This window comes from Pseudomonas sp. S2_C03 (assembly GCF_054668405.1).
The window spans coordinates 3,776,722-3,834,256 of the sequence record NZ_CP162766.1 but is presented as its reverse complement, the minus strand read 5'-3'; the positions used below and the strand labels follow the sequence as shown (position 1 = coordinate 3,834,256).

The window sequence follows — 57,535 nt, the reverse complement described above, 5'->3', positions numbered from 1 at the left end:
TTGCAAACCACCGAGCAGCCTCTGGACATGGCCATCGACGGCCGCGGCTTCTTCCAGATCCTGCAACCGGATGGCACCACGTCCTATACCCGTGACGGTACCTTCCACCTCGATTCCAATGGCCAGATCGTCAACGCCAGCGGTTTCGCCCTGGAACCGGCCATCGTCATCCCGAACGATGCCCAGACCTTCACTGTCGGCCGCGACGGTACCGTCTCCATCACGGTCGCCGGCAACCCGGCCTCCCAGGTAATCGGTAACCTGCAGACCGCCGACTTCATCAACCCGGCCGGCCTGCAAGCCGTGGGTAACAACCTGTTCCTGGAAACCGCTGCCAGCGGCGCGCCGCAAGTCGGCACTCCTGGCCTGGCGGGTTTCGGTACCACGCTGCAGAACACCCTGGAAACGTCCAACGTCAGCACCGTTGAAGAAATGGTCAACATGATCACCACTCAGCGCGCCTACGAGATGAACTCCAAGGTGATCTCCACCGCCGACCAGATGCTCTCGTTCGTAACGCAGAATCTGTAATCAAGTCTATGAGGCGGCCCTGAGGTCGCCTGCTACACCGTGAGGTAGGGTCATGAATCGCTTTGTATCTGTCCTGGCACTGAGTGGGGTCGCCGCATTGGCGGGGTGCGTCGGCCCGACGCCCAAGCCCAATGACCCTTACTACGCTCCGGTGTTGCCGCGTACGCCATTGCCGGCTGCCGCGAATAACGGCTCGATCTACCAGGCGGGGTTCGAGCAGAACCTGTACAGCGACCGCAAGGCGTTCCGGGTCGGTGACATCATCACCATCACCCTGAACGAGAAGACCCAGGCCAGCAAGAACGCCAACTCACAGGTCGGCAAGACCAGCAAGGCCGGTATCGGTTTGACCTCGTTGTTCGGGACAGTGCCGAACACCAACAACCCGCTGGGCAGTGGTGACCTGACCCTGGAGGCCGGCTACAGCGGTGATCGTGCCACCAAGGGCGACAGCAAGGCCGGGCAGGGTAACAGCCTGACGGGTTCGATCACCGTGACCGTCGCCGACGTGTTGCCCAACGGCATTATCGCCGTGCGTGGCGAGAAGTGGATGACCCTCAACACCGGTGACGAACTGGTGCGCATTGCCGGTCTGGTTCGCGCGGATGACATCGCCACCGACAACACCGTTTCGTCGACCCGCATCGCCGACGCACGCATCACTTACTCGGGTACCGGTTCGTTTGCCGATGCGAGTCAGCCAGGCTGGTTCGACCGTTTTTTCCTCAGCCCGCTGTTCCCTTTCTAGGTGGGGGCGTGTCATCTCTTATTTCCTGGGTTGCGCCGGGCCTGCTTTTACGCAGGGCAAGGCGCGAGGAGTGCAGTTTGGTTGTTCCAAATAAACGACGAGTAACGCCGCCCTGCGTAAAAGCAGGCCCGGCCCTTCGGGTTGTGCCTGAGCGCGCGCCATGCTGCGTTGCAGGCCTTGCCAAGGGAACGACCATTGGCGGCGGCCTGCGCCTTGCCTGGCACGCGCTCAGGCCTCAACGCAGCCCAGGAAATAAGAGATGACGCGCCCCGTGTTGAATTTCAGAAGTCTCATCGTTGCTGCCGTTTTGTTGTCGACGGCCTTCAGCGCTCAAGCCGAGCGCTTGAAGGACATCGCCAGCATTTCCGGCGTACGTTCCAACCAATTGATCGGCTACGGCCTGGTGGTCGGGCTTAACGGTACGGGTGACCAGACCACCCAGACCCCGTTCACCCTGCAGACCTTCAACAACATGCTCTCGCAGTTCGGCATCAAGGTGCCGGCAGGTTCCGGTAATGTGCAATTGAAGAACGTTGCGGCCGTGTCGATCAGCGCCGATTTGCCGGCCTTTGCCAAGCCCGGTCAGCAGGTGGATATCACCGTCTCGTCCATCGGTAACTCCAAGAGCCTGCGTGGCGGCACCCTGTTGCTGACCCCGCTCAAGGGTATCGATGGCAACGTCTATGCGGTCGCCCAGGGCAACCTGGTGGTCGGGGGTTTCGATGCTGAAGGTCGCGACGGTTCGAAGATCACCGTCAACGTTCCGTCGGCAGGCCGTATTCCTGGCGGCGCCTCCGTTGAACGAGCCGTGCCGAGCGGTTTCAACCAGGGCAACAGCCTGACCCTGAACCTCAATCGTTCGGACTTCACCACCGCCAAGCGCATCGTCGACAAGATCAACGACATGCTCGGCCCAGGGGTGGCCCAGGCCATCGACGGTGGTTCGATTCGCGTCAGCGCGCCGCTGGACCCGAGCCAGCGCGTCGACTACCTGTCGATCCTGGAAAACCTCGAAATCGATCCGGGTCAGGCCGTGGCGAAAGTCATCATCAACTCGCGTACCGGCACCATCGTCATCGGCCAGAACGTCAAGGTTTCACCGGCCGCCGTGACCCACGGCAGCCTGACCGTGACCATCACCGAAGACCCGATCGTCAGCCAGCCAGGCCCGCTGTCCAATGGCCAGACGGCGGTTGTGCCGCGTTCGCGGGTCAACGCCCAGCAGGAAGCCAAGCCGATGTTCAAGTTCGGCCCGGGCACCACACTCGACGAAATCGTGCGTGCGGTGAACCAGGTCGGCGCGGCGCCGGGTGACTTGATGGCCATCCTCGAAGCACTGAAGCAGGCCGGCGCGTTGCAAGCCGACCTGATCGTGATCTGAGGACGGCGACCATGGATATGTACAAGAGTGGTCTGGTCAGCAGCAGCGATTCGGGCTCCTACTCGGACCTCAATCGCCTGAACCAGCTCAAGGTCGGCGACAAGAACAGCGATGCGAACCTGCGCAAGGTGGCGCAGGAATTCGAGTCGCTGTTCCTCGGCGAAATGCTCAAGTCCATGCGCAAGGCGACTGACACGCTGGGCGAGGGCAACCCGCTCAACACGCCGGCGGCCAAGCAGTACCAGGAAATGTACGACCAGCAACTGGCCGTTTCCATGTCTCGCGAAGGCGGCGGTATCGGCCTGGCGGATGTGCTGATGCGTCAGATGTCGAAGAACAAACCCATGGCGCCGGGCGAAGCGGCCGCAGCGTCGGCCGCCAAGCAGGCAGCAGCGAAAGCCGCAGTGGAAACGCCGGTGGCCGCCGGCACGGTCGCGATCAATGGGCCGTTGTCCCGGATCAATGGCGAGCGTCCATTGTGGGCTTCACGTTCGGTTCGTGCGCCTCAGGCGGCGGGTGAGGGCGAGCATAGCAACGACATGGCGCTGATCAATCAGCGACGCCTGGCGTTGCCGCCGAAACTGGCTGATCGCTTGCTCGCGGGCCTGGTGCCTTCGGCGACGACGGCCAGCGCGACCACGGTCGCAGCAGTCAGCAAGACTCAGCTTCCGGAGCGCTCTACGATCACCGGTTCTGGCCCGCTGTTCAACGGCGACTGGCTGGCGAACGCACAATCCGCCGCCAACGGTGGCCTGCAGATTCATGGTCGGGCCATGGCGCAGATTCCACTGGCGCCGGCGAAGAAAGCCTTCGGTTCTGCCGACGAATTCGTCAATACCATGCTGCCGATGGCCGAGGAAGCCGCCGCACGCATCGGCGTCGATCCGCGTTACCTGGTGGCCCAGGCGGCGCTGGAAACCGGCTGGGGTAAATCGGTCATGCGCGCCCAGGATGGCAGCAGCAGTCATAACCTGTTTGGCATCAAGGCCAGCAGCAACTGGACGGGCAATTCGGCACGGGCAATCACCAGCGAATTCAGGAATGGTGCAATGGTCAAGGAGACGGCCGAGTTCCGTTCCTACGACTCTTACAAGGACAGTTTCCATGACCTTGTGACTTTGCTGCAGAGCAACAATCGCTATCAAGATGTCGTGAAGTCTGCCGATAACCCAGAACAGTTTGTACGCGAGTTGCAGAAGGCCGGTTACGCAACCGACCCGAACTACGCGAGCAAGATTTCGCAGATAGCCAAGCAGATGACGAGTTACCAGAACTACGCTGCGGCGGGCGTTTCCACCACGCCTTTATAAGGCACCAGGATTAAGGTCTGAACCATGAGTTTGCTCAACATCGGGATGTCGGGTTTGGCCGCTGGTCAATCCTCATTGATGACAACCGGCAATAACATTGCCAACGTCGACACCGCCGGGTACTCACGCCAGCAAACAGTGCAGGGCACCAAGGCCTCGCAGCAGTTCGGCAATGTGTGGATCGGTACCGGTACGACGCTGGCCGATGTACGCCGGGTCTACAACAGCTACCTCGACGCCCAGTTGCAGACCACCACGTCGCTCAACAGCGACTCGGCTGCCTACCTGGGGCAGGTCACTCCGCTGGACAAACTCCTGTCGGACAGCGGCACCGGCCTTAACGGTGCCCTGACCAAGTTCTTTGCCTCGGTGCAGAACGTCAATGCCAAGCCTGGCGACGATGCCTCGCGCCAGTTGCTGCTCAGCGATGCCCAGGCCTTGAGCAACCGCTTCAATTCGATTTCCACGCAGTTGAACGAGCAGAACACCTCGATCAACGGCAACCTCACGAGCATGGCCGATCAGGTCAATAAACTGGCTGCTACGGTGGCTCAGTTGAACCAGCGCATCTCGGAAGTTTCCAGCGCTGGCGGTATGCCGAACGAGTTGCTCGACGCCCGTAACGAAACCATCCGCCAACTGTCGACCTTCACCGGTGCACAAGTGGTCGAGCGTGAAGGCAGTCTCGATATTTACCTGGGCAGCGGTCAACCGCTGGTCATGGGCAACACCGTGAACAAACTGGAAGTGGTGCCGAGCAAGGACGATCCGAATCGTCTGGCGCTGCAAATGAACCGCGGTTCGAGCAGCATCGATATCACTTCGATCATGACCGGCGGCGAAATCGGTGGTCTGCTGCGCTACCGCAGTACCGTGCTGGATCCGGCCATGAACGAACTGGGCCGCGTGGCCCTGGTTGTCGCCGATCAGATGAACAGCCTGCAGGCCCAGGGCATCGACAAGAACGGTGACTTCGGCTCGACCCTGTTCAACAGCATCAACAGCGCCGCCCAAGTGGCTCAGCGCAGCATCGCCACCATCGGCAACAACGCTGGCACTGGCAATTTCGATGTGACCATCGAAGATTCCGGCAAGCTGACCACCAGCGATTACAAGGTCACGTTCACCAGCGCCACCGACTACACCGTTCAGCGTCTGCCGGGCAACACCCCGGTGGGCACCTACAGCACCACGACGACGCCGCCACCGGTGATCGACGGTTTCTCGCTGAACCTCAAGGGCGGCACGCCTGCGCCGGGCAATACCGCCACCGCCGGTGACACATTCAAGATTACCCCGACCCGCAACGCGGCGGCGAACATCAAGACCGAGATGACCGACTCCAAGCGTCTGGCCATCGCGGCACCGTTGGGCGCAGCCATTGCTGCAGGCTCCAGCGGCACCCTGACAATTCCGGCCAGCGGTCAACCGACCCTGACCACCAAGTTCGACATCTACGACACCGCCACCGCGACGGCGATGCAGAACGGCCTGAAGTACTCCACGCCAACCAAGGTTGTATTCGGTGACGTGTCCGCCGATGGCACCAGCCAGGCCTACCAGTTCCTGGATGCCAATGGCGGTGTGATCAGCAGCGGCACGATCAAGCCGAACGAGAACAACACGCTCAACTTGAGCATCCCGCTCAAGGACGCCACTGGCGCGCCGATTCCGCCGCCACCTGCGACCCAGTACACGGCCACCTTTGAAATGACCGTTGCCGGTTCTCCGGCCAAGGGCGCCGCGATCAATGTTTCGCTCAGTCAACCGGGCACTCTGGACAACCGCAACGGCACCGCACTGGCCAATTTGCAGACCGCCCAGACCGTGGACACCGGTTCCGGCAGCAAGGGCATTTCCCTGACCGATGCCTACGGCAAGCTGGTTGAAGGTGTAGGTTCCAAGGCGGCCCAGGGCAAGCTCGACAGCGCTGCCACCGACGCCATCCTGGCCAACGCCAAGGGCGCGCGCGACTCGCTGTCGGGTGTCGACCTCGATGAAGAGACCGGAAACCTGGTCAAGTATCAGCAGTACTACACCGCGTCTTCGCAGATCATCAAGGCTGCGCAGGAAATCTTCAGCACACTGATCAACAGCCTTTAAGGAGTCGTAGTCCATGCGCATTTCTACCGCCCAGTTTTACGAGTCCACGGCCGCCAACTATCAGAAGAATTTCGCCAACGTGGTCAAGAGCAGCGAAGAGGCCAGCAGCCTCGTGCGCGTCAACACCGCCGCCGATGATCCGGTCGGTGCTTCGCGCCTGCTGCAATTGGGTCAGCAAGCGTCGATGCTCGATCAGTACGCGGCCAATACCAACACCATCAAGGCGACCCTGGGTCAGGCTGAGTCGGTGTTGACCAGCATCAACAACGTGCTGCAACGTGCCAAGGAACTGGCCATCGGCGCCAATAACTCTGGTTATACCGATTCCGACCGCCAGGCTAACGCCTCGGAACTGGGCCAGATCGAAGAACAGTTGTTGAGCCTGATGAACACTCAGGATGAAAACGGCAAGTACATCTTTGGCGGTTCAAAGGGCGACACGGTTCCGTTCACCCGTAACTCCGATGGCACCTACACCTACAATGGCGACCAGTCGACGTTGAACCTGCCCGTGGGCGACAGCATGTCGATGGCCACCAACAGCACCGGCTGGGAGCTGTTCCAGCAAGCGGTCAACACCGCCCGCACCCAAGTGACCGGTTCGATGAATGACGGTCTGGTGACCCTGTCCAATGGTCAGGTGAACTCGAGCGTGACGTACAACAACAAGTTCCGCGGTGGCGAGCCGTACACGATCGACTTTGTCAGCGCGACCCAGTTGAGAATCACTGATGGTACCGGCCAGGACGTGACCAACGAAGCCTCGCAGAATGGCGTGATCACCACGGGTACCAATCAGAGCTTCAGCTTTCGTGGCATCGACCTGAGCCTTAACTTCAACGACCCTAACGCTCCGTTGGCCGGTCGTACGTTCTCGCTGGAATCCAAACCCGACACCTTCAACGTTTCCCGAGCGCCTGGAAACCCGGGGCCTGTGCAAGCAACCGGTACCCGGATTACCGATCCCGCTGCGTACAAGGCCAGCTTTCCAAATGGCTCTGCGGTGCTGAAGTTCACCAGCGCCACAACATTTGATTTGTACGCTGCACCTATCACTGCCGACAGCCGTCCGGTCTCCAGCGGCACCATGGTGGGTAATACCGCGACGGCCTCCGGTGTGGAGTTCACGTTGAACAACACTGCGGCCGATCCACTTCAAAACGGTGACCAGTTCAATATTGCGGTCAACACCCACGAGACCCAGAACATCCTAGACACCGTGAGCCAGTTGAAGACTGCCTTGAACACGCCGACCACCGGTAACGCCGTGGCTGCCCAACAACAACAGGCAGCGATGACGGCAGGCTTGGGCAACCTCGCCAGCGGCATCGACCAGGTGTCAGCCGGATTGAGTTCGATCGGTGGTCGTGGTTCGGCGCTCGATACACAGAGCGACACCAACCAGGCACTGGTACTGGCAAACGCTCAGACCCAGTCGACGATCCGGGACTCGGACCCAGCTGAAGTGATGACCCGACTGACCTTGCAACAAACCATGTTGCAGGCCTCGCAACTGGCGTTCAGCAAGATTGCGCAATTGGGCCTGTTCAACAAAGTCTGATCCGGAGCAGGGATCGCATGAGGGCATGCGATCCCTGATCCTCTATTTTTTACGGTTCAGGACGTTGCGCTTCCGCAGCAGATGACGCCCGCCGGTCGAGAATCATGCGCGTGAATCCTACTCCTCTTGTCAGCATCGCCATCCCCGCCTACAACCCCCGTTTTTTCCGTGCGGCACTGCAAAGCGCACTCGACCAGACCTACGAAAACCTTGAAATCGTCATTTGTGATGATTGCCCTACGGATGAAATCGAGCAGATCGTCGACTCGATGAGCGTACCGGCGCACGTGCGCGTGAATTACCAGCGCAACGCCGTCCGCCTGGGTTTCCAGCAGAACCTGCTGCATTGCTTCGAAAAGAGCCGGGGCGAGTTCATCAAGTTTCTCTGTGATGACGATCAACTGATGGTGAACGATATCAGGCAGCAGGCCGCCGTTTTGAGCGAGCATGCCGAAGTGATCCTGGTGGTCAGCAAGCATCATGTGGTCGACGCCAACAACTACATCTTGCCGATCCGCATGGAAAACGTCGGGCTGACGTCGTTCGATGCGTTGTTCAAAGGTGATGATCTGCTGGCCGCCTTCGAAAGAAGCCCGCGCAATATTCTTGGTGGTTTCACATGTGCGCTCATGCGTCGAGATGACATTGCCACATTGTTGCCAACGCTGATTGAGGCCGGGTTCACTGCCGTCCTCGATTTCGCCTTGTATCTTTGCCTGTTGCGTCGTGGCAACCTGGTCCAGCTTAGCAACGTCGGCAGCATCGAGCGTCTTTACCCGGAGCGGTTGAGCAAGCGCCCGGAAATGGTTTCTGCTGCGGTCACCGAATGGGAATGGGTGGCTCAGATGATCTCCCAGCGCGGTGGCGAGGCTGCGCCGGCCACCGATTGGGTGCGCTACGTGATGATGGAGGAGCTCACGGATGTGCAACCACGCGAGTGGGATGAGCTCAATCTTTACTCGGTCATGTCCACCCGTCAGGGGATCATGTTGGTTCAGGTCGGCACGGACTCGGAGAGTTATGCCGAGCTCTACTCGCAATGGATCAACTGCCGCCGCTTGACGCCATCGCGCAAGCAAGTGTTGTCTCGGCAGATAGCGCGCTGGGCGCATCGTCCCGCCATTGTGCCGGTGGTCATCGATCTCGACGAAGATGCTTACGAACTTGGCGTGACCCTCAAGAGCCTCGCGGCTCAAACCTACGCCTGTGAAACGATTGTGCTGTTGTCCAATGGAACCGGTGAGCTGGATGCAGGGATTGTGCGCCTGCCGATGCAATCGGACTGGCCGCAGCAACTGAACCAGTTGATGCCCCAGCTTGATCAGGCTGACTGGTTCTACCTGTTGCGTGCTGGCGACCGGCTCACCGAGTCCGCGCTGCTGGTGCTGGCCGACCGGATTGTGGGCGCGCCGGGCGCCTCGTGCATCTACAGCGACGAAGGTGCGCTGGTGGACGGCAAGTCCGAACAGCCGATTTTCAAGCCTGATTTCAATCTCGACCTCATGCGCGGTTATCCGTATGTCGGTCGCACCCTGGCCTTCGAGCGCCAGCGCTTCCTCGCCCTGGGCGGTTTCGATGAGGCGGCGGGTGAGCTGGCCCCCCATGACCTCATATGGCGTCTGGTGGAAAAGGACGGCCCGCACGTCATCGGTCATATTCCCGAAGTGCAGGTCGAATCGACGTTCGCCTTCGCACAGTGGTTATCCCTGCAGCAAGTGATCGAACAAAACGCGCGTGTGATCACGGCTCACTTGCAACGCATCGGCGTCAGGCACGAGCTGCATCCGGGGCCGGTGCTGAAATTGGTCCCGCGGATCGAATATCACCATGCCGAGCGCCCGCTGGTGTCGATCATCATCAATGTGTGTGACGAATTGGCTGCGCTTGAACGCTGTGTCAACAGCCTGATCAGCACCACTGCTTACAGCCACTATGAAATCATTATCGTCGACAATGCCAGTCAAAGCGCCGAGATGCGCCATTGGCTCAAGGCAATGGCTGAACTGGGCAGTGACACGTTGCGCATTCATTGCTGTTCGGAAAAGGCCGGCGATGCACAGGTCAGGAACTTCGCGGCCCAGCAGGCGCGAGGAGATTATCTGCTGTTGCTCAGTCCTTACTGTGTGGCACATGAAGATCGCTGGCTGGATGAACTGCTCAATCATGGTCAGCGTCCGGAAGTGGGGATCGTCGGGCCGCGCACGGTCAACCTGCAAGGTAATGTGATTGATGGTGGCCTGGTTTTGGGTCTCAACGGCCTGGCGGGCAGGGCATTTGTCAATGAGCCTGCAACGTCTGGTGGCTACATGCAGCGCCTGAATGTGGTGCAGAACTGGAGTGCGGTCAGCGGTCATTGCCTGTTGGTGCGAAAGCAGGTGTTCGACAGTGTTGGTGGTTTCGAGGAGACCATCAGTACCCAGGGTATCAACGTTCTCGAACTGTGCCTGCGCATTGGTCGAGAGGGTTACTTGCTCCTCACGACGCCATACTCCAATGTCGTGCTGCTGCCTTCACCACAGAACCGTAACGAGGAGCGCAGCCAGCAACTGGAACTTGAACAGGAAACGTTCTACCGACGCTGGCTGCCGCAGATCGCCAACGATCCTGCCTACAACCGCAATCTGAATCTGAGTGGTGACAGCTTCAGCCTGAATCCTGGTTCACGTACCGGCTGGAATCCGCTGTGCATGCGCAATGTGCCGTCGATTCTCGGTTTGGCGCTCAACAGCTCGGCGATTGGTCATTACCGTGTCAGCCAACCGCTCTTCGAGTTGCAGAATGCCGGGCGAATTGTTGGACGAGTGGCGTATGACATGCCCTCGATCATTGAAGTCGAGCGCCAATCGCCAGACGTCATCATTCTTCAGGGGCGGTATAACCCCAACAAAATTAACGACGTCACTCAGGTGAAGAATTACTCCCGGGCCATGCGAATTTATGAGCTGGACGATTACGTCGTCCGGATTCCAGAGAAAAACGAACACACGCGCAACATGCCTGCAAATATCGAGGCAATGATGCGCAAAGGTATCGCCATGTGCGATCGGGTGGTCGTGTCGACCCATGCGCTGGCCGGTGCCCTGGCGGATATGCACCACAATATTCGCGTGGTGCCAAACATGTTGGCGCCGTATCTGTGGAGCCACCTAACCAGTCAGCGACGGACCTCAACCAAGCCGCGTATCGGCTGGGGTGGAGGCACCAGTCACCGAGGTGACCTGGAACTGATCGCCGATGTCGTTCGCGAGTTGGCAGATGAGGTCGAATGGGTGTTCTTCGGTATGTGCCCTGACTTGCTCAGGCCCTATATCCACGAATTTCACCAGGGCGTGGCCCTTTCCGCCTACCCGGAAAAACTCGCGAGCCTTAACCTCGATCTTGCGCTGGCGCCGCTGGAGTTCCATATCTTCAACGACTGCAAGAGCAACCTGAGGCTGCTCGAATATGGCGCCTGCGGCTACCCGGTGATTTGTTCGGATACCGAGGCTTATCGCGGGCATTTGCCATGCACCCGCGTTCGCACCAACAGTACGGACGAATGGCTCCAGGCTATTCGCATGCATTTGTCGGACCCGGCGGCCAGCTATCGGATGGGTGACGATTTGCGGGAAGTGGTCTTGCGCGATTTCATGCTGCGCGGCGATAACCTGCAGTACTGGGCCGATGGCTGGCTACCGGATTGATGAAGCTCAACATCAACTGCCAAAAGAACGTAATGCCGATGATCCGGCAACCCGCTCGTTATAGGAATTGATATGCAAAGCAACTTCTCGAATGGAACAACTGCTGCGTTGAACGAGCGGATGACTCTGGTGCTGCTGGCCCACGAACAACCGCGCGCCTTGCGTCGTGCGTTGCGCTACTACAGCACCTTGCCATGCGCCGTGTTGGTGGTCGACTCTTCTACAGAGCCCGATACCGGTCTGGCTGCGACTTTCTCCGGCATACAGTACCTGCACGCCCCCGTACCGCGCTTGGAGCATTTCACCGTGACCGTGCGCAAGGTAATAGAGCGCATCTCGACGCCTTACATGGTTGTCGCTGAAGTCGAAAGCTTCCTGCTGCCTGAAGCCCTCGGCCAATCACTGGCGTTCCTTGAAGCCAATACTGACTATGGCACTTGCCAGGGTTATAGCCTGGCGTTCGAAGCCCATGCTGATCGTATCGATTTCTATCGCCGCGACCGCAAGGGTTGCGAGGACTACAACGACGATTCGGCTGAAGCCCGCTTGGTCGTGCTGGAACACGAAGGCATGTCCCTCGCCAACGCCGTTACGCGCACTGATGTCCTGCGGCGCTGGTATGCGTCTATGGAACAGGGTTTCAACCCGAACGGACGCGGCAACGGTTATTCCAATGGGTTGGCAGCGGGCGCCAAAGTGCGCGTCTTGCCCATCCCTTATGCACTGCACGAGCGGCGCAGCATCACGTTTGGCGAAGTGACCGAGAAACTGTTCGAGTCGACCTGGAGTGCCCAGCTGGGTGGGCCGGTTCGTCGCTTCGAACCTACGCAATACGTCGAGTTGCCGTTCTATAACCAGGCGTTTTTTGAAGTGCTGAGTGAGCTGGAGTTTCTGCTGCACGCAGTGCCGACGAGCCGGATGCAACTTGAAGAGCTTGAGGCCGCGATGCTCAAGCAGAAAGAGTGGTCGCGCATTCACCGCAACACCAGCGCCGAACCGCTCAATGAGCGCTTGCTCAAGGCCTTCGAGCTGTACGCGTTCAATCAGGATGTGGTGCAGCAACTGGCTCGTTCGCTGCAAGCCGATGGCGACAAGGAGCAGGCACAAAAAGTGCTGGCGTGGGGCCAGCGCCTGGGGGCAGCGACGCTTGAAGACAATGGCAGGCTGTTCGATGCCACGCCGTCCGGTCAGCTGCTGCAGTGGCTGGAGGCGCGCGATCCGAGCGCAGCTCAGGTCAAGGACATATCCCGGCACCTTGCGCGTCATGCCGGTGGTCCGACGTTCGGCATTCTGTTGCTGGACCTGGAAGCCGATATTCACAAGCTGCAGGCGACCTTCGACAGCATCATGAATAGCTACTGCCGTGCGTTCAAGATCGTCGTCTTCACCACCGGCGATCTGCCGGCCGAAACCACGCTGAAAAATACGCTGCATTTCGTCAAGGTCAACGAAAGCAATTATGTCGACAAGATCAATCAAGTCGCCGAGCAGACTGACTGCGATTGGTTGATGTTGGCCGAAGCGGGTGATGAGTTGACGCCGAGCGGCCTGTACCAGGCGAGTCTGGAACTGCTGGGCGAGAAAGAGATTCGTGCCGTGGCCATGGATGAATTCCAGCGACAGGAGAACGGCACGTTGACCGGTGTCTTCCGTCCAGGCTTCAATCTCGATCTGTTGCAAAGTTACCCTGGCGTGATGGCTCGTCATTGGCTGATCCGCCGGGAAGTGATGGTTGAAGCCGGTGGATTTGCGCGCGAATTCAAGAAGGCGCTGGAATTCGACCTGCTGCTGCGTTTGATCGAACAAGGCGGGCTTGATGGCTTCGCGCACCTGGCTGAGCCCCTGTTGATTTGCACTGCACCGCAACTGGAGGCCAGCACGGATGAGCGCAGGACGCTGTTGCGTCACCTCGCCACCCGTGGTTACCAGGCAGATGTCGGCACACTGGTGCCGGGCACTCACAAAATCGACTACCGCTTCACCGAGCGCCCCATGGTCTCGGTTATCTTGCATGGCGTCAGCGATCTCGAGACTTTGCAACGCTGCATTCGCAGTATCCTGCAGCGCACTCGCTACCATCGTTACGAAGTGCTGCTGGCGGACGATTCGGCTTACTCGGCGGCTTTGGGCAACTGGCTGGACAGTCAGGGTCCGCACGCCAACCGGGTTCGTCTGTTCAGCGCTGAGACCGGCCTGTCAACGGCCAACCTGATCAACACCGCCAGCCAGCATGCTCAGGGTGAATACCTGGTGACCCTGGCAGCCGATGCGCAGGTGGTCAATGTCAACTGGATCGAGTCCTTGCTCAATCAGGTGCTTCGTCCGGAAGTCGGCGTGGCCGGTGCCAAACTGCTCGACGACCAAGGTTTTGTCACGCAGGCGGGTCTGATCCTGGGTTTCAACGGTTTGGTGGGTTCACCGTTCGTTGGCGAGTCGAAGACTGCAAATGGCTACATGAATCGCCTGGCCTTGGAGCAAAACTGCTCGGCCGTTTCCTTTGCCTGCCTGATGATTTCCAAGCAGCTGTTCGAAGCGGCTGATGGCATCGATGTCGAGCAGTTCGGCGAAGCGTTCGGTGATATCGACTTGTGCCTGCGTGTCGGCCAGGCCGGCTATCTGACTGTTTGGACGCCTCACGTACAGGTCATCCAGTCGGGCGTGCTGGCGCAGTCCGAAGTGGCTCGCCAGGCGTTCGGCGAGAAGTGGGCAGCGGTGCTCGGGCATGATCGTTTCTACAACAGGAACCTGTCCGTTGAAGGTAGCGGTTTCACACTTGGGCCAGTCATCAGTATTGACTGGTCTGAAGTCATGAAAGAGAAGGAGCAGGTATGAAAGTCTGCATTACCCACCGAGAAGCCTTTTATCACCTTCTCCGCGCAGTGTTTACCGCCTACGACAAACAGCCGCTGGTAGCTGAGCTGGGTGTACTGCGTGGTGAGAACGCGTTGAATCTATACAACGCGCTGAACCCCAGGCACATGGTCCTGATCGATAGCTGGAGCCCCGCCGCCAACGACGCCTACAGCCCTTTTGATCAGTTGCCACCCTGGGTCGAGCCGGTCGAAAAATACGCTTACTACTACGGTGGCCCCATGTATGACATGGCCACTTACGACAAGCTGTATGAAGAGTGCCTGAACAGGTTCAGCGACAAGGACAACGTGACGCTGATCCGTTCCGAGACGATTGCCGCCATCGACGACATTCAGCCGAGAACCGGTATCGATAAATTCGACCTGGTCTACATCGATGCCAATCATCAGTATGAGTACATCCTGCGTGACTTGATGTACTACCAGAACCTGGTGGCCGACGATGGCTTCATCCTGCTGAACGATTGCTGCCACAGTGTGCAGGGCACCAAGCAGAACCTGGGTGTGCTTGAAGCGATGAGCAGCTTCATCAAGCGATCGGACTTCATCCCCCTGGCGGTCAGCAGTACCGACTGGTCCGACGTGATTCTGGTTAGGAAAAACTCGATCATGGTGCAGCTCGTCGACATCGCGCTGACCAACTCGGACATTCCGTTTGTCGAGATCCCTCACCAGCTCATGCCGGCGGCCCGGGTTGTCTATGGCCAGCGACGGGTCAACCTGAGCTTCGCCTGATTCACCCTGATACAAAGCCCCGTTCGGGGCTTTGTTCATTCTGCGACAGCAACCTCTGGCCCATGGTCCGAGGAGCACGCAAAGTCAGCCCTTTCCTGCAGCATTGTTTCGTTTCGCAGGTGAAATATTACATTCATGCGCTTAACGGCGTGACGCATAGGTCATAAAGTGCATCTTCACTGTATTGTGTTCCTGGGTGCGGGCGATCAGTCCGCCTCCGGAAATCAACCATTTTGATGCGCCCCTGAGCTTTTTCGGGGTGAACCTAGTCGCTGTTTATGATCGGGAAGCCATAATGATTGGCATAAAAAGCATAGCGAGTTACGTGCCGGTGGCCGGCGTGGATAACTACGCTCAGGGTGCCAAATTCGCCAAGGATGAAGAGTTCATCCTGGGCAAGATTGGTTCGGCGTTCCTGCCGCGCAAAGGCGCTGAGCAGGAAACCTCGGACCTGTGTGTTGAAGCCGTCAACGCACTGTTTGCCAACAATCCTGATCTGAAGCGTGAGTCCATCGACGCGCTGATCGTCGTCACCCAGAATGGTGATGAGGAAGGCCTGCCCCACACCGCCGCAATCGTTCAAGATAAACTCGGCTTGCCTACGCATGTGGCTGCGTTCGACATTTCCCTGGGGTGTTCGGGTTATGTCTACGGCATCTACGCCATGAAAGGCTTCATGGAAGCCGCTGGCTTGAAGAATGGTTTGCTGATCACCGCCGACCCTTACTCAAAAATCGTCGATCCGGAAGACCGCAATACCACCATGCTCTTCGGTGATGCCGCCACGGCTACCTGGATGGCGGACGACGCGTCCTGGCAGTTGGGGAAATCCAAGTTCGGCACCGACGGTTCTGGTGCACCACATCTGAAAGTCAGCGACGGTGTGTTCTTCATGAATGGTCGCCAGGTCTTCAACTTTGCGCTGTTGAAGGTGCCTGCGCACCTGCATGAGCTGCTTGACGAATCGGCCCTCCAAGCCAGCGACATCGACGCTTTCTGCATCCATCAGGGCAGTGCGGCCATTGTCGATGCCGTGGCGCGACGCTTTGAAGGCGAACCGGAGAAGTTCATCAAGGACATGGTCGAGACGGGTAACACGGTCTCTTCGAGCATTCCTTTACTGTTGGAAAAACACGTCCTGACGTCTGACTGGAGCCGCGTGGCCATCAGTGGATTCGGCGTGGGCCTGTCTTGGGGCTCTGCGATTCTCTATCGCGACTGATCATTCGAAGTTTTTTCATAGCGCTGCCGGCTTGCCGTCAGCGTTTTTTTTTTGCCTGGATCTTTCTGTCGCGGCTTTTTTGGCGCCATTTTTTTATGCCGTACCAGTGGCAAGTCCTTGATTTACGGGGGATGGCAGTCTGCTAGTAATTTTTTTTAAAAAAGCCCTCAAGCAACCTGCCACGACGACGATAACTATTACGAAGGTTCTCTAGGCCATACCCGGCGGTTGCCAGGGCCGGAAGCCGCAGTACCCAACCAACGAGGAATTCGTCATGGCTTTAACAGTAAACACTAACGTTACATCGTTGAACGTTCAGAAAAACCTGAACAAGGCTTCCGATGCTCTGTCGACTTCGATGACCCGCCTGTCGTCCGGCCTGAAAATCAACAGCGCCAAAGACGACGCTGCTGGCCTGCAAATCGCTACCCGCATGACTTCGCAGATCCGTGGTCAGACCATGGCGATCAAGAACGCCAACGACGGTATCTCGATCGCTCAGACCGCTGAAGGCGCGATGCAGGAACAAACCAACATCCTGCAACGTATGCGTGAACTGGCTGTTCAATCCCGAAACGACAGCAACAGCTCCGACGACCGCGACGCTCTGAACAAAGAGTTCTCGCAGATGGCTGCCGAGCTGACCCGTATCGCCGGTTCGACCAACCTGAACGGCAAGAACCTGCTCGACGGTTCCGCCAGCACCATGACCTTCCAGGTGGGTTCCAACACTGGCAGCACCAACCAGATCACTCTGGACCTGACCGCCAAGTTCGACGCCGACAGCCTGGGTATCACCTCCGGTATCACCATTGCCGGTTCGGACAGCACTGTTGCCGAAACCAACTTCTCGGCAGCTGTTGGCGCGATCGACGACGCTCTGAAAACCATCAACTCCAGCCGTGCTGACCTCGGTGCTGCACAAAACCGTCTGACCAGCACCATCTCCAACCTGCAGAACATCAACGAAAACGCCAGTGCTGCACTGGGTCGCGTACAAGATACCGACTTCGCTGCTGAAACTGCACAGCTGACCAAGCAACAAACTCTGCAACAAGCTTCCACCTCGGTTCTGGCACAAGCCAACCAACTGCCATCCGCTGTACTGAAACTGCTTCAGTAATAGCCGGTGACTTTCGGCGGGGGAGTGCGCTTGTCGCGCTCTCTCGCTTTTTTGATTAAGTGAGGTGGTGGACATGGATATGAGCGTGAAGCTGAACTTGTCTTATCCTGCGGTCAAGCCGGCGACGTCTACTGCTGAAGCGGCTGCTGAAAAGCCTCAAGCCGATGTTGCAAAAGTGGCGTTGGTCAAGGATGAGTCCAAGGATGCAATGAGTGATCAGGACAAGCTTAAAACGGCTGTCCAGGAAATTGAAAAATTCGTTCAGTCGATAAAGCGTAACCTGGAGTTCTCGATTGACGAGCCTTCGGGCAAAGTTGTTGTTAAAGTCATTGCCAGTGATTCGGGTGAGGTGATCCGTCAGATCCCCAACGAAGAAGTCCTGAAGTTGGCTAATAGTTTGAATGACGCAAGCAGTCTGCTGTTCAGCGCCAAAGTCTGACAGCTGGCACGAAATTTGTTGCTATGTTCTTTTGGGCGTTGTAGTGGTCAAAAGACCGGCGAGACACTGAAGGGAGATCTACATGGCAAGTCCAATTCTACCGGGCACGGGTTTAGGTTCGGGCCTCGATACCGGTGCTATCGTCAAGGCACTGGTCAACGCTGACAAGGCGGCCAAGCAGGGTCAGATCGATCGTGGCACTACTACCAACACCGCGTCGATCTCCGGTGTCGGCACTCTGAAGTCTTTGCTCGCCACCTTCCAGGCGTCCATGAAGACTCTGGGCAACTCCACGGAGCCTCAATTCACCGGTTTCGTTGCCACGTCGGCCGATACCAAGGTGCTGACCGCGACCGCCAACAATTCGGCTGTCAGCGGCATCTACAAGATTCACGTCGACGCGCTCGCGACCGGTTCGAAAGTGGCCACGCAGGCATTTGCCTCAGGTCCCACTGCGTCCGTGAATAGCGGTGCTGCCGGTGTTCTGACCATCACGCAGGGTACGCCCGACGGTGCCGACAAGACCTACAACCTTGACGTGCCGGCCGGTTCGACACTTGAGTCGGTCGCCAAGGCGCTCAACAGCAAATATCAATTCAGCGGCCTGAGCGCCAGCGTCGTGACGGATAACTTCGGCTCCCGTCTTGTGGTGAGTTCGGCAAACACCGGCGCGGGCAGCGATATTTCGCTTAGCGGTGTTGCTGGCCTGGAGGTCGATGGCAAGGCAGTGATGTCCACTACGCCGCCGTCGGCCACTTCGTCGGGTGCGGTCGGTGCGGTGGCGCAAGACGCCAAGTTCACACTGGACGGAATGCCGATCACGAGCCACACCAACAAGCTGGACAAGACGCTGTCGGGTTTGTCGATGACATTGACAGGCACTGGTGACACTCAGGTTGTCATTGGTGCCAACACTGACGGTCTGAAGGCTTCGATCCAGAAATTTGTCGATGCCTACAACGCCGTGGCCAATGCGATCACCTCGCTGACCAAGCCTTCGCTCGATGATGACGGCAATCCGACCATTGCGGCCGCATTGACCGGTGACTCGATGCCGCGCTCCATCATGGCGGCAATGCGCGGGCCGTTGGCTGAGACCGGTAATGGCGACAAGCTGACCGTGCTCTCGCAGTTGGGTATCACCACCGACCAGAAGACCGGTGCGCTGAACTTCGATTCCAACAAGTTCAACGCCGCCATGACCGACAAAAAGCTTGGCGGCGAAGTGCAGACCCTCTTCACGGGTGACAACGGCCTGCTGGCTCGCATGGACAAGGCCCTCACGCCTTACACTGAGACCGGTGGCATTCTCGACACCCGGACCACGGCGTTGAACAAGACCAAGACCAAGCTGGCAAACGACCAGTTGGCCCTGGATCGCCGCATTGAGTCCCTGACCGCCGTACTGACCAAAAAGTACAACGACATGGATACGCTGGTGGGCAAGCTGAAGGCCACTGCCAGCAACATCACTTCGATGTTCGAAGCGATGAACGCCCAGCAGAAGAACAGCTAACTCGCCAATAACGCCAAAAGCCCGGCAGCGTCGTCAAGCGCTCCGGGCTTTTGTGTTTGGTCATTAAAGTTTTTTGACGCGTCGTCGATACGCTGTTTATACGAACCACCGTTTTTTGATGAGGTAAAACATGAATCCAATGTTAGCCCTTCGCCAATACCAGAAGATTGGCGCGCAGGCGCAGACTTCCGAAGCCAGTCCTCACCGTCTCGTGCAGATGCTGATGGAGGGTGGGCTCGACCGTATCGCCCAAGCCAAGGGCGCGCTGGAGCGCAAGGACATTCCCGCCAGGGGAATTTTGATCGGCAAGGCCATCGGCATCATCGGTGGTCTTCTCGAAGGCCTGGACTTGGAAAATCAGTCGGAGTCAGTCGGCGAGCTGGCCAACCTGTACGAGTACATGATGAAGCGCCTGACCGAAGCCAATGCCAAAGCCGACGCTAAGATCCTCGACGAAGTCGCTGACCTGCTGCGCACGGTCAAGGACGGTTGGGATGCCATCGGCACGCCGGCTCCGCAGTTTTAAGGAGATCACCATGAGTCTTGTATTGCAGCGAATCGAAGAAACCCGTGAAGGCCTGGTCGATGCCCTGGCCAACCGAAACTGGGAAGCCATTGGTGAATTGGACCTGGCTTGCCGTTCCTGCATGGAAGACGTCTTGAGTGAGGCTTCGGTGGACGAGACGGCGTTGCGCGATAACCTTGAGGTGCTGCTGGGGGTCTACAAGCAGCTACTTGAGGCGGCAACGGGGGAGAGGCAGGCGATTGTTGACGAGATGTCGCAGATCCACCAAGCGCAGAACGCGGCGAAGGTATACCATCTGTTTGGTTAATTGAGCTCAGTTAATCCAAGCGAGTGCGCCATAAATTTGACTGTGCACGGTTTTTTGACTTAACTAGTGGCTGGTTGCAGATATCAGGCGTCTACAGGCATAACGTGTCTGCAAGCGTCGAGCTTGCCCCGCATTTTTCGGGCATTGAGTTGACTAGGGAAGTTGCTATTGCATGTGGCGTGAAACTAAAATTCTGCTGATCGATGACGATAGCGTCCGCCGCCGCGATATGGCGGTGATCTTAAATTTTCTCGGCGAAGAAAATTTACCCTGCGGTAGCCATGACTGGCAGCAGGCTGTCGGCTCTTTGTCATCAAGTCGTGAAGTGATCTGTGTCCTCATTGGCACGGTCAACGCCCCGGGCGCACTTCCGGGCTTGTTAAAGACACTCTCAACCTGGGATGAGTTCCTTCCAATTTTGTTGATGGGCGATAATTCTTCCATCGACCTGCCGGAAGACCAGCGTCGCCGAGTGCTTTCGACCCTTGAAATGCCGCCCAGCTACAGCAAATTGCTCGATTCACTGCACCGTGCGCAGGTCTATCGCGAGATGTACGACCAGGCCCGTGAGCGCGGTCGTCAACGCGAACCCAATCTTTTCCGCAGCCTCGTCGGCACCAGCCGGGCGATTCAACATGTCCGCCAAATGATGCAGCAGGTTGCCGACACCGACGCCAGCGTGTTGATTCTCGGCGAGTCCGGCACGGGCAAGGAAGTGGTCGCACGCAACCTCCACTACCATTCCAAGCGTCGTGAAGCGCCTTTCGTGCCCGTCAACTGCGGGGCGATCCCGGCCGAGTTGCTGGAAAGCGAATTGTTCGGTCATGAGAAGGGCGCCTTCACCGGCGCCATCACCAGCCGCGCCGGGCGTTTTGAACTGGCCAATGGCGGCACGCTGTTTCTCGACGAAATCGGCGACATGCCGCTGCCGATGCAGGTCAAGCTGCTTCGCGTTTTGCAGGAGCGCACCTTCGAGCGCGTGGGCAGCAACAAGACCCAGAGCGTCGACGTACGTATCATCGCGGCGACCCACAAGAATCTGGAAAGCATGATCGAGGTCGGCTCCTTCCGCGAAGACCTCTACTATCGCCTGAACGTGTTCCCGATCGAGATGGCACCGCTGCGTGAGCGTGTTGAAGACATCCCGCTGCTCATGAACGAGTTGATCTCGCGGATGGAGCACGAGAAGCGCGGTTCGATCCGTTTCAATTCTGCGGCGATCATGTCGCTGTGCCGTCACGGCTGGCCGGGCAACGTCCGAGAGTTGGCCAACCTGGTGGAACGCATGGCGATCATGCACCCGTATGGGGTGATCGGCGTGGTCGAGTTGCCGAAGAAATTCCGCTACGTCGACGATGAAGACGAGCAATTGGTCGACAGCCTGCGCAGCGACTTGGAAGAGCGTGTGGCGATCAATGGCCATACCCCGGACTTCGCTGCCGGCGCCATGCTGCCGCCGGAAGGCCTCGACCTCAAGGACTACCTCGGAGGTCTGGAGCAGGGCCTGATTCAGCAGGCGCTGGACGACGCAAACGGTATCGTCGCGCGTGCTGCCGAGCGCCTGCGCATTCGTCGAACCACGCTGGTCGAGAAGATGCGCAAGTACGGCATGAGCCGCCGTGAAGGTGATGAACAGGCGGATGATTGACGCCCGTTTTTCAAGTCATTCATTTTAAAGCGGTTTTTTTTAGGCACGGGTATTGCTAAGTCCCTCGCAACGTTCCGTTTCACTGACGGTCAGCCAAGCGAGAGAGCACGATGCCCCAAGCCGCCCAGATGTCTCCTGTCCCTGACGCTTCGGGGCACCCGTCCTCCGTAGAGCAGGCCAGTCGTCAAGGCCTTGAACAGGCATTTGCGCTGTTCAGCCAGATGTCCAGCCAACTGACCGATTCCTACAGTCTGCTGGAAGCCCGGGTCACGGAACTCAAGGGTGAGCTGGCAGTGGTCAGTGCCCAGCGTATGCAGGAGCTGGCGGAAAAGGAACGCCTGGCCAATCGTCTGCAAAACCTCCTCGACCTGCTGCCCGGTGGCGTGATCGTCATTGACGCGCAAGGCATCGTGCGCGAAGCCAATCCCGCCGCTTGTGAATTACTCGGCTTGCCCCTGGAAGGTGAGTTGTGGCGCCACGTCATTGCCCGTTGCTTTGCCCCACGCGAAGACGACGGTCATGAAATTTCTCTGAAGGACGGTCGACGCCTGTCGATCGCGACCCGCTCGCTGGATGCCGAGCCGGGCCAGTTGGTGCTGCTCAATGACCTGACTGAAACCCGTCATCTGCAAGGTCAGTTGGCCCGCCACGAGCGCCTTTCGTCCCTCGGTCGGATGGTCGCGTCGCTTGCCCACCAGATTCGCACGCCGTTGTCTGCCGCACTGCTCTACGCCAGTCATCTCACCGAGCAAGAGTTGCCGGCCGCCACGCAGCAGCGTTTCGCCGGGCGCCTGAAGGAACGACTGCATGAACTTGAGCATCAAGTGCGCGACATGCTGGTGTTTGCGCGCGGCGAACTGCCGCTGACCGATCGTGTCACGCCGAAGGTGTTGATGCAGTCACTTCAGTCGGCAGCTTCGGCGCATGTCCAGGGCCTCGCGATTCGCTGGCAGTGCGACAGCCATGTGGGGGAGTTGCTGTGCAATCGCGACACCCTGGTCGGTGCGCTGCTGAATCTGATCGAGAACGCCGTCCAGGCCAGTGCTGGCGATGTACGCCTCAAAGTCCATCTCTATGCCCGCGACAACACTTTGCGGGTGTCAGTCAGCGACAGTGGCAGCGGCATCGATGCCCAGGTGCTGGCACGTCTGGGCGAGCCTTTTTTTACCACTAAGGCGACCGGAACGGGCCTGGGCCTGACTGTGGTCAAGGCGGTGGCCCGTGCACATCAGGGAGAGTTGCACCTGCGCTCGCGACCCGGTCGGGGCACTTGTGCGCAGGTTGTCCTGCCACTTTTTTCCGGTGAAAGGCTCAGCGCTCTGGAAGCGGAGTGAAGGATATGGCTATCAAGGTTTTACTGGTCGAGGACGACCGCGCATTGCGCGAAGCGTTGGCCGATACATTGTTGCTGGCCGGACATGACTTCAAGGCAGTCGGTTCGGCTGAAGAAGCCCTGGATGCTGTAGGAGGAGAAGCCTTCAGCCTGGTGCTTAGCGACGTGAACATGCCGGGCATGGATGGGCACCAGTTGCTGGGCATGCTTCGAACGCGCCAGCCGCAATTACCGGTGTTGCTGATGACCGCGCACGGCGCGGTGGAGCGTGCGGTGGATGCTATGCGCCAGGGGGCGGTGGATTATCTGGTCAAGCCGTTTGAGCCCAAGGCATTGCTGGATCTGGTCAGTCGTCATGCCTTGGGTAATGTCGGGGCGGGTGATAGCGAAGGCCCGATCGCCGTTGAGCCGGCCAGTGCACAATTGCTCGAACTGGCCGCGAGGGTGGCACGCAGTGATTCCACGGTGTTGATTTCCGGCGAGTCCGGCACCGGCAAGGAAGTGTTGGCGCGCTACATTCATCAGCACTCCCATCGAGGGAGCCAGCCGTTCATTGCGATCAACTGTGCGGCGATCCCTGACAACATGCTCGAGGCGACGCTGTTCGGTCACGAAAAGGGATCGTTTACCGGCGCCATCGCGGCGCAGGCCGGCAAGTTCGAGCAGGCAGACGGCGGGACCATCCTGCTCGACGAGATTTCGGAAATGCCCTTGGGGCTCCAGGCCAAGTTGCTGCGCGTATTACAGGAGCGAGAAGTCGAGCGAGTGGGGGCGCGCAAGCCCATCACGCTGGACATTCGTGTAGTGGCGACCACCAACCGCGATCTGGCCGGGGAAGTCGCGGCAGGGCGGTTCCGTGAAGATCTCTATTATCGTCTTTCGGTATTTCCGCTGGCCTGGCGTCCGCTCCGTGAGCGTACCGCCGATATCCTGCCGTTGGCCGAGCGTCTTCTGGTCAAGCACGTCAATAAAATGAAGCACGCTGCTGCAAGACTGTCGCCTGAGGCCCGGGCGTGTCTGGTGGGGTACCCGTGGCCGGGTAACGTGCGCGAGTTGGATAACGCGATACAGCGTGCATTGATTCTGCAGCAAGGTGGGTTGATCCAGCCCCAGGATTTCTGTCTTGCCGGGCCTGTCGCCTGTGCACCGTTGTCGGCCGCAGCGCCATCGCCGGTGCGTGCGGTGGAGGTCGATGCAGAGTCGGCGGGGGCGCTGGAGGATGATCTGCGCCGTCGAGAGTTCCAGATGATCATCGACACGCTGCGCGCCGAGCGCGGGCGCCGCAAGGAGGCTGCCGAGCGTTTGGGTATCAGCCCTCGCACCCTGCGGTACAAGCTGGCGCAGATGCGGGACGCCGGGATGGATGTCGAGGCCTATCTGTTCGCCAGTTGAGAATTGCCGTCGGGTAGGGGATTTGTTGAAGTTCCCCCGGAGCTGGCACCCTTGTTGCTAACACCTTGGTATCGCTGAGCGAGTGTCAAAAAAACGCGTGCCGCCATTGAGAGTAGAACATGAGCCAAGGTATTGAATTTAATCGATTGATGCTGGATATGCGCGCCATGCAAATGGACGCCATGTCTGCGCAGAAATCGACTGCCGCCGTCCCTGAAATGAGTGGCAGCAGTTTTTCCGACATGCTCGGTCAGGCCGTCAATAAAGTGAACGATACCCAACAGGCCTCCAGCCAGTTGGCCACGGCTTTTGAAATCGGCAAGAGCGGCGTCGATTTGACGGACGTGATGATCGCCTCGCAAAAGGCCAGCGTGTCTTTCCAAGCCTTGACCCAAGTGCGTAACAAGCTGGTTCAAGCCTATCAAGACATCATGCAGATGCCGGTTTAAGGACGAGATTGAGTCATGGCAGAAGCAGTCGCCGATAACGTTCCGGCCAAGGCCACTCCGATAGACGGCAAACCGCCGCTGTTCGGCTTGTCCTTCCTGGAAAACCTCTCCGAGATGACCATGTTGCGTCAGGTGGGCCTGTTGGTCGGCCTGGCTGCGAGCGTGGCGATTGGCTTCGCCGTGGTGTTGTGGTCCCAGCAGCCGGATTATCGGCCTCTGTACGGCAGCCTTGCCGGTATGGATGCCAAGCAGGTCATGGACACCCTGGCGGCCGCCGACATTCCCTACACCGTGGAGCCGAACTCCGGTGCCTTGCTGGTCAAGGCCGATGACGTTTCGCGTGCACGTTTGAAACTCGCGGCTGCGGGTGTCACCACCGGCGACGGTAACATCGGCTTCGAGATTCTCGACAAGGAACAGGGCCTTGGCACCAGTCAGTTCATGGAAGCGACCCGTTATCGTCGCGGCCTGGAAGGTGAGCTGGCGCGGACCATCTCCAGCCTGAACAACGTCAAGGGTGCCCGTGTGCACCTGGCGATCCCGAAAAGTTCGGTGTTCGTGCGCGATGAGCGCAAGCCCAGTGCTTCGGTTCTGGTCGAACTGTATTCGGGCCGCTCCCTGGAGCCTGGTCAGGTCCTGGCCATCGTCAATCTGGTGGCGACCAGCGTTCCTGAGTTGAGCAAGTCGCAGATCACGGTGGTCGACCAGAAAGGCAACCTGCTCTCGGATCAGGCGGAAAACTCCGAGCTGACCATGGCCGGCAAGCAATTCGATTACAGTCGCCGGATGGAAAGCATGCTGACCCAGCGTGTGCATAACATCCTGCAACCGGTCCTGGGTAACGATCGTTACAAGGCCGAAGTGTCGGCCGACGTGGACTTCAGTGCTGTCGAATCCACTTCCGAGCAATTCAACCCCGACCAGCCGGCGCTTCGCAGCGAGCAGTCGGTCAACGAACAACGCACCGCCAGCAATGGCCCACAAGGTGTGCCGGGTGCCCTGAGCAACCAGCCACCGGCACCGGCTTCCGCGCCTCAGACCACGGGCGGGGCGACTGCCCAGGCGGGCATGGTGCAGCCAGGTCAGCCTTTGCTGGACGCCAACGGTCAGCAAATCATGGATCCTGCGACCGGTCAGCCAATGCTGGCGCCGTACCCGGCGGACAAGCGTCAACAGTCGACCAAGAACTTCGAGCTCGACCGTTCCATCAGCCATACCAAGCAGCAACAGGGCCGCTTGAATCGCCTCTCGGTGTCGGTGGTCGTGGACGATCAGGTCAAGGTCAACGCGGCCAACGGCGAAACCACCCGTGCGCCGTGGACCGCCGACGAATTGGCGCGCTTCACCCGTCTGGTCCAGGATGCCGTCGGCTTCGATGCCAGTCGTGGTGACAGCGTCAGCGTGATCAACATGCCGTTTTCGGCTGATCGCGGTGAAGTGGTCGCCGATATTCCTTTCTACTCTCAGCCTTGGTTCTGGGACATCGTCAAACAGGTGCTGGGTGTGTTGTTCATCCTGGTGCTGGTGTTCGGCGTACTGCGCCCGGTGCTCAACAACATCACCGGTGGTGGCAAGGGCAAGCAACTGGCCGGCATCGGCAGCGACGTGGAACTCGGCGGCATGGGCGGCCTGGATGGCGAACTGGGCAACGATCGCGTCAGCCTCGGCGGCCCGACCAGTATCCTGCTGCCGAGCCCGAGCGAAGGCTATGACGCACAATTGAACGCAATCAAGAGTTTGGTGGCAGAAGACCCGGGCCGTGTGGCCCAGGTCGTGAAAGAGTGGATTAACGCAGATGAGTGATAACCGAGCCGTTGCCGCCAAACTGACCCGGGTCGACAAAGCCGCGATTCTGCTGCTGTCCCTGGGCTCTACCGACGCTGCCCAAGTATTGCGCCATATGGGCCCCAAAGAAGTTCAGCGCGTTGGTGTGGCCATGGCGCAGATGGGGAACGTGCATCGCGAGCAGGTCGAGCAGGTCATGAGCGAATTCGTCGACATCGTCGGCGACCAGACCAGCCTGGGCGTCGGTTCCGACGACTACGTGCGCAAAATGCTCACCCAGGCCCTGGGTGAAGACAAGGCCAACGGCCTGATTGACCGCATCCTGCTGGGCGGCAACACCAGTGGTCTCGACAGCCTGAAGTGGATGGAACCGCGAGCCGTCGCCGACGTGATCCGTTACGAGCACCCGCAGATCCAGGCGATCGTGGTGGCGTACCTCGACCCGGACCAGGCCGGTGAAGTGCTGGGTAACTTCGATCACAAGGTGCGTCTGGACATCATTCTGCGAGTTTCCTCGCTCAATACCGTGCAGCCGGCCGCCTTGAAGGAACTCAACCAGATTCTCGAGAAACAGTTCTCCGGCAACTCGAATGCCTCGCGCACCACCCTGGGTGGCATCAAGCGCGCGGCGGACATCATGAACTTCCTCGACAGCTCGATCGAAGGCCAGCTCATGGACTCGATCCGCGAAGTCGACGAAGACCTGTCCGGTCAGATCGAAGACCTCATGTTCGTGTTCAACAACCTGGCCGATGTCGATGACCGCGGTATTCAGGCATTGCTGCGCGAGGTGTCTTCCGACGTACTGGTCCTCGCCCTCAAGGGCTCGGACGAAGGCGTCAAGGAAAAGATCTTCAAGAACATGTCCAAGCGTGCTGCCGAACTGCTGCGCGACGACCTGGAGGCCAAGGGCCCGGTGCGCGTCAGCGACGTGGAAACTGCACAGAAGGAAATCCTCACCATTGCTCGCCGTATGGCCGAAGCCGGAGAAATCGTTCTCGGCGGGAAGGGCGGCGAAGAGATGATCTAAGTTCACTATGTCGTCCAAACATGATGAGTCCAACACCGACCTGATCCGTGCCAAGGATGTCGGTGGTTTTGATGTCTGGTCGTTGCCCAGTTTCGACCCGCATGTACCGGAGCCGGAACCCGAGCCGGAGCCAGAACCGCCCGAAGTCGAGGAGGTGCCGCTGGAAGAAGTCCAGCCACTGACGCTCGAGGAGCTCGAAGCCATTCGCCAAGAGGCTTACAACGAAGGCTTTGCGACTGGCGAAAAAGAGGGTTTTCACAGCACCACGCTCAAGGTCCGTCAGGAGGCCGAGGCGGCCCTGACGCCGAAGATCGCGGCGCTGGAACAACTGATGGTCAATTTGTTCGAGCCGATTGCCGAACAGGACACGCAGATCGAAAAGTCCCTGGTCGACCTCGTGCAGCACATCGCCCGTCAGGTGATTCAGCGCGAACTGGCCATAGACTCCACGCAGATCGAACACGTCATGCGTGATGCCCTCAAGCTGTTGCCCCTGGGCGTGAACAATGTGCGGCTGTACATCAATCCGCAGGACTTCGAACAGGTTAAGGCCCTGCGCGAGCGCCATGAGGAAACCTGGCGCATCGTCGAGGACGAAGCCTTGCTGCCGGGTGGTTGCCGCGTCGAGACCGAGCACAGTCGTATCGATGCCACCATCGAAACCCGCGTTGCCAGGGTCATGGACAAACTGTTCGATCAGTTGCATGACCAAGCCTTGCATCCCGCCACGCCGGATCTGAGCCTGGAGTTGCCGATCACGCCAGTGCCTGAACCTGGGCCGGAAGAACCCGATGCGCCTTGACCGTACCAGCTTCGCCAAGCGCCTGGGCAGTTACGCCGAGGCCACGGAGCTGGCTGGCGCGCCAATTCTTGAAGGCCGTCTACTTCGCATGGTCGGGCTGACCCTCGAAGCCGAGGGCTTGCGCGCCGCCATGGGCAGCCGCTGCATGGTCATCAACGATGACAGTTATCATCCGGTGCAGGTTGAAGCCGAGGTCATGGGCTTCTCCGGCAGCAAGGTCTTCCTGATGCCCGTCGGCAGCGTAGCCGGCATTGCACCCGGCGCACGTGTGGTACCGCTGGCGGATACCGGTCGTCTACCGATGGGTATGAGCATGCTGGGGCGGGTGCTCGACGGCGCCGGCCGTGCGCTGGACGGCAAGGGCGGCATGAAGGCCGAAGACTGGGTGCCGATGGACGGCCCGACGATCAACCCGCTCAAGCGTCATCCGATCAGCGAACCGCTGGACGTGGGCATTCGTTCCATCAACGGTTTGTTGACCGTCGGTCGCGGCCAGCGTCTCGGTCTGTTCGCCGGTACGGGCGTGGGCAAGAGTGTGCTGCTGGGCATGATGACGCGCTTCACCGAGGCCGACATCATTGTCGTCGGGTTGATCGGTGAGCGGGGTCGTGAGGTCAAGGAGTTCATCGAGCACATTCTCGGTGAAGAAGGCCTCAAGCGCTCGGTAGTGGTGGCGTCTCCGGCGGACGATGCGCCGCTGATGCGCATGCGTGCAGCCATGTATTGCACGCGGATCGCCGAATACTTTCGTGACAAGGGCAAGAATGTCCTGTTGCTCATGGACTCGCTGACCCGTTTCGCCCAGGCCCAGCGGGAAATTGCCCTGGCCATCGGCGAACCGCCCGCGACCAAGGGGTACCCACCCTCGGTGTTCGCCAAATTGCCCAAACTGGTGGAGCGCGCCGGTAATGCCGAGAAGGGTGGTGGCTCGATCACTGCGTTCTACACGGTATTGTCCGAAGGCGATGACCAGCAGGACCCGATCGCCGACTCGGCGCGGGGCGTGCTCGACGGCCACATCGTCCTGTCCCGGCGCTTGGCGGAGGAAGGGCATTACCCGGCCATCGATATCGAAGCGTCCATCAGCCGGGTGATGCCGTCGGTGGTGTCGCCGGAACACATGACCCGCGCGCAGTATTTCAAGCAACTGTGGTCGCGTTATCAGCAAAGTCGCGACCTGATCAGCGTCGGCGCCTACGTCGCCGGTGGTGACCGGGAAACCGACCTGGCGATTTCCCTGCAGCCACAATTGGTCAAATACCTGCGCCAAGGGCTCAACGACAGCATCAGCCTGGGTGAGAGCGAAGCCTACCTCGGCTCGATCTTCGCGCCTGCGGCGGGCGGTTAATCGGTCATGGCACAGAGTCGGGCTGGGCGCCTGGCGCCCGTGGTCGAAATGGCCGAGAAAGAGGAGAAAACGGCCGTCCAGCGTCTGGGGCATTTTCAAGGCCAGGTGCGTTTGGCCGAGAGCAAGCTCGCTGACCTCGAGGCCTTCCGTCTCGATTATCAGGAGCAATGGATCATTCGTGGCAGCAGTGGTGTTTCGGGCCAATGGTTGCTCGGTTATCAGGGCTTTCTGGCGCAACTGGGCGTGGCGATAGACCAGCAGCGCCAAAGCCTGGCCTGGCATCAGAACAATCTGAACAAGGCTCGGGAAACCTGGCAACAGGCCTACGCTCGGGTCGAGGGCTTGCGCAAGCTGGTGCAGCGCTACGCCGATGAAGCCCGGCAACTGGAAGACAAGCGCGAGCAGAAACTGTTGGATGAGTTGTCCCAGCGGTTGCCGCGAGAGCATCCTTACTGAGTCACGTTTTTATCCTGTAGGAACGGGCTCCCCCACCAAGGCGTCCTTGATAACACCAAGACTCAGCCCTTGCCCCCACCTGCACCAAGTGCTAAACCTTGTACAACATTGTTCAATAATGACAAGGAAGCCGTCCAATGTCAGTCGTTACTGAAGTCTCTCCCGATGGGCAAAAACTGACGATATCGATCAAGGGACGATTCGATTTCGCCAAGCATCAGGCGTTTCGCGAGTCCTATGAGCACTTGCATCCAAAGCCCGACTTTTTTGAAGTGAACCTGAAAGACGCCACCTACCTCGACAGTTCGGCGCTTGGCATGCTGTTGTTGCTGCGCGATCACGCGGGTGGCGAGAATGCCGAAATCAGGTTGACCCATGCCAATACGGATGTGCGCAAAATTCTCGCCATCTCCAATTTCGAACAGATCTTCGACGTGGTGTGAGTGTCGTGCAGCCGATGTTCGAAACGTTGACGATACTGATCGCCGAAGACAGCGCGGCCGATCGCATGTTGTTGTCCAGCATTGTCCGCCGTCAGGGCCACGAAGTGCTGACGGCGTCGAACGGCGCGCAAGCAGTCGAAGCATTTCGTCAGCAGCGACCACAACTGGTGTTGATGGATGCGATGATGCCAGTCATGGATGGCTTTGAAGCTGCGCGGCAGATCAAGGCCCTGGCCGGGGAGACCCTCGTACCGATCATTTTCCTGACGTCGCTCAGCGAAAGCGAGGCCTTGGCTCGCTGCCTGGAGGCTGGGGGTGACGACTTTCTGGCAAAACCCTACAACCAGGTGATCCTCGCCGCCAAAATCAAGGCGATGGACCGCTTGCGCCGGTTGCAGGCGACGGTACTGGAGCAGCGCGACCAGATCGCCAGGCACCACGATTATCTGCTCAACGAGCAACGCGTGGCCAAGGCAGTGTTCGACAAGGTCGCTCATTCCGGTTGTCTGAACGCCCCCAACATCCGCTATCTGCAATCGCCCTATGCATTGTTCAACGGCGACTTGCTGTTGGCAGCGTTCACCCCGGCCGGCGACATGCATGTATTGCTGGGAGATTTTACCGGCCATGGTTTGCCCGCTGCCGTCGGGGCCATGCCTTTGGCGGAAGTTTTCTATGGGATGACTGCCAAGGGCTATGGTCTGGCGGAAACCCTGCGGGAAATGAATGCCAAGCTCAAGCGCATACTGCCGGTCGACATGTTCTGTTGTGCGACGCTGCTGAACCTGAGTTTTCAGCGGGGCTCGGTGGAAGTGTGGAATGGCGGGATGCCAGACGGTTACCTGCACAGCGTTGCCAGCAACGAGCGCACGCCGCTGAAGTCTCGATATCTGCCGCTTGGCGTACTGAGTCCGCACGCCTTTGATGACCGGACCGAGGTGTACCCGATGGCCGTGGGTGACCGAGTCTTCCTGTTGTCCGACGGGGTCATCGATACCTGTGACGCCAACGAACACCTGTTTGGGGTCGAGCGTTTGCAGCAAGTGTTTGCCGCCAACTGCGATCCGCAACGCCTGTTCGAAGAGATCGAACAGGCGTTGCGGGATTTTCGCGGTGAGGCTCGCGATGACGTGAGCATGGTCGAAGTGAGTCTGTTGCAAGCGGCTCAACTGACACTGCCGGCACCCGTTTATTCAGACAGTGGCCAGTCCTGTCCGTTGGATTGGTCGGTGAGTTTCGAGTTTCGTGCCGCTACCCTCAAGCGCTTTAATCCGTTGCCGTACCTGCTGCAATTGCTGCTGGAGGTTCACGGTTTGCGCGGCCAGAGCGGAGCGCTCTACAGCGTGCTCGCGGAGTTGTACTCCAATGCCCTGGAGCACGGCGTGCTGGGGCTTGACTCAAGTCTCAAGCGCGACGCCTGCGGATTTGCCCGCTATTACCAAGAGCGCAATGTGCGTCTGGAAGCGTTGCAGGAAGGTTATGTTCGGGTGCATTTGCAGGTGGTGCCAAAGGAGGAGGGTGGCCGTCTGACCGTTCGGGTCGAGGACAGTGGCAAGGGGTTTGATGTGGAGCGAGTCATGGCTCGTCCGGTTGACGGTATCCGTTTGTCGGGTCGTGGCGTCAGTTTGATCCGCCAGTTAGGGCGTAATGCCAACTGGTCCGACGATGGTCGTACCGCCTGCGTGGAGTTTTTCTGGGACGCTCTGGCATAATCCACGCATTCTTGATCAAGGAGTGAACAAGTGGCTGACAAACACCTGAATCGCGACGTCCTCAGCTCGTTGCAAGAGGTCATGGGCGAAGAGTATCCAACGTTGCTCGATACGTTCCTGGCCGATTCCGAAGTACGCCTGAGCCAGTTGCACGAGACTGGTGATGCCGAAGCACTCGGCGCCACTGCGCACAGTTTCAAAGGCAGTTGCAGCAATATGGGCGCGACCCGTCTGGCACAGCTGTGCCATGAACTTGAACAGCGCAGCAAACAGAAGCCCCTGCAAGGCATCGAGAGACTGGTCGGCGAGATCAATGGTGAATTTGCCGTTATTCGCCCTCTCTATGAGGCGGAGCGCAGACGCTCCCTCAATTCGACCGTTCAGCGTTTTTAAATCGGGTTTGTCAAAACTGGCTCAACCTTTGCAGCATTCTGGGGACTGTACCTACGATTCCAGTGCAGCGGAGACCGTTTCATGCCCGTTACCCCCAATATTCTTCTTCAAGCCACTGCGCAGGCCAAGACTCAGGCCGCTTCCGCCAATTCATCGGCGCTGACCGCAGAGACCGGGGACAAGGCGTCCAGCTTCGCTCAGGTCTACGCCAATCAGTCTCAGAACAAGTCCTTCGCTGCGGTTGATGTCCCGGCGAAACCGCTTCGGGACAAGGTCCCGGAAAAGACCGCAGACACCGCCAGCAAAAAGGATGTCGCCGACAAGAAGTCTGCCGCCCCGGAACCGACGGTTGCCGATAGCGGCAAATCCTTGCCCGCCGACAAACCGGCGGCTAACGGCGACACGGCTGCCAGTGATGACGTGACGAATGCGGCTCCTGCGGCCGAGGCCCCAGTCGCTGACGCCGCGCCGGCTGATCCGACCCTCGATCCTGCCTTGTTGCAGGTAGCGTTGCCGGTGGTCACCGAGCCAGCGCCACAAGCAGCACCGGTGGTGGTCACGGTGCAGCCTCAGGTTGAAGCGCCTGTCGCTGCCGCGGTGGTGACTGCGCAGCAGCCTGCGGTCGCGGCTGAAAGTGATTTCGATCCAGAGGCAGACCCGCTCGACGCATTGCCAGCAGTGCGCATGGCCATGGAGCAGGGTGGCCATATTTCCGCCGCCAGTCAGGCACAGCCCAAGGCTGCACCGACGTCCGCCCAAGCGCAGTCGGACGGTGAGCCGACCTCGGCGCAGAACTTCGCCGCCGGTATGGCGAGCATGCTCGACGTGCAGGCTGACAAGGACAGCACCAGCCAGGGTGGGGAGAAGGCGTTCAGCGGTCTGATCAGTGACGGGCTCAAGGACTTGAAGTCCGCCACCAGTGATACCCGCGTCGACGATTTCGCCAACCGTCTGGCGGCGCTGACCCAGGCTGCTACGCCGAAAACCGCCAACGCGTTGCCGGTGAATCAGCCGATTGCCATGCACCAGAACGGCTGGACCGAGGAAGTTGTGAACCGGGTCATGTACCTGTCTAGCGCCAATCTCAAGGCGGCCGACATCCAGTTGCAACCCGCCGAGCTGGGGCGGCTCGATATCCGCGTCAACATGGTTCCGGATCAGCAAACACAGGTGACGTTCATGAGCGCTCATCCAAGCGTTCGCGAAGCGCTGGACGGCCAGATGCACCGCCTGCGCGATATGTTTGCGCAGCAGGGCATGGGCCAGGTTGATGTCAACGTCTCTGACCAGTCCCGAGGTTCGCAGCAGGGGCAGGAGCAGGCTCAACAAAGCCAGAGCGGGCGCGCGACGTCCAATGGTGGGCGAATTGATGCGCCGGAAGACGAGCTTGCAACTGGCATCGCCGAAGCCGCCGCAACGGCGACCCATGTGATTGGCACCAGTGCGGTCGATTATTACGCCTGACCCCTAGTGATACCCGAGTAGGAGCGAGCTTGTCGAGGCGTCGAACCGTCGCGACAAGCTCGCTCCTACAGTTGTTTGTGCTATCCGGTGGAAGGTTCTGGCATAACACTTGCTCTCCCCAATCCGTGCGACTGTGAACCCCCGAATAGTGACGGATTATTGGCATGGCGAAGAGCGAAGCTGCAGCAGTAAAAGACCCCGCAACCAAAGGCAAACTCAAGCTGATCATCGCGGGCGTGGTGGCTTTGCTGCTGGCGATTGGCTTGTCGGTGGGCGCCACCTGGTACTTCATGCACAGTGCCCAGAGCAAGCCGCAAGCCCCGGTTGATGCCGCCCCGGTTGGCAAACAGGCGGCGGTGTTCGAGGCGATGGCGCCGGCCTTCGTGGCCAACTACAACCAGAACGGTCGCCAGCGCTACATGCAGGTGAGCATCACCATGCAGGCGCGCAGCCAGGCTGATCTGGACGCCCTCAAGGTGCACATGCCGGTCATCCGCAACAACCTCGTCATGCTGTTCTCCGGGCAGGATTTCGCGACCCTGGCATCGCCGGTCGGTCAGGAAATGCTGCGCCAGAAGGCTACGGCCAGCGTCCAGGAAGTGGCGCAGAAAGAACTCGGCAAAGTGGTCATCGAACAGTTGCTTTTCACCAATTTCGTACTGCAGTAGGAACACGACATGGCCGTGCAAGACCTGCTGTCCCAGGATGAGATCGACGCGCTGTTGCATGGTGTCGACGATGGTCTGGTACAGACCGATACCGCTGCCGATCCCGGTAGCGTCAAAAGCTATGACCTGACCAGCCAGGATCGCATCGTCCGTGGACGCATGCCGACCCTGGAAATGATCAACGAGCGTTTTGCCCGCTACACGCGTATCAGCATGTTCAACATGTTGCGTCGCTCGGCGGACGTGGCGGTCGGTGGTGTGCAGGTGATGAAGTTCGGCGAATACGTGCACTCGCTGTACGTACCGACCAGCCTCAACCTGGTCAAGATCAAGCCCTTGCGCGGCACCGCGTTGTTCATTCTCGACGCCAAGCTGGTGTTCAAGCTGGTGGACAACTTCTTCGGCGGCGACGGCCGCCACGCAAAGATCGAAGGGCGTGAGTTCACCCCGACCGAACTGCGTGTGGTGCGCATGGTGCTGGAGCAGGCCTTCGTCGATTTGAAGGAAGCCTGGCAGGCGATCATGGAAGTGAACTTCGAGTACATCAACTCGGAAGTGAACCCGGCCATGGCCAACATCGTCGGGCCGAGTGAGGCCATCGTGGTGTCAACCTTCCACATCGAACTCGATGGCGGTGGCGGCGACCTGCACGTGACCATGCCGTATTCGATGATCGAGCCGGTGCGCGAAATGCTCGATGCCGGCTTCCAGTCCGACCTCGACGACCAGGACGAGCGCTGGGTCAATGCCTTGCGTCAGGACGTGCTGGATGTCGACGTGCCGATCGGCGCCACGGTTGCCCGCCGCCAGTTGAAGCTGCGCGACATTCTGCACATGCAGCCGGGGGACATCATCCCGGTGGAAATGCCCGAAGACATGATCATGCGCGCCAACGGCGTGCCGGCCTTCAAGGTCAAGATGGGCTCCCATAAGGGCAACCTCGCGTTGCAAGTGATCGAGCCGATCGAGCGCCGATAAACGGCGCTCCCACCTATTTGCTATTAACTGACGGCAGCCCGCGAAGAGGTTGCCTGCCGAGGACACATGATGGCTGACGAAATGAATACCCAGGACGACCAGGCACTGGCTGATGAATGGGCTGCGGCCCTGGAGGAAACCGGTGAAGGTGGCCAGGACGACATCGACGCGCTGCTCGCGGCAGATGCGGTCAGTGCTTCATCCAACCGTCTGCCGATGGAAGAGTTTGGCAGCGTGCCGAAGAACAACGAACCGGTGAGTCTGGAAGGTCCGAACCTGGATGTGATCCTCGACATCCCGGTGTCGATTTCCATGGAAGTGGGCAGCACCGACATCAACATCCGCAACCTCCTGCAGCTCAACCAGGGTTCGGTGATCGAGCTTGATCGCCTGGCGGGCGAGCCGCTGGACGTGCTGGTCAACGGCACGCTGATCGCCCATGGCGAGGTGGTGGTGGTCAACGAAAAGTTCGGCATCCGCCTGACTGACGTGATCAGCCCAAGCGAACGCATCAAGAAGTTGCGCTGAGTGAAAAAGGTTCTGGGTTCCTTGTTGTTGCTGGCGCTGTCGTCCGCGGCGCTGGCGGCCGAGCCTGCGGCAACCGCTGCTGCGGCACCGGCTGTCAGTGGTGGTGTCGCGGGGCAACTGACGCAGTTGGTGCTCGGACTGCTGCTGGTGCTGGGGTTGATCTTCTTCCTCGCCTGGTTGTTGCGCCGGGTTCAGCAAGCCGGGCCTGCCGGAAAAGGGCAGGTGATCGAGTTGATCGGTTCCCGTGCGCTGGGTCCGCGGGATCGTCTGATGCTGGTGCAAGTGGGTAATGAGCAGATTCTGCTTGGCCTGAGCCCGGGCACCATCACGGCGTTGCATGTGCTCAAGGAGCCAGTGCAGGTGCCTGTTACCGAAAACGCCACCCCGGAGTTTGCCCAGCGTCTGATGGAGCTGATGGGCAAGGATCAGAAGGATAAGAAGTAATGGGTGCGCTACGCATCGTCTTGACGCTGGCGCTGATGCTGGCGGCGCCGCTGGCCTTCGCCGCCGATCCGTTGTCGATTCCGGCCATCACCCTGGGCACCAATGCCGAGGGTGCGCAGGAGTATTCGGTCAGCCTGCAAATTCTGCTGATCATGACCGCGCTGAGCTTCATTCCAGCGTTCGTCATGCTGATGACCAGTTTCACTCGGATCATCATTGTCTTCTCGATCCTGCGCCAGGCCCTGGGTTTGCAGCAAACGCCGTCGAACCAGATCCTCACCGGCATGGCGCTGTTTCTGACCCTGTTCATCATGGCGCCGGTGTTCGACCGGGTTAACCAGGATGCCTTGCAGCCGTATCTGGCAGAAAAACTCACTGCGCAGGACGCGGTGGCCAAGGCCCAGGTGCCGATCAAGGACTTCATGCTCGCCCAGACCCGCAGCAGCGACCTGGAACTGTTCATGCGCCTGTCCAAGCGCACGGACATCGCGACGCCGGATCAGGCGCCGCTGACCATCCTCGTACCGGCGTTCGTCACGTCTGAGCTGAAAACTGCGTTCCAGATCGGTTTCATGATCTTCATTCCGTTCCTGATCATCGACCTGGTGGTGGCCAGTGTGCTGATGGCCATGGGTATGATGATGCTGTCGCCGCTGATCATTTCCCTGCCGTTCAAGATCATGCTGTTCGTGCTGGTGGATGGTTGGGCATTGATCATCGGAACCCTGGCGAGCAGCTTCGGCGGTGTCTCGCCATGACGCCGGAAGTTGCGGTAGACATCTTCCGGGAGGCGTTGTGGCTGACCACCATGATGGTGGCGGTGCTGGTGATTCCCAGTCTGCTGGTCGGCCTGCTGGTGGCGATGTTCCAGGCTGCCACGCAGATCAACGAACAGACACTGAGCTTTCTGCCGCGCCTGCTGGTGATGCTGGTCACCTTGATCGTGGCCGGTCCATGGCTGGTGCAGACCTTCATGGAATACATTATCCAGCTTTACCACAACATTCCGCTGGTCATCGGTTAAGCCATGTCGTCTCTGCTGCAACTGACCGATACCCAGATCAGTTCCTGGGTGGCGACGTTCATGCTGCCTCTGTTTCGCGTCGGGTCCATGTTGATGGTCATGCCGGTGTTCGGTACCAAGATGGTACCCACGCGAGTGCGCCTGTACTTCGCCCTGGCGATCACCTTCGTGATCGTTCCCGCACTGCCGCCCATGCCGGCGGTGAGTCCGCTCGATTTGAGCGGCCTGTTGTTGATTGCCGAGCAGATTCTTATCGGCGCCGTCCTCGGGTTTTCCCTGCAGTTATTCTTCCAGGCCTTTGTGGTGGCCGGGCAGATCGTGGCGGTCCAGATGGGTATGGGTTTCGCCTCCATGGTCGATCCTACCAACGGTGTGTCCGTGGCAGTGATCGGGCAATTCTTCACCATGCTGGTGACGCTGTTGTTCTTGTCCATGAACGGCCATCTGGTGGTCTTCGAAGTGCTGACCGAAAGCTTCACTACTCTGCCGGTCGGCGGTGGGTTGATGGTCAATCATTTCTGGGAGCTGGCCGGCAAGCTGGGTTGGGTGCTCGGAGCCGCATTGATGCTGGTATTGCCGGCAATTACCGCGCTGCTGGTGGTCAATATCGCGTTTGGCATCATGACCCGGGCGGCGCCGCAGTTGAACATCTTCTCCATCGGCTTCCCGCTGACCCTTGTGCTTGGATTGTTCATCGTCTGGGTGGGGCTGGCGGACATTCTCAACCAGTATCAACCGCTCGCCTCCGAGGCCCTGCAGTTTTTACGCGAACTAGCACAGGCGCGCTGAGTCATGGCTGAGAGCGAAAGCGGTCAGGACAAAACAGAAGACCCCACGGAGAAAAAGAAGAGGGACGCCCGTGAGAAGGGGGAAATTGCCCGCTCCAAGGAGCTCAATACGCTGGCGATCATGATTGCCGGGTCTGTTGCGTTGTTGATTTTTGGCGGTGCTCTGGCTCAAGACCTGATGGCGCTGATGCGGCACAACTTCACCTTGCCGCGAGAGGTCATTCTCGACCAGAAGTCCATGAGCACTTATCTCATGAGTTCGGGATTGAGTGCGTTGCTGGCCATCCAGCCGATCATGATTACCCTGGTGCTGGCAGCGTTGATCGGTCCTATTTCCCTGGGGGGGTGGTTGTTCGCGGCCGGCTCGCTGGCGCCGAAATTCAGTCGCATGAACCCGTTGGCGGGCCTCAAGCGGATGTTCTCGATCAAGGCGGTAGTGGAGCTGCTCAAAGCATTCGCGAAGTTTCTGATCGTGTTAATCGTGGCGCTGACCGTATTGTCATCGGACATCGATGACCTGATGCGCATCGCCCATGAACCTCTGGACATGGCCATTATCCATTGCCTGCAGGTGGTGGGCTGGAGCACGTTGTGGATGTCTTGCGGGCTGATCATCATCGCTGCGGTGGACGTGCCGGTACAGCTCTGGGAGAGCCACAAGAAGCTGCTGATGACCAAGCAGGAAGTGCGCGACGAGCATAAGGACTCGGAAGGGAAGCCTGAGGTCAAGCAGCGCATTCGCCAGCTTCAGCGCGAAGTGTCCCAGCGACGCATGATGGCGGCGATTCCCGAAGCCGACGTAGTCATCACTAACCCGACCCACTACGCCGTCGCGCTCAAGTACGACGCGGACAAGGGCGGTGCGCCAGTGCTGCTCGCCAAGGGCAGCGACTTCCTGGCGCTGAAGATTCGCGAAATTGCCGTGGCCAACGAAGTGATGCTGCTCGAATCGCCGGCGCTGGCACGTTCGATCTACTACTCCACCGAACTGGAGCAGGAAATCCCTGGCGGCCTGTACCTCGCTGTCGCTCAGGTGTTGGCCTATGTCTACCAGATCCGCCAGTACAAGGCGGGCAAGGGCAAGCGGCCTGATCCTCTGAAGGATGATTTGCCGATCCCGCCGGATTTGCGGCGCGATTCGTAATCCTTCAATGCTCCCGGCCTTGTAGGAGCGAGCTCGCTCGCGATGGTCGCCAACGATAACGCTGGCAGCCTGGCACACCACGGTTTCTGATCCGCGAGCAAGCGGCTCCTGCATAACAGCTCTATTCCCACCCTCTGCAAAAGTTGGACAGCTTTTTGCAGTAGCCCCCGTGCGCCTGCTTCAGGCGTCAAAAGTTTGCTTTAAAGGAACGGGGAAAACCGGTGGATCGCTCTCAGTTACTCAACAGTGCCCGCACGAACATGGCCGACCTCAGTCGAGGTAATCTGGGCGTGCCGTTGTTGTTGCTGGTCATGTTGGCGATGATGATGTTGCCGGTGCCGCCGTTCCTGCTGGACGTGTTTTTCACCTTCAACATTGCCTTGTCGATTGTGGTCCTGCTGGTGTGTGTCTACGCCTTGCGGCCGCTGGATTTTGCGGTGTTTCCGACCATTCTGCTGGTGGCGACGCTGTTGCGACTGGCGCTGAACGTGGCTTCCACCCGGGTGGTCATGCTCCACGGTCAGGACGGTCACGCCGCCGCGGGCAAGGTGATCCAGGCGTTCGGCGAGGTGGTGATCGGCGGCAACTACGTGGTTGGTATCGTGGTGTTCGCCATTTTGATGATCATCAACTTCGTCGTGGTGACCAAGGGCGCCGGGCGGATTTCCGAGGTGAGTGCACGTTTTACCCTCGATGCGATGCCCGGTAAGCAAATGGCGATCGACGCCGATCTGAACGCCGGCCTGATCGATCAGGCTCAGGCGAAGGCCCGTCGTTCTGAAGTGGCTCAGGAAGCCGAGTTCTACGGTTCCATGGACGGTGCCAGCAAGTTCGTACGCGGTGACGCCATCGCCGGCCTGCTGATCCTGTTCATTAACCTGATCGGTGGCATGGCGGTTGGTATCTTCCAGCACGGCATGACCTTTGGCGACGCCGGCCGTGTTTATGCCTTGCTGACCATCGGTGACGGTTTGGTGGCGCAATTGCCATCACTGTTGTTATCTACAGCTGCTGCGATCATGGTGACCCGCGCTTCCGGTTCGGAAGACATGGGCAAGCAGATCAATCGCCAGATGTTCGCGTCGCCCAAAGCGCTCGCGGTGGCGGCGGGCTTGATGGCGGTGATGGGCCTGGTGCCTGGCATGCCACATTTCTCCTTCCTGACCATGGCCGCCCTGGCGGCCGGTGGTGCGTACCTGTTCTGGAAGAAGCAAAATGTCGCCAAGGTCCACGCGCTGCAAGAGGTCAAGCGTCAGCAGGAACTGCTGCCATCGCCAGCCCGAGCCATGGAAACCAAGGAGCTTGGCTGGGATGACGTTACGCCGATTGACATGATTGGCCTGGAGGTCGGTTACCGCCTGATTCCACTGGTGGACCGCAACCAGGGCGGCCAATTGCTCGCGCGAATCAAGGGTGTGCGCAAGAAGCTCTCCCAGGACCTCGGCTTCCTCATGCCGACGGTGCACATCCGGGACAACCTCGACCTGGCGCCAAGCGCCTACCGCCTGACCCTGATGGGCGTCATCCTGGCCGAAGCGGAGATTTATCCAGATCGCGAACTGGCGATCAACCCGGGGCAGGTCTACGGCTCGCTCAATGGCATCAACGCCAAAGATCCGGCTTTCGGGCTGGAGGCTGTCTGGATCGAAATCAGTCAGCGTGCGCAGGCGCAATCCCTTGGTTACACCGTGGTCGATGCCAGTACCGTAGTGGCGACCCACTTGAACCAGATTCTGTACAAGCACTCCAGTGAGCTGATTGGCCACGAGGAAGTGCAGCAACTCATGCAATTGCTGGCCAAAAGCTCGCCTAAGCTGGCCGAAGAGCTGGTGCCGGGCGTGGTGTCGTTGTCGCAGTTGCTCAAGGTGTTGCAGGCGTTGCTGGCCGAGCATGTGCCGGTGCGTGACATCCGCAGCATTGCCGAAGCCATCGCGAACAATGCCGCCAAGAGTCAAGATACCGCCGCGTTGGTCGCTGCCGTGCGGGTCGGTGTATCCCGCGCAATCGTGCAAAGCATCGTGGGGACTGAGTCCGAGCTGCCAGTTATCACGCTGGAGCCAAGGTTGGAACAGATTTTGCTCAATAGTCTGCAAAAGGCAGGACAAGGCTCGGAAGAGGGCGTTCTGCTGGAGCCAAGCATGGCCGAGAAGCTGCAACGTTCGTTGATCGAAGCAGCCCAGCGTCAGGAAATGCAAGGTCAGCCAGTGATTCTGCTGGTGGCTGGCCCGGTCCGCGCGATGCTGTCGCGATTTGGCCGGCTGGCAGTTCCTGGCATACACGTGTTGGCTTACCAGGAAATCCCGGACAACAAGCAAGTGACCATCGTTGCGACAGTAGGGCCCAACGGCTGAGGTAGTGGTTTATGCAAGTTAAGCGTTTTTTCGCCGCCGATATGCGTCAGGCCATGAAGCTGGTTCGTGATGAGCTGGGCGCTGAGGCCGCCATCATCGGTAATCGCCGGATCGCCGGCGGTGTCGAGCTGACGGCGGCCCTGGATTACAAACTGTCGGCACTGGCCCCGCGTGTTCCCAACATGGAACTCGAGGATGAGCTGCGCAAGACCCAATCGCGGATCGTCACCGCTCAGGCCGAACTGAGCCTGCGCAGCGAAGGCGAGAGCGACAAGTCGACCAATCGCCAGTTGTTCGCCGGCTTGCCGTTGACCGCTGCCGAGCCGCTGATCGAGCCGACGTACAGCGAGCCACGCCGTGCCGCACCTGCGCCTGCGCCCGCTGCACCGGCCGGCGTCGATCCACGGATGCTCGATTCGATGCGTTTCGAGCTCAACAGCCTGCGCGAACTGATGGAAGTACAACTGGGCTCGCTGGCGTGGAGCCAACTGCAGGGTAATGCGCCGGCCCAGGCCAACCTGTGGCGTCGTCTGCAGCGTATTGGTTTGTCCGGCCCGTTGTCGCGCGACCTGCTGGAAATGATCTCTGGCGTTGAGGAGCCTCGGCAGGCCTGGCGCATGTTGCTGGCGCACCTGGCGCGGATGATCAGCACGCCGGAAGTCGAGCCACTGGAAGAAGGAGGCGTGATTGCCATGGTCGGTCCGGCCGGCATGGGCAAGACCACCACCCTGGCCAAACTGGCGGCCCGCTACGTGCTCAAGTACGGCGCGCAGAGCATTGCCCTGGTGAGCATGGACAGCTACCGCATCGGTGCCCAGGAGCAACTCAAGACCCTGGGGCGCATTCTCAACGTCTCGGTAACCCACGTCGATCCGGGCCAGTCCCTGGTTCAGGCACTGGATCCGTTGCTGCGCAAGCGCGTGGTGTTGATCGATACCGCCGGCCTCCAGGCCAGCGATCCAGCGCTGCGCATGCAGCTTGAAAGCCTGGCCGGTCGTGGCATCCGGGCAAAAAATTACCTGGTGCTCGCAACCACCAGCCAGAAGCAGGTTCTAACGGCCGCTTATCATAGTTACAAGCGCTGCGGGCTGGCAGGCTGCATCCTGACTAAACTGGATGAAACGGCTAGTTTGGGCGAGGTGTTGAGCCTGGCAATCAGTCATGAATTGCCGGTGGCTTACCTCACCGATGGACCACGTATTCCGGATGACTTGCATTTGCCGCGCCGTCATCAGTTGGTCAGTCGCGCCGTCAGCGTGCAAATGCAGGAAGAACCCAGCGAAGAAGCCATGGCTGACATGTTCGCTGACATCTACCACAGTCCGACCAAGCAGGTTGGCTGAGGTGAACAGTTTTTGTACCTACATCGATGGTCTGCCAGGCATTGTTCCAGTTGCGAACGCGCAGCCAGTCATGTGGCCTCCGTCTATGCAAGACAAGGTAAAGAAATAACATGGGCAGCATGCATCCCGTACAGGTGATCGCGGTGACCGGCGGCAAGGGTGGCGTCGGCAAGACTAACGTGTCAGTGAACTTGTCCCTGGCTCTAGCGGAGCTAGGCCGGCGGGTCATGCTGCTGGACGCCGATCTGGGGCTGGCGAACGTCGACGTTCTGCTGGGCCTGACACCCAAACGCACCCTGGCCGACGTGATCGAGGGCCGCTGCGAGCTGCGTGACGTATTGTTGCAAGGCCCCGGCGGCATCCGCATCGTTCCCGCCGCCTCCGGCACACAGAGCATGGTGCACCTGAGCCCGGCCCAGCATGCCGGCCTGATTCAGGCGTTCAGCGATATCGGCGACAACCTCGATGTGCTGGTGATCGATACCGCTGCGGGTATTGGTGACTCGGTAGTCAGTTTTGTCCGCGCCGCCCAGGAAGTCCTCCTGGTGGTCTGCGACGAGCCAACGTCCATCACTGACGCTTACGCTCTGATCAAGCTGCTCAACCGTGATTACGGCATGAACCGTTTCCGCGTCCTGGCCAACATGGCCCAGAGCCCTCAGGAAGGGCGCAACCTGTTCGCCAAGTTGACAAAGGTCACGGATCGTTTCCTTGACGTCGCCCTACAATACGTCGGCGCGGTGCCCTACGACGAAAGCGTACGCAAGGCCGTCCAGAAGCAGCGCGCTGTTTATGAAGCTTTCCCGCGTTCCAAGTGCTCGCTGGCTTTCAAGGCCATTGCACAGAAGGTCGATACCTGGCCACTGCCCGCCAACCCGCGCGGGCACCTGGAGTTTTTCGTCGAGCGCCTCGTGCAACAAACGGCAGGACCCGTGCTATGACCGCCAGCGGTTACAACCTCTACAAGAAATCGGCGCGTTACGCGCAGTACGAGCTGATCGAGCGTTACGCGCCACTGGTCAAACGCATTGCGTATCACTTGTTGGCGCGCCTGCCGGCCAGTGTTCAGGTCGAAGACCTGATCCAGGCCGGGATGATCGGCCTGCTGGAAGTGTCCACCAAATACGACGCCAGCAAAGGCGCCAGTTTCGAGACGTACGCGGGCATTCGAATCCGTGGCGCCATGCTTGATGAAGTGCGCAAAGGGGATTGGGCGCCACGCTCGGTTCACCGCAATACCCGCATGGTCAGCGACGCAATTCGCTCGATTGAAGCTAAAACCGGCCGTGACGCTAAAGATCACGAAGTTGCGGCCGAACTCCAATTGAGTCTCGATGATTATTACGGGATTTTGAACGACACCCTGGGCAGCCGGTTATTCAGTTTCGACGATCTTTTGCAGGACGGCGAACACGAAGGGCTGCATGAGGATGGCGCGAGTGCTCATCTCGAGCCGTCACGCGATCTGGAAGACGAACGCTTCCAGGCGGCGCTGGCGGACGCGATTGCCAATTTGCCGGAGCGCGAGCGACTGGTGTTGGCGCTGTACTACGACGAAGAGTTGAATCTCAAGGAAATCGGTGAGGTCCTGGGGGTCAGCGAATCTCGGGTCAGCCAGTTACACAGCCAGTGCGCGGCCCGTTTGCGGGGGCGTTTGGGGGAGTGGCGAGCGCGCTGAAGGCAGTGTGGGGACACTGCGAACGTGGCTGGTGCGGGGTTGAACCGTGCCGGTCTCGATCTGTTGTGCTCCAGACAGTCATTGAGTGCTCTGCCGAATTGATTGAAATGGCGCGTCCAGGTGCTGGGCGCGTTTAAGACTGCTTGGAGGTCGAATTGGACAAGAACATGAAAATCCTCATCGTTGATGACTTTTCAACGATGCGGCGGATCATCAAGAACCTGTTGCGTGACCTTGGGTTCACCAACACGGTTGAGGCTGACGATGGCATCACCGCCATTCCGGTTCTCAACAGCGGAAGCATCGACTTTCTGGTAACCGACTGGAACATGCCTGGCATGACCGGTATCGATCTGCTGCGCCACGTGCGCGCCGACGAAAAACTCAAGCACCTGCCGGTATTGATGGTCACTGCAGAAGCCAAGCGCGAGCAGATCATCGAAGCTGCCCAGGCCGGTGTAAACGGTTATGTCGTCAAACCCTTCACGGCCCAGGCGTTGAAAGAAAAAATCGAGAAGATTTTCGAACGCATCGGTTGAGTCACCGCGCCACGGGGGAGCTATGGACCACAAAGAATCTTCACAGGGCGAGTTCGAGTCGACCCTGAAAAAACACGCGGTCGAATTGGTCGAAAGCCTTGAAAAAGGCAAGTTCGGTGACGCGGTACAACTGATCCATGAGCTCAATCAGACCCGTGACCGCGGCCTGTATCAGGAAGTGGGCAAGCTCACCCGCGAATTGCATAGCGCGATCGTCAATTTCCAGATTGATCCGCACATGCCGCAAGCCGAGGAAGTGTCCCAGATCACGGATGCCACCGAGCGCCTGGGGTATGTTGTCAAGCTGACCGAGGCCGCTGCGAACCGCACCATGGATCTGGTCGAAAGCTCAACGCCTCTGGTCAACAGCCTTGGCGATGAAGCCCAGGCATTGAGCACGGACTGGGGGCGTTTCATGCGCCGCGAAGTCGGGGCCGAAGAGTTTCGCGAACTGGCGCGGCGTGTCGACGGTTTCCTGGCTCGCAGCAGCAAGGACAACCGGGCGGTATCGAGCAACCTCAACGACATTCTGCTCGCGCAGGATTACCAGGATCTCACCGGTCAGGTGATCAAGCGTGTGACGCAATTGGTCACGGACGTTGAAACCAATCTGCTCAAACTTGTGCTCATGGCCAGTCAGGTGGACCGCTTTGCGGGCATCGAACATGACCGGGAAGCGATGCTTGCAGAAAAAGATCCACAAAAACATCTCTCTCAGGGTGAAGGTCCGCAGATTCATGCCGATAAAAGAGAAGACGTTGTGTCCGGTCAGGACGATGTGGACGATTTGCTATCCAGCCTTGGATTTTAGGTTTTATTAGACCTGTTCTGTTAGGAGCACACCATTAATGAGCTTCGGCGCCGATGAAGAGATCCTTCAGGATTTCCTGGTTGAGGCCGGCGAGATTCTAGAGCAACTGTCCGAGCAGCTGGTCGAGCTGGAAAGTCGACCTGATGATGCGGACTTGCTCAATGCAATTTTTCGCGGTTTTCACACTGTAAAAGGGGGCGCCGGCTTCCTCCAGCTCAATGAGCTGGTGGAGTGCTGTCACATCGCCGAGAACGTGTTTGACATCCTGCGCAAGGGTGAACGTCGCGTCGACTCGGAATTGATGGACGTGGTTCTCGAAGCACTGGACTCGGTGAACAGCATGTTCAGCGAAGTTCGCGACCGTAGCCCGATTACGGCTGCTACGCCTGAATTGCTCGCCGCGCTGGCTCGTCTGGCCGAACCGCAATCGGCTGATGAGGCCGCGCCGGTTGCAGCCGTGGCTGAAGAGCCACAAGCAGCGGCGCAAGCCGAATCAGGCGACATCACCGACAACGAATTCGAACAGTTGCTGGACTCGCTGAACGCCGTCAAGGCCGAAGCCGAGGCGCCGGTGGCCGCTGCGGTCGAAACGTCCGAGGTGGTCAGTGATGAGATCACCGACGCCGAGTTCGAGTCGCTGCTCGACCAGTTGCACGGCAAGGGCCAGTTCGCTGCCGATGCGGTCGGTGCCGCGCCAGCCGCACCTGCGGCCAGCGCGAGCGCGAAAGAGCCGGGCGACAGCTCAGACATCACCGACGACGAGTTCGAGGCACTGCTCGATCAGTTGCATGGCAAAGGTAACTTTGCGGTCGACGCATTGGAGTCGGCCATCGCATCGGTCCCTGCGTCGGCTGCGCCAAACGCTGCCGCTGCCGGCAGCGATCTGATCACCGATCACGAATTTGAATCGTTGCTCGATGATTTGCACGGCAAAGGCAAGTTCACCGATGTGAACGGCGGTGCGTCTGCTGCTTCGGTGGCAACACCTGTGGCCAAGGCTCCGGCGGCGGCTGCCAAGGCGTCCGAGCCCAAGGCCGAAACACCGAAGCCTGCTGCCGCAGCCAAACCAGCTGCCGCACCGGCACCTGCCCGCGCGGCAGCGGCGCCGCCGGCGGAAAAACCGGCGAGCGAAGCCGAGACCACCGTGCGGGTCGACACCGCACGCCTCGACGAAATCATGAACATGGTCGGTGAACTGGTGCTGGTGCGTAACCGCCTGGTGCGCCTGGGCGCCAACAGCGCCGATGAAGCCATGTCCAAGGCCGTGTCAAACCTCGACGTGGTCACTGCCGACTTGCAGACCGCGGTCATGAAGACCCGGATGCAACCGATCAAGAAAGTCTTCGGGCGCTTCCCGCGCCTGGTTCGTGACCTGGCTCGCCAGCTCAAGAAAGAGATCAACCTGGAGTTGGTCGGTGAAGAGACCGACCTCGACAAGAACCTCGTCGAGGCTCTGGCCGATCCGTTGGTCCACTTGGTGCGAAACGCCGTCGACCACGGTATCGAGTCGCCGGAAGAGCGCGAAGAATCGGGGAAGGCCCGGGGTGGTAAAGTCATCCTCGCCGCCGAACAGGAAGGCGACCACATCCTGCTGTCGATCTCCGATGACGGCAAGGGCATGGACCCGAATGTCCTGCGCGCCATCGCGGTAAAACGCGGGGTGATGGACAAGGATGCGGCCGACCGCCTGAGCGACACCGAGTGCTACAACCTCATCTTCGCCCCGGGTTTCTCGACCAAGACCGAGATCTCCGACGTGTCGGGTCGTGGCGTGGGCATGGACGTGGTGAAAACCAAGATTTCCCAGCTCAACGGTTCGATCAACATCTACTCGACCAAGGGCCAGGGTTCGAAGATCGTCATCAAGGTGCCGTTGACCCTGGCGATCATGCCGACGCTGATGGTCATGCTCGGCAACCAGGCGTTTGCGTTCCCGCTGGTAAACGTCAACGAGATTTTCCACCTCGACCTGTCGACCACCAACGTGGTGGATGGCCAGGAAGTGGTGATCGTGCGGGACAAGGCGCTGCCGTTGTTCTACCTCAAGCGCTGGCTGGTCAGTTCTGCCGCTCACGAAGAGCAGCGTGAAGGCCACGTGGTGATCCTCTCGGTGGGCACACAGCGGATCGGCTTCGTCGTCGATCAACTGGTGGGCCAGGAAGAGGTGGTCATCAAGCCATTGGGCAAAATGCTCCAGGGAACCCCTGGCATGTCGGGCGCCACCATCACCGGTGACGGTCGCATCGCACTGATTCTCGATGTTCCGAGCATGCTCAAGCGTTACGCCGCACGGCGTATTTGATTCAGGGGGAGCGGGGCGCTAGTGCCCCGCCGCCGCCTAACGGAGTGTTTATGGCAGTCAAGGTCCTGGTGGTGGACGATTCGGGTTTTTTCCGCCGCCGCGTCTCGGAAATTCTTTCAGCAGACTCCAACATCCAGGTCGTCGGTACGGCGACCAACGGTAAAGAAGCGATCGATCAGGCGCTGGCCCTCAAGCCGGACGTGATCACCATGGACTACGAGATGCCGATGATGGATGGCATCACGGCGGTGCGGCACATCATGCAGCGCTGCCCGACTCCGGTGTTGATGTTCTCCTCGCTGACGCACGAAGGCGCCCGGGTCACCCTGGATGCGCTGGACGCTGGTGCGGTGGATTTCCTGCCGAAGAATTTCGAAGACATCTCGCGCAACCCCGAGAAGGTCAAGCAACTGCTGTGCGAGAAGATCCTGAGCATCTCGCGCAGTAATCGTCGTGGCAGTGCCTACAGCGCACCGGCACCGACGCCAGGGCCGAGTTCTGTGTCTTCCAGTCTTGGTGGTAGCAGCACCCCTGCGCGTGTGGCGGCTACACCAACCCGCACAACGGCACCGGCCCACGCACCGTCTTCGCCGGCGCCCAAGCGCAAACCCTACAAACTGGTGGCCATCGGTACGTCTACCGGTGGTCCGGTTGCCCTGCAACGGGTGTTGACCCAGTTGCCGGCCAGTTTCCCGGCACCGATCGTGTTGATCCAGCACATGCCGGCAGCGTTCACCAAGGCGTTCGCCGAACGTCTGGACAAGCTCTGCCGTATCAGTGTCAAGGAAGCCGAGGATGGCGACATCCTGCGTCCGGGCTTGGCGTTGCTGGCACCGGGTGGCAAGCAGATGATGATCGACGGCCGGGGAGCGGTGAAAATCCTGCCCGGTGACGAGCGTCTGAACTACAAGCCGTGCGTGGATATCACCTTCGGTTCGGCGGCCAAGTCCTACGGCGACAAAGTTCTGGCGGTAGTTTTGACCGGCATGGGCGCTGACGGTCGTGAAGGCGCGCGCCTGCTCAAGCAGGGTGGCAGTTCGATCTGGGCGCAGGATGAAGCCAGTTGTGTGATCTACGGCATGCCAATGGCCATCGTCAAAGCTGAACTCGCAGACGCGGTGTACAGCCTCGACGATATTGGCAGGCACCTGGTCGAGGCGTGCATCTGATGGACGTACTCAGCCTTATCGGGATCATCATGGCGTTTGTCGCCATCATCGGCGGCAACTTCCTTGAAGGCGGTCACCTGGGTGCGCTGGCAAACGGTCCTGCGGCGCTGATCGTGCTCGGCGGGACCATCGGCGCGGCGCTGCTGCAATCGCCCATGAGCGCCTTCAAGCGCGCCATGCAGATTCTCGGCTGGATCCTGTTCCCGCCGCGCGTTGACCTGGCCGGCGGCATCGATCGCGTGGTGAACTGGAGCCTGACCGCGCGCAAGGAAGGCCTGCTCGGTCTGGAAGGTGTGGCCGACGCCGAACCCGATAGCTACTCGCGCAAGGGCCTGCAACTGCTGGTCGATGGTGCCGAGCCTGAAGCGATTCGCAGCATTCTTGAGGTGGATTTCTACACTCAGGAAAGCCGCGACATCGAAGCCGCCAAAGTCTTTGAAAGCATGGGCGGTTACGCGCCAACCATCGGCATCATCGGTGCGGTCATGGGCCTGATCCACGTCATGGGCAACCTGGCTGATCCGGCGAACCTGGGGAGCGGCATCGCCGTGGCCTTCGTCGCCACCATCTACGGTGTGGCCAGCGCGAACCTGGTGCTGCTGCCAATCGCTGCCAAGCTCAAGTCCGTGGCTTTGCGTCAGTCGCGTTATCGCGAAATGCTGCTCGAAGGCATCCTGTCCATCGCCGAAGGTGAAAACCCTCGCTCTATCGAATTGAAGCTTCAGGGCTTCATGGATTGATGGGGGTAATGGGCAATGGCACGACGTCGACATCGTGAAGAGCATGTAAACCATGAGCGTTGGCTGGTTTCCTACGCCGACTTCATCACCTTGCTCTTCGCCTTCTTCGTGGTGATGTACTCGATTTCCTCGATCAACGAAGGCAAGTACAAGATTATTTCGCAAGCGCTGGTCGGCGTTTTCACCGATGCGGATCGCTCGCTGCAACCGATTCCCATCGGCGAGGAGCGGCCCAAGACCGTGACCCCGGCCAAGCCGCTGGTCAAGGACAGCGAGCAGGTGGATGCCGGTATCGCCGGGTCCACCGATCCGCTGAAAAGCATCGCCGATGACATCAGCGCCGCGTTTGGCGACCTGATCAGCTCCAACCAGATGACGGTTCGTGGCAACGAACTGTGGGTCGAGATCGAACTTAACTCCAGCCTGTTGTTCGGTAGTGGTGATGCCATGCCCAGCGACGTCGCGTTCAATATCATCGACAAGGTCGCGGGCATCCTGAAGCCGTTCGACAACCCGATTCATGTCGAAGGTTTTACCGACGACCAGCCGATCCGCACCGCGCAATACCCGACCAACTGGGAACTGTCCTCGGCGCGCTCGGCAAGCATCGTGCGCATGCTGGCGATGCAGGGCGTCAACCCCAGTCGGATGGCGTCAGTGGGTTACGGCGAGTTTCAGCCAGTGGCCAACAACACCACGGCAGAGGGCAGGGCGCGTAACCGCCGCGTGGTATTGGTGGTGTCTCGCAATCTCGATGTGCGTCGCAGCCTGACCGGCACCGGAACGGCCAATGCGCAACCGGATGCGGCGTTGAAGCGTGCTGGCACACAAACTGCACCTGCACCGGTCAAACCGCCGGTACGTGAGAGCTCCGTCAATTCTCCGTCACCCGTATTAACACGTTGAGCTATTTCTCGGTCGACCGGTGCGGCCGGGAGGAACAATCCGAATGAGAGTCTGGGCAGTTGCCAATCAAAAGGGTGGTGTTGGTAAAACCACTTCCTCCATCGCGTTAGCCGGGTTACTGGCCGATGCGGGCAAGCGCGTGGTCGTTGTCGATCTCGACCCACACGGCTCGATGACCAGCTACTTCGGTTACGACCCCGACAGCCTGGAACACAGCAGCTACGATCTGTTCCTGCACAAGGGCAGCGTGCCGCAAGGCCTGCCTGGGCAGTTGCTGTTGCCCACCAGTCACGCCAGCATCTCCCTGCTTCCGTCGAGCACTGCGTTGGCGACCCTGGAGCGTCAGTCGCCAGGGCAGAGTGGCCTGGGCCTGGTCATCGCCAAGAGCCTCGCGCAACTTTGGCAGGACTTTGATTACGCAGTGATCGACAGCCCGCCGCTGCTCGGCGTGTTGATGGTCAATGCCTTGGCGGCCAGTCAGCAATTGGTTATTCCGGTACAGACCGAGCACTTGGCCGTCAAAGGCCTGGAGCGCATGGTCAATACCCTCGCAATGATCAATCGCTCGCGCAAGCAGCCACTGGCGTTCAATATCGTGCCGACCCTGTTTGACCGCCGCACTCAGGCGTCCCTGGGCACCTTGCGCGTCTTGCGCGACAAGTACCCGGATGAAATCTGGCAGGGCTATATCCCGGTCGACACGCGCTTGCGCGACGCCAGCCGTGCCGGTGTCACGCCTTCGCAGTTCGACGGCAAGAGCCGTGGCGTCTTGGCCTACCGTGCCCTGCTCAAGCAATTGCTGGCGCAGCAATCCGTCGCGCAGGTGGCGTAAGATGAATCGCCCGGTCAAAATCACGTCTCGTCCACAACTGGCACTCCAGTCTTATCTGGACAGCTTGCTGATGGATGCGACCGAAGAATTGCCGCCAGAAGTCGAGGTGGTTGCCGAGGTGCCCGAGGTCGAAGCGGCACTCGACGAATTCCAGGCCGCAGTGCTCGAAGAGCAGGCTCGTGATGCCCAGAAGGCGCCCGAGAAACCAGCGCCTGTCGCTGCCCCAGTGGCAGCGCCGGTCGTGATAGCGCCGGTCGCGTTGGTGGATGCACCCGCCCCGGTAATGGCGCCGGTGTCAACCATTGCGCCGTTGCTGCAGGCGCTGGTGCCACCGATCGTTGAAGTCCACCTGCCGCCGAGCAACACACCGCCACCGGTGGAGTCCGACGGTCGTCCAGCATGGGCGGCCGACGCGTTCGAATGCCTGTTATTCGATGTGGCCGGGCTGACCCTGGCAGTGCCGCTGGTGTGCCTGGGTTCGATTTATTCCCTGGCCGGCCAGGAACTGACGCCCTTGTTCGGGCAACCGGAGTGGTTCCTCGGCATCCTGCCGAGCCAGGCCGGTAACCTGAAGGTGCTGGACACCGCCCGCTGGGTCATGCCTGATCGTTATCGCGATGACTTCCGCCAAGGCTTGCAATACGTAATTTCTGTCCAGGGCTACGAGTGGGGGCTGGCGGTGCATCAGGTCAGCCGCTCATTGCGCCTGGACCCGAACGAAATCAAATGGCGCACCCATCGTGGCCAGCGACCGTGGCTGGCAGGCACGGTCATTGAACACATGTGTGCGCTGCTCGACGTTGCCGCACTCGCCGAGCTGATTGCCAGCGGCGGTGCAAAGCACATGGGCGGCGTCAAGCCGATCCACAAACCAACATAAAAACACGCGGGGCAAATGACTTGCCATCGCACCGAACACACACCGCCAGGGCGGTTTTTCGAGGGGTCAGGGTATGAATGATAAGGCGTCGTCTGCAAAGGGTTCCGAAGATCCGATCCTGCAATGGGTAACCTTCAAGCTGGACAATGAAACCTACGGCATCAACGTGATGCGCGTTCAGGAAGTCCTGCGCTACACCGAGATCGCGCCGGTTCCGGGTGCTCCAAGCTATGTGCTGGGTATCATCAACCTGCGTGGCAACGTGGTGACCGTGATCGATACTCGCCAGCGTTTCGGCCTGATGAACGCCGAGATCAGCGACAACACCCGTATCGTCATCATCGAAGCCGACAAGCAAGTGGTTGGCATAATGGTCGACAGCGTGGCCGAAGTGGTTTACCTGCGTCAGTCGGAAATCGAAACCGCACCTAATGTCGGTAACGAAGAGTCCGCCAAGTTCATTCAAGGCGTGTGCAACAAGAACAACGAGTTGCTGATCCTGGTCGAGCTGGACAAGATGATGAGCGAAGAGGAATGGTCGGAACTGGAGAATATCTGATTGATTCTCGAGGTTGCGGTCATTGTCCTGTTCCTTTTCTGGGCAGGCACGCTGGCAATGTTCCTGGCGTACATTCGTGGTCAGCGGCAGATCGCCGCGCAACAGGCCCAAGGCGATGCGCTGCGTGATCAGCGCATCAAGGAACTGGCCAGGCTGGTCGAAAACTATCAGAGCGGCAACGTGCGCATGGGCGAAGACCTGCATGAACTGCGCGCGGTGGTCGCTCCGCTGCCCGACAAGCTGGCTCAGCTGGAGCAGCGTGACCCCTCCAGCCTGTCATTTGCCCAGGCGGCACGATTGGTCGGGATGGGCGCAAGCGTCGATGAACTGACCCAGTCCTGCGGCCTGACCCAGGCCGAGGCGGAGTTGATGAGCAAGTTGCACAGAGGCTGAATCCCTCCCTGACCCGCGGCGTCTGCCTCGCTCCCAAGGTGACACACAAACCTGTAGGAGCGAGCTTGCTCGCGATGGACTTAAACAATGACGCTACATGCCTGATGCACCGCGTTGTTTGGTCCTCCATCGCGAGCAAGCTCGCTCCTACAGATGCTGATCATATCCGGCAATACTCGGATCCAGCCCGGTTTTGCTAACAGCTCTGCCAGGTTACACCTGCGGTTACTCTCTTTAAGATGCGTGTTCGCTCACTAGCGATATCCTCCTCGGACTTAACCACGCTGGAGAGTAACGATGAGCAAAGTTGTTCGGGTTAAAGGTGTCATCACGACATGTGATCTGGAAAAGTCGCTTCTAGGTTTAATTACCGGTGAGGATGGACAAGAACTCAAGTACTTCAGGAAGTCCTTTCTTGACTGGGATGGTAATTTTGATAATCCTCCCGAAGTAGGCCAGAAGGTGACCTATGAAGTTCAACTCAGTCACCCCCATGGCCATATAGCGGGTCAGATTCGCAGGGAAAATTGAATGCCCTGTCGATAAATCTTCAGAACGCGCCATCTTTCAACAGGTATGGCGCGTTTTGTACTGTGCTCCGGACTCAATGCCATGTAGAGGGTATTGGATGTGTCGAAGTACAGTATGGCGCTAAATATTGATAATTATGCTAATGAGTTCACCAGCATCCTCCCCTGTTTTTCTCTCCTGTACTACTCCAAAATAGCCCCCTGCTCCAATAAGTATCAAACTACACGCGATCCCTCCGATCCCCACGGTTGTAGCTCCAATTCCGATACATAGAGCATTCCCCGCTAGTGCACCTATCCATGTCATTTGCAGCACCAGATCGCACCGGTAGTCGTCCGGTCTTCGTGCAGTCCCTGACCCAACCCGTTGACGCTTTGTCGACCCATTATTCATTCTCTACGCAGGGGAGAAAGTCTTCGGGCATGGGAGATCCGTCGCGAATCACGAACAGACTGACGTTTTGCGGCGTATTGATGATGGTATCGCCGTTATCCAGTTGACTGCCGACCAGCGCGACGTGGCTATTACTTTGCCCGGCACCTGTCACGATTCTTGCGGTTTGGCCATTCGCATACAGCGCGTAGTCTCCAACGCGGGCAACTCGCACCTCTTGGTCGTCTTCGAGCGTGATCTGTACAACACCTGAGGCCTGAACGATGACGCCGCCGTCGCGGGTCTGACTGCCTTCAGTTGCCATCCTGCGAATGGCTATCGGGGGGTGGTTCTCGCAGAAAATCAAATTCTGGCGATGACAGGCGAGGGCTTGTTCACTGAACCCTTCGAGTTGTTGCTCGGTAAAGGGAGCTTGGTCCAGTGATTGGAGAAATTCAGAAGACACTTCGTTGGTGTAGAAGCGGCGAGAAAGTGCGTTCATTCCATGATCCTGACTTTTTTTGATTAACAGAACACAGAGTTCGCTTCACAAGCGTGTGTCCTGCGTTCGGCGAATGGCCGAAAGCTACCAGCCAACCCCGAAGCTAAAAAGTCGTTACTAAAAAATCAGAAACTACGCACACTGACCCAGCCCAATTCCTACAAAATCGGGTCGAAACCGACCTCAATAATCATCCCCGCGGTCGGTTACATCCTTCTCCACCATCGGCGCATCCGGATCGTGCCCCTCGGGAAACCTGCCCTTCAGGTTCCACGCGAACGCAATGATCTCGGCGATCGTGCGGTACAACTCCTCCGGAATGCTGTCCCCCAGTTCCATGCGTGCCAGCAATCGAACCAATTCGGGGTTCTCGTAGATTGGCACTTCATAGTCGCGGGCGATCCGCAGAATCTCTTCGGCCAGCTCCTCGTCGCCCTTGGCGGTCAGGGTTGGCGCGTGGCTGCCGTCGTATTTGAGGGCGATGGCCTGGCGTGGAGTGTGGAAATCATTCATGCCGTTTCGTCCACCCAGCGTTGTTCCAGACGGGTTTGCGGCCCCTGGGGAGGTTTGCCGTGATGGCAGTCGAGGTCGCCCACATTGAGGCCCGAATCCAGCAGGCGCTGGCGCAGGGCAACCAGGTTGTTTTCGATCAAGCTGGCGGTGTACGGGCGTTCAGCCCATAGCTGGCTGGACAGGCTGCCAGCGATCAACTGCGCCTGAACCTGCAAAGGGCCCAGCGGCTCCATGTCGAACGCCAGATCCACACGCCACAATTGCTGCTTGGGTTCGCGTTCGTCACGACGTTCCTGGGGCTGTTCTTTCTCCGGTGCTTCCTCGCGCTGGAACTTGACTTGCAAGGGCACGATGTCCTGCATATTGCGCATCGGGATTTCCAGCTGCCAGGTGCTCATCAGGCGACCATCGCTGGTCACGCCGGTCTGCTCCAGGCTCGACAGCTGATGGCTTTGCAGGCGCGATACCGCAGCGGCGGCAAGGCGCAGCAGGTGTTCGAGATCGCCTTCACCTTCAGCGCTTTGCAGCAGGCGCTCGGGTATCGGGAAACTGGTGGGCGACGGCTTGGCGCTGACTTGCCCGAGCATGCCCAAGGCATTACGCACGAAGCTGGGCATGGCCTGGGCGAGTGTATTGGCGGCAATGATCGCGCCGAGACTGGTGTTGGCCGGCAGGCCCTGCGCGGCTTGTGCAATCAGCTTGAGCAAATCGCCTTTCATGTCCGGCGCCAACGTCGGGTTTTGCCCGCCGAGCAGCTTCGACTCCAGGAAGGCGCCGCTGCTGGCGAGGGCCAGGGCCAGGCCTTTGGGCGTGGTCAGTTGCGCAACGTCCGGCAGGCCAGCGAGCAACCGGCTGGCGGCGGCACGCAGGTCGCTGGAAGTCTGGTCGCTGGCCGGCAGGTTTTGCAGCAGTTTGAGCAGACCGTCCAGCGAACCCTGGCGGCTCTGCTGGCCGGCCAGTTGCTGGGTAACAGCCAACTGCTCCTGGCGATTGCTCAGGGGGACGAACTTCAGGGTCTGGCTGTCCTGCACCTGGGCACTGAGCAAAGTGCCGATGCGCAAGGGCGTCGGGCTATCGATGGTCAGCGTCTTGCCGCTCAACGCGGTGTTGAGCAGGCTCACCAGCGAACGGAAGACCGTCGGCTGACCGGGTACTTGCGGCAGCACCTGGGCCGTCAGCACCTTGCCTTGCAGCAATGTGCCCAGCGGCAATTGAGCGGTGTCGATA

Annotated in this window: 54 protein-coding genes (2 of these 54 running past the window's edge); 51 read left to right on the top strand and 3 right to left on the bottom strand. The window is 59.3% G+C overall.

The genetic code is table 11. From position 1 onward, the window contains the following. From flgG to AB4N64_RS17435, 51 genes are all read left to right on the top strand, one after another. Positions 1-531, top strand: the 3' portion of a protein-coding gene (flgG, locus tag AB4N64_RS17685; RefSeq protein WP_008030483.1) for a flagellar basal-body rod protein FlgG. It extends 255 nt beyond the left edge of the window; 531 of the gene's 786 nt are visible here — the last part of the coding sequence; the start codon falls outside the window, past its left edge; its stop codon occupies positions 529-531. A 52-nt stretch (positions 532-583) separates the two neighbouring features. Continuing rightward, on the top strand, positions 584-1,279 hold the full coding sequence (flgH, locus tag AB4N64_RS17680; RefSeq protein ID WP_460117175.1) for a flagellar basal body L-ring protein FlgH: 696 nt from the start codon (positions 584-586) through the stop codon (positions 1,277-1,279). Positions 1,280-1,538: 259 nt separating this feature from the next. After that, positions 1,539-2,660, top strand: a complete 1,122-nt coding sequence (locus tag AB4N64_RS17675) for a flagellar basal body P-ring protein FlgI (protein WP_460117174.1) — start codon at positions 1,539-1,541, stop codon at positions 2,658-2,660. 11 nt (positions 2,661-2,671) lie between these two features. Beyond that, complete coding sequence (flgJ, locus tag AB4N64_RS17670; protein ID WP_460117173.1) at positions 2,672-3,970, top strand: flagellar assembly peptidoglycan hydrolase FlgJ; 1,299 nt, start codon at positions 2,672-2,674, stop codon at positions 3,968-3,970. A gap of 24 nt (positions 3,971-3,994) precedes the next feature. After that, positions 3,995-6,073, top strand: a complete 2,079-nt coding sequence (gene flgK / locus AB4N64_RS17665; protein WP_460117172.1) for a flagellar hook-associated protein FlgK — start codon at positions 3,995-3,997, stop codon at positions 6,071-6,073. 13 nt (positions 6,074-6,086) lie between these two features. Next, positions 6,087-7,634 carry a flagellar hook-associated protein 3 gene (locus AB4N64_RS17660; RefSeq protein ID WP_460117171.1) on the top strand — a complete coding sequence of 516 codons (1,548 nt, stop codon included), beginning with the start codon at positions 6,087-6,089 and terminating at the stop codon, positions 7,632-7,634. 110 nt (positions 7,635-7,744) lie between these two features. Next, positions 7,745-11,317: a glycosyltransferase gene (locus AB4N64_RS17655; RefSeq protein ID WP_460126790.1), complete on the top strand. Its 3,573-nt coding sequence runs from the start codon at positions 7,745-7,747 to the stop codon at positions 11,315-11,317. Between the two features lie 72 nt (positions 11,318-11,389). Then, positions 11,390-14,149, top strand: coding sequence for a glycosyltransferase family 2 protein (locus tag AB4N64_RS17650; protein WP_460117170.1), 2,760 nt, complete (start codon positions 11,390-11,392; stop codon positions 14,147-14,149). Continuing rightward, positions 14,146-14,925 carry a class I SAM-dependent methyltransferase gene (locus tag AB4N64_RS17645; protein WP_460117169.1) on the top strand — a complete coding sequence of 260 codons (780 nt, stop codon included), beginning with the start codon at positions 14,146-14,148 and terminating at the stop codon, positions 14,923-14,925. The genes AB4N64_RS17650 and AB4N64_RS17645 overlap by 4 nt, the downstream gene beginning before the upstream one ends. Positions 14,926-15,220: 295 nt before the next feature. Then, positions 15,221-16,147 (top strand): ketoacyl-ACP synthase III, encoded by a 927-nt coding sequence (locus AB4N64_RS17640; RefSeq protein WP_460117168.1) that lies wholly within the window; start codon positions 15,221-15,223, stop codon positions 16,145-16,147. A 274-nt stretch (positions 16,148-16,421) separates the two neighbouring features. Next, positions 16,422-17,270: a flagellin domain-containing protein gene (locus tag AB4N64_RS17635; protein ID WP_460117167.1), complete on the top strand. Its 849-nt coding sequence runs from the start codon at positions 16,422-16,424 to the stop codon at positions 17,268-17,270. 73 nt (positions 17,271-17,343) lie between these two features. Beyond that, positions 17,344-17,709: a flagellar protein FlaG gene (locus tag AB4N64_RS17630; protein WP_460117166.1), complete on the top strand. Its 366-nt coding sequence runs from the start codon at positions 17,344-17,346 to the stop codon at positions 17,707-17,709. Between the two features lie 82 nt (positions 17,710-17,791). Beyond that, positions 17,792-19,225 carry a flagellar filament capping protein FliD gene (gene fliD, locus AB4N64_RS17625; RefSeq protein WP_460117165.1) on the top strand — a complete coding sequence of 478 codons (1,434 nt, stop codon included), beginning with the start codon at positions 17,792-17,794 and terminating at the stop codon, positions 19,223-19,225. A 130-nt stretch (positions 19,226-19,355) separates the two neighbouring features. Next, the gene (gene fliS, locus AB4N64_RS17620) at positions 19,356-19,751 is read left to right on the top strand and encodes a flagellar export chaperone FliS (RefSeq protein ID WP_460117164.1); all 396 of its coding nucleotides are present in this window, start codon (positions 19,356-19,358) and stop codon (positions 19,749-19,751) included. Positions 19,752-19,761: 10 nt separating this feature from the next. Beyond that, positions 19,762-20,058 carry a flagellar protein FliT gene (locus tag AB4N64_RS17615; RefSeq protein ID WP_460117163.1) on the top strand — a complete coding sequence of 99 codons (297 nt, stop codon included), beginning with the start codon at positions 19,762-19,764 and terminating at the stop codon, positions 20,056-20,058. A 172-nt stretch (positions 20,059-20,230) separates the two neighbouring features. Further along, positions 20,231-21,706 carry a sigma-54 dependent transcriptional regulator gene (locus AB4N64_RS17610; protein ID WP_460117162.1) on the top strand — a complete coding sequence of 492 codons (1,476 nt, stop codon included), beginning with the start codon at positions 20,231-20,233 and terminating at the stop codon, positions 21,704-21,706. Between the two features lie 110 nt (positions 21,707-21,816). Further along, on the top strand, positions 21,817-23,040 hold the full coding sequence (locus tag AB4N64_RS17605; protein ID WP_460117161.1) for a sensor histidine kinase: 1,224 nt from the start codon (positions 21,817-21,819) through the stop codon (positions 23,038-23,040). A gap of 5 nt (positions 23,041-23,045) precedes the next feature. Further along, complete coding sequence (locus tag AB4N64_RS17600; protein WP_460117160.1) at positions 23,046-24,431, top strand: sigma-54-dependent transcriptional regulator; 1,386 nt, start codon at positions 23,046-23,048, stop codon at positions 24,429-24,431. Between the two features lie 119 nt (positions 24,432-24,550). Then, a complete protein-coding gene (gene fliE, locus AB4N64_RS17595; RefSeq protein ID WP_460117159.1) occupies positions 24,551-24,880 on the top strand; it encodes a flagellar hook-basal body complex protein FliE in 330 nt (109 codons plus the stop codon). Positions 24,881-24,895: 15 nt separating this feature from the next. After that, entirely contained in the window at positions 24,896-26,683 is a 1,788-nt protein-coding gene (gene fliF, locus AB4N64_RS17590) for a flagellar basal-body MS-ring/collar protein FliF (protein WP_460117158.1), read from the top strand. Then, a complete protein-coding gene (gene fliG, locus AB4N64_RS17585) occupies positions 26,676-27,695 on the top strand; it encodes a flagellar motor switch protein FliG (RefSeq protein WP_192302130.1) in 1,020 nt (339 codons plus the stop codon). Before fliF ends, fliG begins: the two co-directional genes overlap by 8 nt. 7 nt (positions 27,696-27,702) lie before the next feature. Further along, a complete protein-coding gene (gene fliH / locus AB4N64_RS17580; RefSeq protein ID WP_460117157.1) occupies positions 27,703-28,497 on the top strand; it encodes a flagellar assembly protein FliH in 795 nt (264 codons plus the stop codon). Then, positions 28,487-29,845 (top strand): flagellar protein export ATPase FliI, encoded by a 1,359-nt coding sequence (fliI, locus tag AB4N64_RS17575; RefSeq protein WP_460117156.1) that lies wholly within the window; start codon positions 28,487-28,489, stop codon positions 29,843-29,845. The genes fliH and fliI overlap by 11 nt, the downstream gene beginning before the upstream one ends. Positions 29,846-29,851: 6 nt before the next feature. Beyond that, entirely contained in the window at positions 29,852-30,301 is a 450-nt protein-coding gene (gene fliJ / locus AB4N64_RS17570; protein WP_460117155.1) for a flagellar export protein FliJ, read from the top strand. Between the two features lie 137 nt (positions 30,302-30,438). Beyond that, positions 30,439-30,744 (top strand): STAS domain-containing protein, encoded by a 306-nt coding sequence (locus AB4N64_RS17565; protein ID WP_460117154.1) that lies wholly within the window; start codon positions 30,439-30,441, stop codon positions 30,742-30,744. A 5-nt stretch (positions 30,745-30,749) separates the two neighbouring features. Continuing rightward, complete coding sequence (locus tag AB4N64_RS17560) at positions 30,750-32,456, top strand: ATP-binding SpoIIE family protein phosphatase (RefSeq protein ID WP_460117153.1); 1,707 nt, start codon at positions 30,750-30,752, stop codon at positions 32,454-32,456. A 30-nt stretch (positions 32,457-32,486) separates the two neighbouring features. Next, positions 32,487-32,849, top strand: coding sequence for an Hpt domain-containing protein (locus tag AB4N64_RS17555; protein ID WP_460117152.1), 363 nt, complete (start codon positions 32,487-32,489; stop codon positions 32,847-32,849). An 81-nt stretch (positions 32,850-32,930) separates the two neighbouring features. Beyond that, positions 32,931-34,313, top strand: a complete 1,383-nt coding sequence (locus AB4N64_RS17550; RefSeq protein ID WP_460117151.1) for a flagellar hook-length control protein FliK — start codon at positions 32,931-32,933, stop codon at positions 34,311-34,313. A 164-nt stretch (positions 34,314-34,477) separates the two neighbouring features. Beyond that, the gene (gene fliL, locus AB4N64_RS17545) at positions 34,478-34,981 is read left to right on the top strand and encodes a flagellar basal body-associated protein FliL (RefSeq protein WP_460117150.1); all 504 of its coding nucleotides are present in this window, start codon (positions 34,478-34,480) and stop codon (positions 34,979-34,981) included. A 9-nt stretch (positions 34,982-34,990) separates the two neighbouring features. Beyond that, positions 34,991-35,959, top strand: coding sequence for a flagellar motor switch protein FliM (fliM, locus tag AB4N64_RS17540; protein ID WP_460117149.1), 969 nt, complete (start codon positions 34,991-34,993; stop codon positions 35,957-35,959). Positions 35,960-36,028: 69 nt separating this feature from the next. Beyond that, on the top strand, positions 36,029-36,487 hold the full coding sequence (fliN, locus tag AB4N64_RS17535) for a flagellar motor switch protein FliN (protein WP_460117148.1): 459 nt from the start codon (positions 36,029-36,031) through the stop codon (positions 36,485-36,487). Beyond that, the gene (gene fliO / locus AB4N64_RS17530) at positions 36,488-36,931 is read left to right on the top strand and encodes a flagellar biosynthetic protein FliO (protein WP_460117147.1); all 444 of its coding nucleotides are present in this window, start codon (positions 36,488-36,490) and stop codon (positions 36,929-36,931) included. Continuing rightward, entirely contained in the window at positions 36,931-37,689 is a 759-nt protein-coding gene (fliP, locus tag AB4N64_RS17525; RefSeq protein WP_053156624.1) for a flagellar type III secretion system pore protein FliP, read from the top strand. Before fliO ends, fliP begins: the two co-directional genes overlap by 1 nt. Next, complete coding sequence (gene fliQ, locus AB4N64_RS17520; protein WP_460117146.1) at positions 37,686-37,955, top strand: flagellar biosynthesis protein FliQ; 270 nt, start codon at positions 37,686-37,688, stop codon at positions 37,953-37,955. Before fliP ends, fliQ begins: the two co-directional genes overlap by 4 nt. A 3-nt stretch (positions 37,956-37,958) precedes the next feature. Beyond that, positions 37,959-38,744 carry a flagellar biosynthetic protein FliR gene (gene fliR / locus AB4N64_RS17515; protein ID WP_460117145.1) on the top strand — a complete coding sequence of 262 codons (786 nt, stop codon included), beginning with the start codon at positions 37,959-37,961 and terminating at the stop codon, positions 38,742-38,744. 3 nt (positions 38,745-38,747) lie between these two features. After that, positions 38,748-39,887, top strand: a complete 1,140-nt coding sequence (gene flhB / locus AB4N64_RS17510) for a flagellar biosynthesis protein FlhB (protein ID WP_460117144.1) — start codon at positions 38,748-38,750, stop codon at positions 39,885-39,887. Positions 39,888-40,108: 221 nt separating this feature from the next. Next, positions 40,109-42,238, top strand: coding sequence for a flagellar biosynthesis protein FlhA (flhA, locus tag AB4N64_RS17505; protein WP_460117143.1), 2,130 nt, complete (start codon positions 40,109-40,111; stop codon positions 42,236-42,238). An 11-nt stretch (positions 42,239-42,249) separates the two neighbouring features. Next, on the top strand, positions 42,250-43,581 hold the full coding sequence (flhF, locus tag AB4N64_RS17500; protein ID WP_460117142.1) for a flagellar biosynthesis protein FlhF: 1,332 nt from the start codon (positions 42,250-42,252) through the stop codon (positions 43,579-43,581). 110 nt (positions 43,582-43,691) lie between these two features. Beyond that, positions 43,692-44,522 (top strand): flagellar synthesis regulator FleN, encoded by an 831-nt coding sequence (gene fleN, locus AB4N64_RS17495; RefSeq protein ID WP_008001746.1) that lies wholly within the window; start codon positions 43,692-43,694, stop codon positions 44,520-44,522. Then, complete coding sequence (fliA, locus tag AB4N64_RS17490; RefSeq protein ID WP_460117141.1) at positions 44,519-45,259, top strand: RNA polymerase sigma factor FliA; 741 nt, start codon at positions 44,519-44,521, stop codon at positions 45,257-45,259. The genes fleN and fliA overlap by 4 nt, the downstream gene beginning before the upstream one ends. A gap of 167 nt (positions 45,260-45,426) precedes the next feature. Further along, positions 45,427-45,798, top strand: coding sequence for a chemotaxis response regulator CheY (locus AB4N64_RS17485; RefSeq protein WP_008006721.1), 372 nt, complete (start codon positions 45,427-45,429; stop codon positions 45,796-45,798). A gap of 22 nt (positions 45,799-45,820) precedes the next feature. Next, positions 45,821-46,609: a protein phosphatase CheZ gene (locus tag AB4N64_RS17480; protein WP_460117140.1), complete on the top strand. Its 789-nt coding sequence runs from the start codon at positions 45,821-45,823 to the stop codon at positions 46,607-46,609. Positions 46,610-46,646: 37 nt separating this feature from the next. Then, entirely contained in the window at positions 46,647-48,911 is a 2,265-nt protein-coding gene (locus AB4N64_RS17475; protein WP_460117139.1) for a chemotaxis protein CheA, read from the top strand. A 50-nt stretch (positions 48,912-48,961) separates the two neighbouring features. Then, complete coding sequence (locus tag AB4N64_RS17470) at positions 48,962-50,080, top strand: protein-glutamate methylesterase/protein-glutamine glutaminase (RefSeq protein ID WP_460117138.1); 1,119 nt, start codon at positions 48,962-48,964, stop codon at positions 50,078-50,080. Beyond that, positions 50,080-50,820 carry a flagellar motor protein gene (locus tag AB4N64_RS17465; protein ID WP_192302110.1) on the top strand — a complete coding sequence of 247 codons (741 nt, stop codon included), beginning with the start codon at positions 50,080-50,082 and terminating at the stop codon, positions 50,818-50,820. The genes AB4N64_RS17470 and AB4N64_RS17465 overlap by 1 nt, the downstream gene beginning before the upstream one ends. Before the next feature lie 15 nt (positions 50,821-50,835). Then, positions 50,836-51,726, top strand: coding sequence for a flagellar motor protein MotD (gene motD / locus AB4N64_RS17460; RefSeq protein WP_460117137.1), 891 nt, complete (start codon positions 50,836-50,838; stop codon positions 51,724-51,726). Between the two features lie 43 nt (positions 51,727-51,769). Beyond that, positions 51,770-52,558 (top strand): ParA family protein, encoded by a 789-nt coding sequence (locus AB4N64_RS17455; protein WP_460117136.1) that lies wholly within the window; start codon positions 51,770-51,772, stop codon positions 52,556-52,558. A 1-nt stretch (position 52,559) separates the two neighbouring features. After that, positions 52,560-53,438, top strand: a complete 879-nt coding sequence (locus tag AB4N64_RS17450; protein ID WP_460117135.1) for a CheW domain-containing protein — start codon at positions 52,560-52,562, stop codon at positions 53,436-53,438. A 73-nt stretch (positions 53,439-53,511) separates the two neighbouring features. Continuing rightward, the gene (locus AB4N64_RS17445; protein ID WP_192302106.1) at positions 53,512-53,997 is read left to right on the top strand and encodes a chemotaxis protein CheW; all 486 of its coding nucleotides are present in this window, start codon (positions 53,512-53,514) and stop codon (positions 53,995-53,997) included. Then, on the top strand, positions 53,998-54,390 hold the full coding sequence (locus AB4N64_RS17440) for a DUF2802 domain-containing protein (protein ID WP_460117134.1): 393 nt from the start codon (positions 53,998-54,000) through the stop codon (positions 54,388-54,390). It begins immediately after the preceding gene. Between the two features lie 297 nt (positions 54,391-54,687). Further along, positions 54,688-54,921, top strand: a complete 234-nt coding sequence (locus tag AB4N64_RS17435; RefSeq protein WP_460117133.1) for a hypothetical protein — start codon at positions 54,688-54,690, stop codon at positions 54,919-54,921. A 385-nt stretch (positions 54,922-55,306) separates the two neighbouring features. Here the strand turns inward: AB4N64_RS17435 and AB4N64_RS17430 are convergent, their stop codons facing one another. The 3 genes from AB4N64_RS17430 to fliK form a co-directional block, all read right to left on the bottom strand. Continuing rightward, positions 55,307-55,795 carry a PAAR domain-containing protein gene (locus AB4N64_RS17430; protein WP_460117132.1) on the bottom strand — a complete coding sequence of 163 codons (489 nt, stop codon included), beginning with the start codon at positions 55,793-55,795 and terminating at the stop codon, positions 55,307-55,309. A 183-nt stretch (positions 55,796-55,978) separates the two neighbouring features. Beyond that, on the bottom strand, positions 55,979-56,308 hold the full coding sequence (locus AB4N64_RS17425) for an EscU/YscU/HrcU family type III secretion system export apparatus switch protein (protein WP_460117131.1): 330 nt from the start codon (positions 56,306-56,308) through the stop codon (positions 55,979-55,981). Then, on the bottom strand, positions 56,305-57,535 hold the 3' portion of the coding sequence (gene fliK / locus AB4N64_RS17420) for a flagellar hook-length control protein FliK (RefSeq protein WP_460117130.1). The gene runs 344 nt beyond the window's last position; only the last 1,231 of its 1,575 coding nucleotides appear in the window; the start codon falls outside the window, past its right edge; it ends in the stop codon at positions 56,305-56,307. The genes AB4N64_RS17425 and fliK overlap by 4 nt, the downstream gene beginning before the upstream one ends.

What these genes read in the sequence shown, in the direction of transcription:
- flgH (WP_460117175.1), top strand. Translation starts at nt 584, where the DNA reads ATGAATCGCTTTGTATCTGTCCTGGCACTGAGTGGGGTCGCCGCATTG.
- AB4N64_RS17675 (WP_460117174.1), top strand. Translation starts at nt 1,539, where the DNA reads ATGACGCGCCCCGTGTTGAATTTCAGAAGTCTCATCGTTGCTGCCGTT.
- flgJ (WP_460117173.1), top strand. Translation starts at nt 2,672, where the DNA reads ATGGATATGTACAAGAGTGGTCTGGTCAGCAGCAGCGATTCGGGCTCC.
- flgK (WP_460117172.1), top strand. Translation starts at nt 3,995, where the DNA reads ATGAGTTTGCTCAACATCGGGATGTCGGGTTTGGCCGCTGGTCAATCC.
- AB4N64_RS17660 (WP_460117171.1), top strand. Translation starts at nt 6,087, where the DNA reads ATGCGCATTTCTACCGCCCAGTTTTACGAGTCCACGGCCGCCAACTAT.
- AB4N64_RS17650 (WP_460117170.1), top strand. Translation starts at nt 11,390, where the DNA reads ATGCAAAGCAACTTCTCGAATGGAACAACTGCTGCGTTGAACGAGCGG.
- AB4N64_RS17645 (WP_460117169.1), top strand. Translation starts at nt 14,146, where the DNA reads ATGAAAGTCTGCATTACCCACCGAGAAGCCTTTTATCACCTTCTCCGC.
- AB4N64_RS17640 (WP_460117168.1), top strand. Translation starts at nt 15,221, where the DNA reads ATGATTGGCATAAAAAGCATAGCGAGTTACGTGCCGGTGGCCGGCGTG.
- AB4N64_RS17635 (WP_460117167.1), top strand. Translation starts at nt 16,422, where the DNA reads ATGGCTTTAACAGTAAACACTAACGTTACATCGTTGAACGTTCAGAAA.
- AB4N64_RS17630 (WP_460117166.1), top strand. Translation starts at nt 17,344, where the DNA reads ATGGATATGAGCGTGAAGCTGAACTTGTCTTATCCTGCGGTCAAGCCG.
- fliD (WP_460117165.1), top strand. Translation starts at nt 17,792, where the DNA reads ATGGCAAGTCCAATTCTACCGGGCACGGGTTTAGGTTCGGGCCTCGAT.
- fliS (WP_460117164.1), top strand. Translation starts at nt 19,356, where the DNA reads ATGAATCCAATGTTAGCCCTTCGCCAATACCAGAAGATTGGCGCGCAG.
- AB4N64_RS17615 (WP_460117163.1), top strand. Translation starts at nt 19,762, where the DNA reads ATGAGTCTTGTATTGCAGCGAATCGAAGAAACCCGTGAAGGCCTGGTC.
- AB4N64_RS17610 (WP_460117162.1), top strand. Translation starts at nt 20,231, where the DNA reads ATGTGGCGTGAAACTAAAATTCTGCTGATCGATGACGATAGCGTCCGC.
- AB4N64_RS17605 (WP_460117161.1), top strand. Translation starts at nt 21,817, where the DNA reads ATGCCCCAAGCCGCCCAGATGTCTCCTGTCCCTGACGCTTCGGGGCAC.
- AB4N64_RS17600 (WP_460117160.1), top strand. Translation starts at nt 23,046, where the DNA reads ATGGCTATCAAGGTTTTACTGGTCGAGGACGACCGCGCATTGCGCGAA.
- fliE (WP_460117159.1), top strand. Translation starts at nt 24,551, where the DNA reads ATGAGCCAAGGTATTGAATTTAATCGATTGATGCTGGATATGCGCGCC.
- fliF (WP_460117158.1), top strand. Translation starts at nt 24,896, where the DNA reads ATGGCAGAAGCAGTCGCCGATAACGTTCCGGCCAAGGCCACTCCGATA.
- fliG (WP_192302130.1), top strand. Translation starts at nt 26,676, where the DNA reads ATGAGTGATAACCGAGCCGTTGCCGCCAAACTGACCCGGGTCGACAAA.
- fliH (WP_460117157.1), top strand. Translation starts at nt 27,703, where the DNA reads ATGTCGTCCAAACATGATGAGTCCAACACCGACCTGATCCGTGCCAAG.
- fliI (WP_460117156.1), top strand. Translation starts at nt 28,487, where the DNA reads ATGCGCCTTGACCGTACCAGCTTCGCCAAGCGCCTGGGCAGTTACGCC.
- fliJ (WP_460117155.1), top strand. Translation starts at nt 29,852, where the DNA reads ATGGCACAGAGTCGGGCTGGGCGCCTGGCGCCCGTGGTCGAAATGGCC.
- AB4N64_RS17565 (WP_460117154.1), top strand. Translation starts at nt 30,439, where the DNA reads ATGTCAGTCGTTACTGAAGTCTCTCCCGATGGGCAAAAACTGACGATA.
- AB4N64_RS17550 (WP_460117151.1), top strand. Translation starts at nt 32,931, where the DNA reads ATGCCCGTTACCCCCAATATTCTTCTTCAAGCCACTGCGCAGGCCAAG.
- fliL (WP_460117150.1), top strand. Translation starts at nt 34,478, where the DNA reads ATGGCGAAGAGCGAAGCTGCAGCAGTAAAAGACCCCGCAACCAAAGGC.
- fliM (WP_460117149.1), top strand. Translation starts at nt 34,991, where the DNA reads ATGGCCGTGCAAGACCTGCTGTCCCAGGATGAGATCGACGCGCTGTTG.
- fliN (WP_460117148.1), top strand. Translation starts at nt 36,029, where the DNA reads ATGGCTGACGAAATGAATACCCAGGACGACCAGGCACTGGCTGATGAA.
- fliP (WP_053156624.1), top strand. Translation starts at nt 36,931, where the DNA reads ATGGGTGCGCTACGCATCGTCTTGACGCTGGCGCTGATGCTGGCGGCG.
- fliQ (WP_460117146.1), top strand. Translation starts at nt 37,686, where the DNA reads ATGACGCCGGAAGTTGCGGTAGACATCTTCCGGGAGGCGTTGTGGCTG.
- fliR (WP_460117145.1), top strand. Translation starts at nt 37,959, where the DNA reads ATGTCGTCTCTGCTGCAACTGACCGATACCCAGATCAGTTCCTGGGTG.
- flhB (WP_460117144.1), top strand. Translation starts at nt 38,748, where the DNA reads ATGGCTGAGAGCGAAAGCGGTCAGGACAAAACAGAAGACCCCACGGAG.
- flhF (WP_460117142.1), top strand. Translation starts at nt 42,250, where the DNA reads ATGCAAGTTAAGCGTTTTTTCGCCGCCGATATGCGTCAGGCCATGAAG.
- fleN (WP_008001746.1), top strand. Translation starts at nt 43,692, where the DNA reads ATGGGCAGCATGCATCCCGTACAGGTGATCGCGGTGACCGGCGGCAAG.
- fliA (WP_460117141.1), top strand. Translation starts at nt 44,519, where the DNA reads ATGACCGCCAGCGGTTACAACCTCTACAAGAAATCGGCGCGTTACGCG.
- AB4N64_RS17485 (WP_008006721.1), top strand. Translation starts at nt 45,427, where the DNA reads ATGAAAATCCTCATCGTTGATGACTTTTCAACGATGCGGCGGATCATC.
- AB4N64_RS17480 (WP_460117140.1), top strand. Translation starts at nt 45,821, where the DNA reads ATGGACCACAAAGAATCTTCACAGGGCGAGTTCGAGTCGACCCTGAAA.
- AB4N64_RS17475 (WP_460117139.1), top strand. Translation starts at nt 46,647, where the DNA reads ATGAGCTTCGGCGCCGATGAAGAGATCCTTCAGGATTTCCTGGTTGAG.
- AB4N64_RS17470 (WP_460117138.1), top strand. Translation starts at nt 48,962, where the DNA reads ATGGCAGTCAAGGTCCTGGTGGTGGACGATTCGGGTTTTTTCCGCCGC.
- AB4N64_RS17465 (WP_192302110.1), top strand. Translation starts at nt 50,080, where the DNA reads ATGGACGTACTCAGCCTTATCGGGATCATCATGGCGTTTGTCGCCATC.
- motD (WP_460117137.1), top strand. Translation starts at nt 50,836, where the DNA reads ATGGCACGACGTCGACATCGTGAAGAGCATGTAAACCATGAGCGTTGG.
- AB4N64_RS17455 (WP_460117136.1), top strand. Translation starts at nt 51,770, where the DNA reads ATGAGAGTCTGGGCAGTTGCCAATCAAAAGGGTGGTGTTGGTAAAACC.
- AB4N64_RS17450 (WP_460117135.1), top strand. Translation starts at nt 52,560, where the DNA reads ATGAATCGCCCGGTCAAAATCACGTCTCGTCCACAACTGGCACTCCAG.
- AB4N64_RS17445 (WP_192302106.1), top strand. Translation starts at nt 53,512, where the DNA reads ATGAATGATAAGGCGTCGTCTGCAAAGGGTTCCGAAGATCCGATCCTG.
- AB4N64_RS17435 (WP_460117133.1), top strand. Translation starts at nt 54,688, where the DNA reads ATGAGCAAAGTTGTTCGGGTTAAAGGTGTCATCACGACATGTGATCTG.
- AB4N64_RS17430 (WP_460117132.1), bottom strand. Translation starts at nt 55,795, where the DNA reads ATGAACGCACTTTCTCGCCGCTTCTACACCAACGAAGTGTCTTCTGAA.
- AB4N64_RS17425 (WP_460117131.1), bottom strand. Translation starts at nt 56,308, where the DNA reads ATGAATGATTTCCACACTCCACGCCAGGCCATCGCCCTCAAATACGAC.